The following is a 57,671-nucleotide window of genomic DNA, read 5'->3' as shown; positions in this document are numbered from 1 at the left end:
CCTCGAAGGCCTGACCCCACTCCCCGCGACCCAAGGCGAGGACAGCCCCCTCCCCAGACCAGCCGCCATCCGCCGACTCTCCGCCATGCTCACCGGTTTCCAAAGCACCGCGCTGGGCGAGTGGCTCAGAGCAGCGGACGCGAAGGGCTGGGGCGTCCCGCCGGAACTCCTCCCCGCCCTGGCCGATCACGCGCGCAACCGTGCGGAGTACCGGCCGTTGGTGGTCAAGGCGGCCGGGCGGAGGGCGAGCTGGCTCGCAGACCTCAACCCGGACTGGCGTTTCCTGCACGAAGCTGTTGTCGAAGGCAATGATCAGTGGACGCACGGGAATCCGGTCCAGCGGCGCAGTTGGCTGCGGGCGCTGCGCCGGACGGATCCGGCGGCAGCGCTGGAGGCGCTCCAAGAAGTCTGGCCGACCGAACCAGCCCCCACCCGCCTCGACTTCCTGGCCCTCCTCGCCACCAACCTCGGCACAGCGGGTGACGAGGTGTTTCTGGAGCGGGCGTTGGATGATCGGTCGAAGGAGGTTCGGCGGGCGGCGGCTGGGCTGCTGCAGCGGGTTCCGGGGGCGCTCTACGGGGAGCGGATGGCGGAGCGGGTTCACGCGCATCTGATGGTCAGCCAGGGTGTCATCGCCGTCGACCTGCCGACCAGGCTGACCAAGGCCATGGAGCGCGACGGCATCGAGTCGGAGCCGCAGGAGGGATTCGGCAAGCGGGCCTGGTGGTTCCTCCAGATCCTGGCGGCCGCCCCACTCACGACGTACGAACTCGAAGACATCAACAGGCCGGTCGAAGGCTGCTCGCCCGAGGTCCTTCAGGTCGCCTGGGCGCAGGCGACGGTGCGTGAAGGCAACAAAGACTGGGCCCGCGCGCTCCTCCTGGCCAACACCAGAACCGGCGGCCGGGTCGCCGAGCTGCTCAAGATCCTGCCGCCCGAGGAGTGGGTGCCGGCCATCGAGCTCTTGAGAGCCCGCGTAGACATCGCCGACCTGGTCGGCGGCCTACCGGTGCCATGGCCGACGCAGCTGGGCAACGCAGTACTGGACCAGCTGGCCAGGCTCGGCGCTGATCGCCGGCACGCGCGACTCGCGAGCATCGCGGCGCGCGCGGTACCGGCCGAAGTACTGGACCACCCGATCACCCGCGAGCCGACCGGTGAGGAAGACACCTGGCGGCGGCGCCTGATCGAGACCCTGAATTTCCGTCGTGAAATGTACGAGGAGCTGTCATGACAACGAGCCCGGTGAGTCCAGTGGGCCCTGAGGTACTCCGACCGCACGCCGAGGACGAGTACGCCGACGAGCTGGCCGCCCTGGCAGCCACCGACGACCGGACCCGGCCGCCCTCGTGGAAGCTGTCGCCGGCCGCGGTCGTCACCTATCTCCTGGGTGGCAAGGCGGGAGACGTCGAGATCACCCCCAAGTACGTCGGTCCCCGTCGGCTCGTCGAGGTCGCCGTCGCCACGCTCGCGACGGACCGCGCGCTGTTGCTGCTCGGCGTACCGGGTACTGCGAAGACGTGGGTCAGCGAACACCTCGCTGCGGCCATCAGCGGCGACTCGACGCTGCTCGTGCAGGGGACGGCGGGCACGGCCGAGGAGTCGATCCGTTACGGCTGGAACTACGCGCAACTGATTGCCCAAGGCCCCAGTGAGCAGGCACTGGTGCCGAGTCCGGTGTTCCGCGCGATGGCCGACGCGAAGATCGCCCGGATCGAAGAGCTGACCCGGATGCCCTCCGATGTCCAGGACGCGCTGATCACGATCCTGTCCGAGAAGGCGCTGCCGATCTCCGAGCTGGGCACGGAAGTCCAAGCCCGTAAGGGATTCAACGTCATCGCCACCGCCAACGATCGCGACAAGGGCGTCAACGAGCTGTCCAGCGCACTCCGCAGGCGGTTCAACACGGTCGTACTTCCGCTGCCCGACGACGCCGAGGATGAGGTAGGCATCGTGTCCCGCCGGGTCGCGCAACTCGGCTCGTCGCTCGAGCTGCCGCAGCAGGATGACGCGCTGGAGGAGATCCGCCGCGTCGTCACCGTCTTCCGCGAGCTGAGGTCCGGCCGGACAGAAGACGGCCGTACCGCCGTCAAGTCACCGTCAGGCACCCTCTCGACTGCCGAGGCGATCAGCGTCGTCACCGGTGGACTCGCCCTGGCAGCGCACTTCGGCGACGGCGTACTCCGGTCGAACGACGTCGCCGGTGGCATCCTCGGAGCCGTGGTGAAGGACCCGTCGGCAGACCGGGTGGTCTGGTCGGAGTACCTCGAAACCGTGGTCCGCGAGCGCGACGGCTGGGCCGACTTCTATCGCGCGTGCCGGGACATCTCAGGATGACCGTCCACCTCTTCGGCATCAGGCACCACGGTCCCGGGTCCGCCCGGGCGCTCGCGGCTGCCCTGGCGGAGTTGCAGCCGGACATCGTGCTGATCGAGGGACCGCCCGAGGCCGACAAGGTGGTCGAGCTCGCGGCCTCGGCGGAGATGGTGCCGCCGGTGGCGTTGCTCGCTTATGCGGCGGACGATTCGACGCGGGCCGCCTTCTGGCCGTTCGCGGTGTTCAGTCCTGAGTGGCAGGCGATCAGGCACGCGTTGGCGGCCGGCGTACCGGTGCGGTTCTGCGATCTGCCGGCGGCCTATCAGTTCGGGAGCTCAGGACGGGAAGACCGGCGGGGAGCATCGGCGGACCCGCTGGCGACGCTGGCCGCGGCGGGTGGGTACGACGATCCCGAGCGTTGGTGGGACGACGTGATCGAGCACCGGCGCGACGGCGCCGAGCCGTTCACGGTGATCGCCGAGGCGATGACCGAACTGCGCCGTGGTGAAGAGACGACCGGCCGCGAGGCGCAGCGCGAGGCCTACATGCGCACGACCCTGCGCAAGGCGATCAAGGAAGGCTTCGAGCGGATCGCCGTCGTCTGCGGCGCCTGGCACGTGCCGGCACTGCAGATTCCCTTGCCCACGGCAACGCATGACCAGCAGATCCTGAGAGGCCTGCCGAAGCGCAAGGTCGCCTGTACGTGGGTGCCGTGGACGCATGGCCGGCTGGCCACGGCCAGCGGGTACGGGGCCGGCGTCACCTCGCCCGGTTGGTACCACCACCTCTTCACCGCCCCCGACCAGATCACCACCCGCTGGCTGACGAAGGTCGCCCAGGTGCTCCGCAAGGAGGACCTCCCCGTATCGAGTGCGCACGTCATCGAGGCTGTACGCCTCGCAGACGCCCTTGCTGCGTTGAGAGAACGCCCCCTCGCCGGGCTGAGCGAGGTCACCGAGGCCACTCGGGCCGTGATGTGTGGCGGCAACGACGTACTGCTCAACCTGGTCACTCGCGAGGCCGTGGTCGGTGAGCTGCTGGGCGAAGTACCGTCCGAAACTCCTCAGGCACCGGTTGCGGCTGACCTGGCGGCGCAGGCCAAAACGCTCAGGCTGAAGCGAGACGCCGCCGAGCGGGTCATCGAGCTGGACCTGCGCAAGCCGAACGACCTGGCGAAGTCGCGCCTGCTGCACCGGCTCCGCATCCTCGGCATCGACTGGGGTCTGCCGACAGCGGACGAGCGCCGCAACCAAGGCACCTTCCGCGAGAGCTGGAAGCTCGCCTGGGACCCCGGCCTCGAGGTTGATCTCGTCGCCGCCGGCGCCCACGGCACGACCGTGCTCGGCGCGGCCACGACGACGATGCTCAAGGCCGCCGAGGATTCAGCAACCCTCGCCGAGGTGACCTCCGCGTTGGAGCGCTCGCTGCTGGCAGACCTCAATGACGCGCTGCCGACCCTGCTCCAAGGCGTCGACACCCGCGCCGCCAAGGACGCCGACGTCGGCCACCTGATGGCCGCGCTCCCCGCCCTCGCAAGATCAGCCCGGTACGGCGACGTGCGCGGCTCATCTGCCGAAGGTCTGGGCCTCGTCGCCGGCCGCATGGTCTCGCGCGTCTGCGCAGGCCTCGGCCGAACCGTCCACGGCCTCGACCCCGAAGCTGCCGCCAAGGTCCTCGAACTCATCGACGACGTCCAAGACGCGACTGCCCTCCTCGCCGAGACCATCCGCGAAGAATGGCTCACAACCCTGCAAGGCCTCAGCGACCGCCCATCCGTACCGCCGCTGATCGCCGGCCGTCTCACCCGCCTGATGCTCGACACCTCCCGACTGGAAGCGACGGAGGTCGCCCTGAGGCTCGGCCGAGCCCTGTCTCCTGGTACGCCGACAGCCGACGCGGCCGGCTATGTCGAGGGCTTCCTGGCCGGTGGTGGCCTCCTCTTGGTCCACGACGAACGCCTACTCGCCCTGGTCGACACCTGGCTCGCGGCGATCCCCGATGACGCGTTCCTGGAGGCATTGCCCTTGCTCCGCAGGACTTTCGGCACCTTCGCCTCACCCGAACGACGCTCGATCGGCGACCGTGCCCGCGCCCTCGCCGACCCGGCAGCCGCCGTCGTCGCCGACGACAACGAGCTGGATTCGTTGCTGGCGGCATCGGTCCTGCCCGTCGTCAAGCGATTGCTGGGGGTGTGACGATGCCGGACGACGAACGCATGCGCCGCTGGCGAATGGTCCTCGGCAGCGAGGCCGATCCGGAGACCGGCTCGGAACTGTCCTCCGCCGACCGCTCCGTCGACGCTGCGCTGGCCGCCCTGTACGACGCCGAACGCGGCGAGCCCGGTACGAAACGGTCAGCCGGCCTCGGCTCGTCAGCGCCGCGCGTCGCCCGCTGGCTGGGTGACATCCGGCAGTACTTCCCGAGCACCGTCGTCCAGGTGATGCAACGCGACGCGGTCGAGCGCCTCGGCATCACCCGGATGCTGATGGAACCCGAGCTGCTCAACGCGGTCGAGCCTGACGTCCACCTGGTCAGCACCCTGCTCGCGCTCAACGAGGTCATGCCCGAGGAGACCAAGCAGACCGCCCGCGAGGTCGTCGGCCGGGTCGTTGCAGAGCTGGAGGCCCGGCTGGCCGAGCGCACCCGGGCAGCGGTGACCGGCGCACTCGATCGCGCGGGGAGGACCGGTCGGCCGCGGCACTCGGACATCGACTGGGACCGGACGATCCGCGCCAACCTCAAGCACTTCTCTCCGACGCTCGGCACGATCGTTCCGGACCGGTTGGTCGGCTACGCCCGACGCAACCACAGCGTGCAGCGGGACGTGGTACTCGCGATCGATCAGTCGGGGTCGATGGCCGAATCCGTCGTCTACGCGAGCCTGTTCGGCGCCGTACTGGGGTCGATGCGTGCCCTGCGCACGAGCCTCGTCGTCTTCGACACGTCCGTCGTCGATCTCACCGAGGAGCTGGACGACCCGGTCGACGTCCTCTTCGGCACCCAGCTCGGCGGCGGCACCGATATCAACCGCGCCGTCGCGTACTGCGAACAGCTCATCACTCGGCCCGGCGAGACGGTGATGGTCCTGATCAGCGACCTGTACGAAGGCGGTATCCGCGAGGAGCTCCTCCGACGCGCCCGCAATCTGGTGGAGTCCGGCGTCCAGCTGATCGCGCTGCTCGCACTGTCGGATTCGGGCACCCCGTCGTACGACGCGGAGAACGCGGCGGCCCTCGCCGACCTCGGCGTACCGACCTTCGCCTGCACTCCCGAGCTCTTCCCCGACCTGATGGCCGCCGCGATCCGCCGTGACGACATCTCCGCCTGGGCAGCCTCGAATATCGATTGAGCCGCAATGATTGACTAGGTCCCATGCGGATCGTGACGATGAACGCGTTCTTGCCCGGCTACCACAACATCGCCGGGTGGGCCGAGGAGAACGGCCACGAGATCGTGCTGGTGGTGACTCCACCCGCCGGCGCCGGCGACCGGTACGACGCGGCTGCGCCGCCGTTCGTGCTCGGATTGCCACCCACCGCGGACGTCCTGATCACCAGCAAGCTCCGGACCGTGGCCGCGCCCGCGATCGCCGCGCTGGAGCCAGACCTCGTCATTTCGGCCGCCTTCCCCCGACTGATCCCGGCCGAGATCCTGAAGATCCCGACGTACGGCGCGGTGAACCTGCACCCGTCGCCGCTTCCGGCCGGGCGCGGGCCGAATCCGGTCCGGCTGGTCTACGAAGGCGCGACGACGGTCGGCGCGACCCTGCATCGGACCGAGGCGGAGTTCGACACCGGCGCGATCCTGAGTCAGCGTGAGCGGCCGCTGCCCGAGGACCTCACCGGCGCGGCGATCTTCCAGGCCTGGCGGGAGATGCTGCGCGAAGTACTGGAAGAAGGCGCGGCGCGGGCGTTCGCGGGGGAGCCGGGAGCGCCACAGGATCCCGAGCTGGCTTCGGAGGCGCCGATGTTCACGCCGGAGGAGCTGGTGCTTCGGTTGAGCGACCCGGGTGCGGCGCTGGTCCGGAAGTCGGCCGCGCTGAACGTGCTCGAGGCCAGGAGCAAGGTGATCGTGGCGGGGACGAAGCAGTCCGTCCGGCGGATCGAGCTGGTGTCGGCCGGTGAGGAGTCGTCGCAGGCCGGCGAGATCATCACGTATCACACGGATGGCTGGACGGTCCGGTCCGGCGATGGAGTGGTCAGGTTGTACACGACATGAAGGTTTCGGAGATCCGGCCGGACGAGTACGACCGGGCGGCCGAGGTGTGGGAGGCGTCCGTCCGGGCGACGCACGACTTCGTCTCCGACGCGGACATCGAGATCTTCCGGCCGTTGGTCCGGAAGGGGTTCGGGCAGATCCAGCATCTGGCCGGCCTGCGGGACGACGAAGGCGTCCTGGTCGGATTCGCCGGCGTGGAGGACGGGAAGCTCGAGATGCTGTTCCTCGATCCGGCGGTCCGCGGCCAGGGCGGCGGCAGGCTTCTGCTACACCACGCCCTGACCGCTTTCGGCGCCCAGACCCTGGACGTCAACGAGCAGAACCCGCAGGCGATCGGCTTCTACCTCCACAACGGCTTCAAGGTGACCGGCCGCTCAGCCCTCGACGGCATGGGCAAGCCGTACCCACTCCTGCACCTGACCTACGCGGCGGACTGAGCACCCCGGGAATATCGGAACATGGCAACTGGTTCGAGATTATAGTAAGGATTGGTGACGATCAGAATTAGTGATCAATGAGAGGGATGACGATGAGCACGATCGAACTGACCCGCTTCAAGGCCGGGCGTGAGGCGGAGCTGCTGGCCGCGCGACCGGAGATGCTGGCCGACTTCGCGGCCGACCGGACCGGCTTCGTCCGGGCCCAGCTGGTCAAGCTGCCCGACGACGAATGGCTCGACATCGTCGAGTGGGAGACCCCTGAGGACTTCGCCGCGTCCCGGGAGAAGGGTGGCAACCTCCCCGGCATCGCCCGCTTCTTCGCGGCGATCGACGCTCTGGTCAGCGCCGAGGAAGGTGTGTCGGTCTGATGCACGCGGCCTGGTACGACGAACAGGGCCCGGCCGCGAAGGTGCTCCAGGTCGGCGAGTTGCCCGATCCGGAGCCTGGCCCGGGGGAGGTCAGAGTCAGCGTCGCCGCGTCGGCGGTGCATGTCGGTGACCTCGGCAAGCGCCAGGGCTGGTGGGGTTCGACGATGACCTACCCGCGGGTGATCCCGCATGGCGACGGCGCAGGCGTCATCGACCGCGTCGGCGCCGGGGTGGACGCGAGTCGCGTCGGTGAGCGGGTCTGGGTCTATCTGGCGCAGTCGTACCGCCCGTTCGGTACTGCGGCCGAGTTCGTGGTCGTCCCCGCCGAGCACGCCGTTGCCATTCCCGCCGAGGTCTCCTTCGAGGACGTCGCGGGCCTCGGCATTCCCGGAATCACCGGCCACCGAGCGGTCTTCGCGGCCGGCCCAGTCGAAGGTCGCACGATTGTGGTGACCGGCGCCCTGGGTGCCGTTGGCCGAGCCGCCCTGGCCGTTGCCAAGCGCGGTGGCGCTCGAACCATCGCCGTCGTACGCCGGAACGCCGACCTCGCCGCCGCGCGCGAACTCGGCGCCACCCACACCGTCGCGGCGGAAGGCGGACTCGTTGCCCAGCTCAACGAGCTGGCCGGCCCGAACGGTGTGGACCTCATCGCGGAGGTCGCCTTCGACACCGGTCTGAGTGCTGATGTCGAGTTGCTGCGCTACGGCGGCACCATCACGACGTACGCGACCCGCGAGACCCAGCCGACCGTGCCGTACTGGGAACTGGCCTTCAAGAACCTGACCGTGCGCTTCCTCAGCAACGACGACTTCCCCGAGGAAGCGAACCGCACGGCGGCGGCCGACCTCACCGACGCCGTCCAGTCCGGCGACTTGCACTACCCGATCGCCGCCCGCCTCCCACTCGACCAGATCGCAACAGCCCACGACCTAGCCGAGACAGTCCCCGCCGGCCACCGAGTACTGATTACGCTCTGATCAACCCGCGAGGGCGACCGTCTGTGTAGCGCGGTTCAGCACTACGCCGAGGGCGCCTGCGTCTTGGGGGCGGCCGCTGACGGTCAACTCCTCTTGGGCGCCGGCGCCGTGGTCCATCGGGTCGGCGTACCGGGTGGCTACCCAGCGGATGCCGCGAGTGGCGTCACGGTAGGTGTAGGTGACCGTAGTGAAGTAGATCCGCGACTTGGTCACCGTGTTGGGCAGGCTGCTGGACTTCACCGACAGGATCTTCAGGCCGGCGGTACCACGCAGCGCCTTCTGCTTGGCCTTGGCCATCGCCGCGGTGCTGCCCGCGTTCGGCAGGTAGCCGTCGATGCGCACCATCCACAGGTTCGACTTGTCGAACCGCGCCTGGTAGCGATCCACCTTCGTCCACGCCCACCCCTTCGGGACCTCCGCGCCCACCTGGCAGGCCCGACCGTCCAGCCCGGCGTCGGAATCGCAGGCCCACGTGTGCATGACGTACTTGAGCTGACTGGAGTGCAGCGGCCCGGGCTGGCTTGCGGCGGCACCGGTCGCCGCGTCGCTCGGCAGCGCTCCGAACAGCACCCCTCCGGCTGCTCCGAGCGCCCCGACGCCTGCGATACCCCGCTTGATCATCTTGTTCATCTCTTCGATCCCCCTTGAGTTGCAGGGCCCCCGTGGACCTGCACCCCTTCTGACGACGCACCAGGGGCAGAGGTTCGCCTCCCCCGCGAACCTCTGCCCCTTGGTGCAAATCAGGCAAGGCTGGTACTGCTGGTACTTCGGTCAGCCGGCCTGGTACGCCGACGTGGTGGCGCGCGCCAGCACCGTGGTCAGCCCGGCCTTGTCCGCGACGGTCCCGCCGACGGTGATCTCGATCCCGGCGGACTTGCCGGTGCCCGAGCGGTCCTGGTAGCGGGTCGCGACCCAGCGGGTGTGCTTGGCCGAGTCGGTGTAGGTGTAGACGATCGTGGAGTACACGATCCCGCCCGAGCGGGCAGTGGCCACACCCTGCACCTTGAGGTTCTTGGTGCCCCTGAGCGCCTTCTGCTTGGCCGCGACGGCCTGCTTGGTGCTCAGGTTGTACGGACCCTCGGCGACGCGGAGGAAGTACGCGCCCTTCTTCGGGGTGAACTGAGCGTCGCTGTGGTTGAGCGAGGTCACGTTCCAGCCCTTCGGCACGACCGCGCCGATGTGGCAGTCCTTGCCGCCGAACCAGTTGCCCTCCTCGCAGAACCAGCGGGCGTTGACGAAGCTCAGGCTGGACGGCTTCAGGCCGGTGGCGTTGCTCGCGGCAACATTGTGCGTGGTCGCCGCGTTGCTCGGCAGCGCGCCGAGCAGCACAGCTCCGGCGGCGCCGACGGCCGCGATCCCTGCGGTGGAAGCGGAAACGGCCAGCTTGATCTTCTTGTTCATGGTCCCCAAACCCCTTTGATCTGTGTCCGCAGCACCCCCTCGGTCCTGCACACACTGAGACGGCACTATTGCCCGAAAGGTTGGCCGGGTGGAGGATTTTCTTTCGGCGACCGATGGAGGCGCGTGATGGGCGAGATCGCGGAGCGGTACCGGCGCCGGGCCGAGGTGTTCGAACAGAAGGTCGCCGGGGTCCGGCCGGAGCAGTGGGCGAACCGGTCGCCGTGTGAGAAGTGGTCGGCACGCGACGTCGTCGATCACGTCGTGGTGATGCACGGCGTCATGCTGAGACCGGTGGGCCGGGCGCTGGACTCCGGGCCCTCGGTGCAGGACGACCCGTTGGCGGCGTTCCGGGCTGCGAGGACTGCGGTCGAGGCGGTGCTGGACGATCCGGCGCTGGCTGCTCAGGAGTGCGAGACGCCGGCCGGGCGGATGACGGCAGCGGATCAGATCGATCAGGTGGTGAGCGACGACCTGGTTCTGCACGGATGGGACCTGGCTCGTGCGACCGGGCAGGACGAGACGATGGATCCGGTCGACGTGGAGCGGTTGTGGGCGAGCAACTCCGCGATTCCGCCCGAGGTGATCGAGCAGTACAGGACTCCGGGCGCCTTCGGGCCCGGGATCGAGGTCTTCGGCCCCGAGATCGCCGTCCCCGAGGATGCGCCACTCCAGGACAGGTTGCTCGGCTACATCGGCCGCCAGCCGTAGGCCCAGAGCGCAGCGCTAGGCCTAGAGCGGTAGGCGCGGTGCGGCGTAGTAGCTGTCTGGGGTGGACGCCCTGGGCAAGGTGTCGAGAGCAGACGCGAGGCCGTCCGGGGTGGGGACTAGAACGGAGTCGCCGCGAGCGATGGTGGGGTCCAGGTACTCGTGGCCGGGCAGGTTGGCCACAGCCGTCCGGCAGCCGAGCACCATGCCCTCGAAGAGAGCAGTGGTGGAGACGCCCACCTGGTAGGTGGCAGCCGCCAGCAGGGTCAGCGTGTTGCCAGCGGACATGCGGACACCAGCAGGCAGGACATAGTCCGTACTGCGCTCGCTCGGGTGCAGGTGGAAGGCCACGTCCAGGTCCGGCCGCGCAGTGGCCAGCGAGGCCGCATAGGAGAGCAGTGCCGGGCCGGTCGTGCCCTGCGAGAGGAAGACGACCAGGCGCGGGTCCTTGGCCGCCAGCTCGGTCGCCGACAGTGGGGAGATGAAGGAGGCGCCGGCAACCTCGGCCTTCATCCGAGCGGGCAGCTCGGCGACGTCGGTCCAGTAGGAGCCGAAGCACCAGAGCTCGTCGGGCTGGTCAGCCACGTCGGGCCGGCCGGGGTAGCTGTAGCCGAGGTGGTACGGGCTGATGGCGCCGTGCTGGAGCTCGACGACCCGGATGCCGAGGTCGCGAGCGGCTCCGACGATGTGCTGGTGGAAGTACGCGACCACGACGTACACGGTCTTGATCCGGCGGCGCTTGAGCAGCGTGCGATACACCGCGCGCAGCCGACTGTGTTTCGGCACCTCGCGAGCGACCAGGGCGGCGACCGGGACCTTGACGCCCGTCTCGCTCTCCAGCGCGGAGGCGATCTCGGCGCAGCGGGCATGCACCCGCCGGCTTCGAACGGCACCAGAAGCCGAGGTGAAGAAGTCGAGGTTGACGCTTCCCGGCAGCGGGGTCCCGTTGATCCCCGAGTCCAGCACCAGCGCCGAGCCGCCCAGCGTTGAGCGCAAGGAGTCGGTGTAGATCTCGATGCCGCCGGGTTTGCGCGGGTGGGGGACCACCAGAGCGTCGTACGAGCCGCGGGCCAGGAACGGATTGCGGGTGACGGTGCCGGCGACGTGCTTGCCGACGAGCCGGACCTGGTCGGCGCGCGTCCGGCGTACCGGGTGGGGGTCGCCGTGCAGGCCGCTGCGGCGGGTCAGCTCATGGAAGATGCGCATCCGGATGATCGGCCACGGTCGTACGCCGTCGATCTCCCAGGTCAGCAGGTCCAGCTCCCGCTCCACCTTCCAGATCGCCTGGCAAACCGTCGTGACCGTCAGGATGGTGCCGCTCCCGGTACTCGTCATGGTTGATCCCTACTATTCCCGCGAGGCTGCCGATGCCGGAGAAGAACCGGCGGACGGCCTTCAGCAGGAACGCCTTCCGGAACAGCAGCAGACCGCCGAGGCCGAACCCCAGGGCCGACACGATCCGGGCCAAAGAATAGGCCAGGACCAGGACGTAGCCGCGCACGCCCGGCCGGATCAGCAACCGGCTGATGGTGTCGCCGCTGCCGGAGCGGAAGGCGCGGCGGACCAGCCAGGACAGGGTCGTCCGGGACGGTGGCACATGCTCGTGGATCTGGGCTTCCTCGCACCAGACGATCCGGTATCCGGCGCGGTGCACGCGGAGGAAGAAGTGCAGGTCGCTGGAGCCGGTGTAGCGGAATGCGGGATGGAAGCTGGGCGTCACCGAGTGGTAGACGTGCTGGGCGACCAGGGTGTTGTTCGTGTACGCCTTGTTCCGCGGATCGCCGCTCTGATGCCGGCCGGTGGAGTCGTGGACGTCGCTGTGCCGATTCCAGGCGGGTGCGCCGGGCGGCAGGATGCCCCGGACCGGCCCGGTGACCACGTCGGCGCCGGTCGAGCGCCAGGCGCGCAGCAGGGTGGCGAGCCAGCCGGCCGGCGCGACCTCGTCGTCGTCGACGAAGATCAGCGCGTCGTCGTCCCAGGCGAGCAGGACCGACTTCTCCCGGGCGAACGGGATTCCGGGCTCCGGCTCCATCGCGGCCTCGACCGGATAGCGGCCGTCCTTGGCCGCTCGCTCGATCACTTCGGTGGCGCTGCCCTCGTCGTCGTTGTCGACGACGATGATCCGGACGGTGTAGTCCTCTTCTTCCGGAAGTTCCTGGGCGAGCAGGCTGTCGAGCAGCGCTGCCAGCAGAGCGGGTCGCCGAAAGGTGATGACGGCGATCGCGACCCTGGTGCCCATGCCGCCAGACAATATCTGTACATGGCCCTGCCGCGTGAGGTCGGCCGTGTTGGGAAACCTGCTGGTAACAGCAGCTGTACCTACGCGTGGGTACAGTGGCGAGGTGGAAGCAGCGGAACGGTTGATCCGGAGCACGCAGGAATTGCTCTGGGAACGGGGCTATGTCGGCACCAGTCCGAAGGCGATCCAGCTCGCCGCGGAGGCCGGTCAGGGCAGCATGTACCACCACTTCAGCGGCAAGGCCGAGCTCGCCAGAGCAGCCATCGAGCGGTCCGGCGCGGAGCTGCGCGCGGCCGCCGAGGAGCAGTTCGCCGGCACCGGCACGGCGACCGAGCGGATCACGAACTATCTGGAGCGGGACCGCGAGGTCCTCAAGGGCTGCCGGATGGGCCGGCTGACCGCCGATCCGGACGTCATCGCCGATCCGGTACTCCGTGCGCCGGTCGCCGAGACCTTCACCTGGATCCGCGCCCGGCTTGCCGAGATCGTTGCTGAAGGCAAGGAATCTGGCGAGTATCCGGCCGGCCTGGATCCGGACCGGACCGCCGCCACCATCGCGGCCGTACTGCAGGGCGGCTATGTGCTGGCCCGGGCCGACGGATCGGACGAACCGTTCGAGCTCGCCGTCGCCGGCCTCGTCGACCTTCTCGAAGGAGTTGCCTCATGACCGTCGCACTGCTCGAAGGGATCGTCCAGTGAGGATCGGAGCGATCTTTCCGCAGCTGGAGATCGGCGCCGATCCGGCCGTTGTCCGGGAGTGGACCGAGACCGTCGAGGCGGCCGGCTACACGCATGCGCTCGCCTACGACCATGTGCTCGGGGCTGACCCGGCCAATCGGCCGGGCTGGACGGGTTACACGGACAAGTCGCTGTTCCATGAGGTCTTCGTGCTCTTCGGGTACATGGCGGCCATCACGACGACGCTGGAGCTCGTCACCGGCGTACTGGTTCTGCCGCAACGCCAGACGGCGCTGGCCGCGAAGCAGGCTGCCGAGGTCGATGTGCTGAGCGGTGGGCGACTGCGGCTGGGCGTCGGTATCGGGTGGAACGCGGTCGAGTACGAGGCGCTCGGGGTGCCTTTCGAGCGGCGTGGTGCGCGGTTGACCGAGCAGGTCGAGTTGTTGCGCAAGCTCTGGGCCGAGCCGGTCATTTCGGCTGAGGGCCGGCACGAGAAGGTGGTCGAGGCCGGGCTCAACCCGTTGCCGCCGCGCCGGCGCATCCCGGTCTGGTTCGGCGGCGGAGCGGACGCGGTACTACGCCGTACCGGCCGGATCGGTGACGGTTGGATGCCGCAGAGCCCGCCGACCGCTGAGGCGCGGCGACAGGTCGAGCTGGTCAGGTCAGCTGCGGTCGAGGCCGGCCGTGATCCGGCGGAGATCGGGTTCGAGGCGCGGCTGACGCTGGGGGCGGTACCGGAGAAGGAGTGGCCTGATTTCGTCGAGGGATGGCGGGAGCTGGGGGCGACGCATCTCGGGGTGAATACGATGAACATGGGTCTCGGGAAACCCGAGGAGCATGCCGCCGTACTACGAGACGTCCTGCCGCTACTGCAGGACCGATAGGAGTCCAGCTGTGTCAGTCGACGTCATCGGGCCGATGGGTGAGCGGTACGACGAGATCCTGAGCGAGCGGGCGCTGGAGCTGATCGGGCTCCTGCACCGGGAGCTGAACCCGCGCCGGCTGGAGTTGCTGGAGCGGCGGCAGACGCGGCAGGAAGAGATCGCGGCCGGTGGGTCGCTCGGGTTCCTGGAGGAGACGAAGGCTGTCCGGGAGGACCCGTCGTGGCGAGTGGCGGACGCCGCTCCCGGGCTGGTGGACCGGCGGGTGGAGATCACCGGGCCGACCGACCGGAAGATGACGATCAACGCGCTGAACTCGGGCGCGAAGGTCTGGCTGGCCGACCAGGAGGACGCGAACACGCCGACCTGGGAGAACGTGGTCGGCGGGCAGCTCAACCTGCTCGACGCCATCAGCCGCAAGATCGACTTCAGCACCGCGACCAAGTCCTATGCGTTGAAGCCCGACGACGAGCTGGCGACGATCGTGGTCCGGCCGCGCGGCTGGCATCTGCCGGAGAAGCACCTGCTGGTCGACGGCGAGCGGACCTCGGGGTCTTTGGTGGACTTCGCGCTATACCTCGTGGCCTGTGGACAACTGCAGCTCGATCGTGGCGCCGGGCCGTACTACTACCTGCCGAAGATGGAGTCGCACCTCGAGGCGCGGCTGTGGAACGACGCTTTCGTCCTCGCGCAGGACTTCCTCGGACTGCCACGCGGCACGATCCGCGCGACCGTGCTGATCGAGACGTACCCGGCGGCCTTCGAGATGGAAGAGATCCTGTACGAGCTGCGCGAGCACTCGGCCGGGCTGAACGCGGGGCGCTGGGACTTCATGTTCTCGGTGATCAAGACGTACCGGACCCGTGGCGCCGACTTCCAGCTGCCGGACCGCAACTCGGTGACGATGACGGTGCCGTTCATGCGGGCGTACACCGAGCTTCTCGTCCGTACCTGTCACAAGCGCGGCGCGCACGCGATCGGCGGGATGGCGGCGTTCATCCCGAGCAAGGATCCGGCGGTCAACGAGCAGGCGTTCGCGAAGGTCGAGGCGGACAAGACGCGCGAAGCCGGCGACGGGTTCGACGGGTCGTGGGTAGCGCACCCGGGCATGGTCGAGACGTGCAAGGCGGTCTTCAGTTCGGTGCTGGGTGACCGGCCGAACCAGCTCGACGTACTGCGTGAGGACGTGCACGTGACCGCCCAGCAGCTGCTGGATGTCGCCTCGACTCCTGGCTCGGTGACCGAGGCCGGTCTGCGGAACAACATCAGCGTGGCGATCCAGTACCTCGCCGCCTGGCTCGAAGGCACCGGCGCGGTCGGCATCTTCAACCTGATGGAAGACGCCGCCACCGCCGAGATCTCGCGCTCCCAGATCTGGCAGTGGCGTCAGAACAACGTCGTCCTCGACACCGGCGCCACGGTCACCACCGACCTCGTCACCAAGCTCGCCGACGAGGAGATCGCCAAGCTCGAGGACCCGGCCCGTTTCGCCACGGCTCGCGAGACCTTCCTCGCGGTGGCTCTGGACGACGAGTACATCGACTTCCTGACGCTGCCCGCCTACGAACGCTTCAAGTAGTCCTCGACGTTCACCGTCGGAATGCCGCCACCCGCGCGGGCGATCACAGCGACGGACACCTCGTCGGTGGGATTGCTCTCGCGGTGGATGGTGAACGCCGGGACGTAGATGAAGTCCCCGGCCTCGGCGTCCAGATAGCCGTCGCCGCCGTCGAACTCCAGCCGGAGGATGCCCGATACGACGTACAGGCTGGTCTCGTTGCGGTCGTGGTGATGCCATCCGGAGACGGCGCCGGGCTGGGTCTCGACCCGGCCGGCCCACAGGATCGGCAGCTCGAACGCCTTCTTGCGGAGCATCCCGCTGGTCGGGTCAGTCGCCACCAGGTCGACTTCCCGGATCACACGCACAGGCTCGGTCATGGAATCAGTCTGACCACGTATAGGTCCCGGCCGGTACTACGAGAGCCGGTACCGGCGTGTGGCGGAGGATCTTGGTGGCCGTCGAGCCGAGGAAGACCCGGGCGAGCTGGCCGAGCCGGCTGGAGCCGAGGACGAGGATGTCGTTGGGGGACCAGGGGATCGCGGTGAGTGCGCCGGGCCAGCCCTGGCCTCGGGCTACTACTGTCTCGACGGCGGTGACGCCGTGGTTCTTGCAGAATTCGAGGGCGTCTTCATGGAGTTCGACTGCCTGCTCGGCCCATTGGGCGGCGACCATGTCCTCGGCGTCGAGGCCGACCTCGGGTGGGTACATCGTGTTGGCGCGGGGGACGAAGGTGGCGACCCGGAGGTGGCCGTCGTAGCGCTTGACCAGGGAGCAGGCCGCGGCGAGCGCTTCGCGGGATCGGTCGGTACCGGCGTACGCGCAGGTCAACGAGCCGAAGGTGGCCAGGGGGTCGCCGCCATAGCCCTGTGGAGCGAGCAGGATCGGTACCGGGGATGAGTGCAGCAGGCGCGAGCTGACGCTGCCGACGAGGAGCGAACCCTGGGTGGCGGCTCGCGCGGAACCCAGGACGAGTAGGTCGACATCGGACTCCTCGGCGACGCGGACCAGCCCGTCGGCGACGGAGTTGGAGGCGATCCGGCGGAACTCCAGGCCGTCGGGGTAGCCGGGCGACAGGGTCTCGACCGCTGTGCGTCGGGCCTGGTCGGCGACGGAGTCGAGCCATTGGCGGTATTCGAGATCGACTCGTTCGGTGCCGGGTTCGGAGGTGGGCGGTAGGACGGCGACCACCAGCAGTTCGGCTCCCGTAGTACGGCGTAGTGTCGCGCCGAGTTCGAGAGCCTCGGGAGTGTCGTCGCCGCCGCGGTACGCGACTACGGCCTTCACAGTTCACCTGCCTCGGTGTCGTGGAGGACGGAATGCTTGTGGCTGTAGAGGAAGTAGACCGACAGCGCCAGGATCAGCCAGATCCCGACCGAGATCCAGGTGACGGCGGCGATCGTGCTCGCGGCGTAAGCGCAGGAGATGATCGACAGGATCGGGATCACCGGGCCGAACGGCACCCGGAAGCCGCGCTTGAGGTCGGGCCGCGTCCGGCGCAGAACGATCACGGTCGCCGACACGACCATGAACGCGGCCAGCGTGCCGATGCTGACCAGGTCGAACAGCTTGTCGATCGGTACCACCGCGGCCAGCACCGCGATGAAGGCGCTGGTGACGAGCACGTTCTTGTTCGGCGACAAGGTGTTGCTGTTCACCTCTTTGAACAATGGCGGCAGCATCCCGTCGCGACCCATCGCGAACAGGATCCGGGTCTGGCCGTAGACGGTGATCAGGGTGACCGAGAAGATCGAGATGACCGCGCCCGCCGCGATGATGATGCCGGGCAGCGCGACCCCGGTGACGTCGTTGAGGATCGCCTCCAGGCCGGCGTCCTGACCCTCGAACTTCGCGGTCGGCTGGGCGCTGACGGCGGCGAAGGCGACCAGCAGGTAGAAGACCGTCACGATCGCGACCGCGCCGAAGACCGCCCGCGGGATGGTCCGGCCGGGGTTCTTGACCTCCTCGCCCGCGGTGCTGACGGCATCGATGCCGAGGAAGGTGAAGAAGATCGCCGGGATAGCGGCCGAGATCCCGCTGATCCCCTCGGGCGCGAACGGCGTCAGGTTGCCGGACTTGAAGCCGGTCAGGGCCAGTACGACGAACAGCGCCAGCACCGCCAGCTTGATGACGACCATGATCGCGTTGGCCCGCGCCGACTCCTTCGCGCCGCGCAGCAGCAACAGGCAGCACAGGCCGACCAGGACGACGGCGGGCAGGTTGATGACGCCGGGACCTTCGGCGAGCAGCCCGGAGCTCAGTGACTCGGGGATCCGGAAGCCGAAAACGTCGTCCAGCAAGGCGTTGAAGTACTCCGCCCAGCCGACCGAGGTGGCGGCGCCGGCCACGCCGTACTCGAGGATCAGGCACCAGCCGACGATGTACGCGGGCAGCTCACCCAGTGAGGCGAACGAGTACGAGTACGCCGAACCCGACACCGGGATCGTCGAGGCGACCTCCGCGTAGCACAGCGCGGTCATCGCCGCGATGATGCCGACGAGCAGGAAGGTGATCATCACGGCCGGGCCGGCCTTGGGCACGGTGACCGCGAGGACGAAGAAGATACCGGTACCGATGGTCGCGCCGACGCCGAACATCATCAGCTGGAACGTGGTCATCGACCGCTCGAGATGCTCCGACCCGTGCTCACCCCGGCTCGCGGCGAGCATCTGGTCGATGCTCTTCTTGCGCAGCAGCGGGTGCGACGGTGACGGCGGGCGAGTGGCTCTGCTCATGGTGGCCTCCGACCGGATCGGTCGAGCCAGCGTGACAGCGTGCGCGCGCCAAGTACAGGCCTAACTCGATCCGGCGGGGTCGAGTCAGGCCTGCTGGTCAGGAGCGTTTCCAGAAGTCCCGGATGGGTGCCTTCGCCGGGGCGGTAGTGCCGGCGAACTCGTCGAGGACTTGCAGGGTTTCGGCCCAGAGGTTGGTGAGTTGGGTGTCGTCGAGTGGGGTCGTGTCCAGGGACTTCAGGGTGGTGATGAGGGCCTGGAGCTTGGGGACCTGGAGGTTTTGGAGGACGGCTTCGAGGCGGGTGGCGAGGTCGGAGAGGATGATCCGGCGTTGGGCGGCGGTCGGCGTACCGGCCGAGCGGAGGAGTTGTGCCTCGGCGGCTGCTTGAGCACGGGCCTCGGCCAGTGGCTCTGCTGCGGACTGCTCCTCGACGAGCGAGGGTGGCTGAGCGGTGCGCTTCGAGCTCCGCGAGAACAGACCTGGGCCGTCGCCGAAGCCGCGGGCCCGGGCTCGGCGATGGCTCAGGTCTGCTGCGCCTCCGGGAGCTGAGCCTGCGGCGCTGCCGGGGCCCATCGCGTTCAACGCTTGGGGAGCGAAGGCGGCTCCGGCGAACCCCATGGCGGGCGCGGCGGGCATGGCGAGGTGGCGGGGGTCCCAGCCGGCGGGGAGTTCGACGGGCTGGGTGACGCGGTGTTTGGGGCCGCCTTCGGCGACGACGCGCGAGTCGACGGCGACGAGAGCTGTGAAGCGGCAGAGGACGTGGTGCTTCAGGGAGACGGCGACGATCTGGTGTTCGAGTTTTTCGAGATCGGTCGAGGCGCCGCCGAAGGTGTCGGTCGCGGTGACGTACTGGTCTTCGAGGTCGCGCAGGTGGGCGCGGGCCCAGACCGCATTTGCAGCGCCTTCGGTTTGGACGGCTGGGATCGTCACCTGCCACGGCTCGCCGGCGGGGGTCAGTCCGTGGAGGTGGGCTGTCGCGTTGCCGGGGGTGCCTCGGTAGCGGCCGCGTAGTACTAGCGGGACGCCGGCGAAGGCGTTGGGCATCCGGGCCGGGCTGATGGTGTCGGCGAGCAGGGTCAGGCCGTCGGCGGTGAGGGTGAGGTTGGTGAGCAGCGGCGTACCGATCCTGAGGTGGATGCGGTCGAGTGCATCGTCGAGGCGGTCCTCGCTCTCGACGAGTTCGCAGCGGCCGCCGCCGAGTCCGGCCAGCCGACCGAGGAAGCCGGCGTTGACGGCCTGGTCGATGCCGACGGTGTGGATCCGTACGCCGGCCAGCGGGGTGGCCAAGCCGGCGAGGAGCTGGTCTTCGTTGCCTACCTGTCCATCCGTCACCAGGACGAGGACGCGGTCGCGCTTGCCGTCGTCTTCGCCGAGGAGTCTGGCGGCTTCTTGGAGTGGGGTGAACATCTCGGTGCCGCCGCGGGCGGTGAGGCCGGCCAGGTGCTCGACGGCGCGGAATCGGTTGCGGTCGGTGGCGTCGGCCAAGGTGTCTGCCGGCAGGTCGGTCGGGCGCTCGATGACCGTGTCGAAGCTCAGTACGGCGAAGCGGTCGGCGGCTGTCAGGGTGTCGACGATGCGGGCTGCGGCGCGACGGGCGGCGACCATCTTCCAGCCGCTCATGCTGCCGGATCGGTCCAGTACGAGGACGACATCGCGCGGTCGGGCGTCTGTGCTTTCGAGTGGTGGGAGGACTGTCAGCTCGAAGGTGCCTTCGGTCTCGCCTGCCGGTTGGCCGTCGACGATGTGCTGGTCGGGTTGGGTGGTGAAGGCGGTGGCAGTCGCTTCGGGTTCGCCGTACGCGAGCCGGAGGATGAAGTCGCGGTCGACGCGCTCGCCCGGGTTGATGGTGACGGTGGTTCGGTGGTCGCTTTGCTCGGGTTGTTCGGTGGAGATCGCGTGCAGGCTGGAGCGGATGCCGTTGAGGGGTAGGCCGGCTGGGTCGATGTCGGCGGTGATGCTCAGGCGGACGGGGTTGGGGAAGCCGGGGAGCAGGATCGGCGGGGTGATGCGGGAGGCGTCCGGTACTGCGTCCGTGTCGGGGATTACTCCGTCACCGACGGACTGGCCGCTGATCGGCGTACCGGGGATGTAGCGCGGGGCGACGACGAGCGGCAGGCGGTACGTCGCTTCGCCGTCCTCGTAAGGGAGGGGACCGACCAAGGTGAGCTGCACCGACACCCGCTCGCCGGGGACGATGTTGCCAACCCTCAGCGTGAAGATGTCCGGGCGCTCTTCCTCAGCAATTGACGCGCGCTGACCGGCTGCTATCGCTTCGTCATAGGTCTCCCGCGCCTGAGCCCGCTCCTGCAACTCAGCCTCGACAGTCCGCCCGTCAGCAGTCATCCGCAGCCCGGTCACCGCTGCTCGAGCCGGCAACGGAAATATGTACGTCGCTTCCAGCGCGACCTCGTGCGGGTTGTGGAAGTCCTGGGTCAGCACGGTCCGCGAGACGAGCCCGGTGATGGTCGCGTGCGCGTCGATCCGCTCCAGCGGCAGATTTCCCCGCTCAGTACTCAAGCTCCCAAGCCCCGCGTCCGAAACCTCTCCCAGCTCGTCGGTTCGGAGGGTAGGCAGAACAGTCATAACTCGTCTCCTGACGCTGGTTGATTGAGCAATCCCTGCCGACCAAGCTCCGCAAGCAACGGCACTGCCGCAGCAACCAGCCGCGCGATGTCCGGGACGCCCCCACCCTGATCCAGAACCAAGGTCACCCCACCCCCCAGCCGAACCGCAGCAACCACCGCGCCTGAGGGCACGGAGACGGCGCCGGCTTCCGCCGAGTCGGCGCGGCGCATGTCCCGGGCCGCTGTCCGGGGTGAAGTGGCTGCGAGACGCTGAGCGTCGCCGGAGGTGGCAGTCGGTCCGACCTGCTCTGCTCCGTCGAGCGAAGCGTTTGCTGAGCGACGGGCCTCACGGTGACCGGCGTCGCCGGTGAGCGCGTCGTGGTCGACCGCTCCGAGCGGAGCAGGAGTGGGGTGAGAGGCATCGCCGGGCGCAGCATCGGCCGGGGTCGCATCGTGCGAGCGCTCGGCCCAGAAGCGGGCCCTGGGCAAGGGGGGCTGGCTGGCCAATGCCGAGGCGTCCGACTCAGCCGCCGCACCCGCGTCCGGCGCGAGACCGCCTGCCGCGGACACCGCGCCGTCCGCTCCGCCCGCACCGTCCGCTCCGCCCGCACCGTCCGTTCCGCCCGCACCGGGCGGCGTGGACGCCACCTTCGGTGAGTTGGGCGGGAGGGGGTTGGGGAGGGCTGCGATGGGTTCGAGGGTTTGGTTGGGGGCGCCGGCTAGTTCGGATTGGATTTGGGCGAGGGTGTGGCCTTGGGACTGGCGGCGTTTGATGGCGACCAGTTGGAGTAGATGGCGACGGCCGTACAGGGCGGTACGGCCGCGCATCTCGGTGGGACGGTCGATCAGGCCGGTGGTGGTGTACCAGCGGATGGCGCGTTGGTCGGGGACTGGGCGGACTCGGCCGTTGGCTTGGCCCGGGTAGTCGGTCAATGCCGCTTCTACCCGTTCTGCCAGCTCGCTGAGAGTCCACAGTTCCATAACCAGATCATGACACTGTCATATGACACTGTCAACGTCGCCAGGAGCGAGTACCCCCTCGCCGCGCCCCGCGGCCACATCTCAGGGGTTAACCCCTCAAATGGTGGGTTGCCCCCCGAGAATCCCGCTGGGCAACCCCACATCTCAGGGGTTAACCCCTGAGATGGGGGGGCGGGGCGCGGCGGGGGGAGGGCGAGTCTGCTGGGTGGGCCTGGGGCGAGGGGGGCGGGTGGTTGAAGGGCGGGGGTGGTCGAAGGGGTCAGTGTTTGGGGTAGGCGGCGTCTACTTCTACTTCGACCAGCCAGCCGGCTACGGGGAGGTTCTCGATTTCCAGGGCGAAGCGGGAGGGGCGGGAGCTGTTGACGACGAAGGGCTTGGCGGGGGCGGCGGTGCCGAGGGGGACGGGGACGAATTTGCCGGTGGTGAGGTCGGTGTTGGCGAAGTACTGGCGGTACGCGCGGTTCCAGCCGGCGAAGTCGGCGGCTGGGGCGCCCGCCGGGTTCTGCAGGAAGACGCGCATCGTGTAGACGTCGGAGTAGGAGAGACCGACCGCCTTGAGGTTCTCGCCGATCCGGCGCAGCGCGTTGATTCCCTGGGCTTCGGTGATCGTGACGCCGGCCGGCAACACCCCACCGGGGAAGATGACAGTGTCGACGTACGACGCTTCACTCCCGGCCGGAGCATCAGTGTTCAAGGCGCTCGGTCCGAGGCCGCTCGTCTTGTAGATCGGTGTGTCGGCTCCGATCCCCACACCAGTGGCGATCAACGGATTCGCCTGGCCGGCCGGGAGGGCCGGTACGACGGTGCCGGGCCGCGGCGGTTTCGGGCGATCCCACCAGCCGTCGGCGGTCGCAGTACCGGCCGTGAAGACCACCGCGACGACGGCGACCCCGGCCAACAGACGTGATTTCATCGGCTCATCACCTTGCTGTGAAGGGCGGTCACCGTCGCCCGGGCGGAGACCATCGCGCCGTGCTGCCAGGCGATGGTGTGGGTGAGGTGGTCACCGGCGAAGTAGATGTTGCCGGTCGGTTCGAGCAGCCTCGCGTAGACACCGTCGGTCTGCGACGGCCAGCCGACCCATGAACCGCGCGAGTACTCCGTCCCCGCCCAGTCCACCGAGAACGACGCCTTCACGTCCTTCCCGTAACCGTCGCCATGGATCTTGATGCCCTGGGCAATGGCTCGCTCGAGCCGCGCCGCCGGGCTGAGTGCCCCGTACGCCGTAGCGTTGGCACCCGTGTTGTAGTAACCGATCATCGTCCCGCGCTCACCGTGGAAGCCGGTCGACGGGTACCACATGTTCACCAGGTCGAGATTGCTGTTCGTGATGCCGCCGTAGATCCGGTGGTCGAGCTCCCACCAGCGCCGTCCGTACTCGATCCCGATCTTGCCCGCGTTGGTCGGCCTCGCGTACTGCAGGGCGCTGATGATCTCGCCCGGCAGGTTCGACGGCACGGTCGCCGCGATGTGCGGCGGCAGCGCGCAGATCGCATAGTCCGCTGTGATCTCACGAGGTTTGCCGCCACTGCTGTAGATCACCGAGACGCCGGTCGACGTGTTGCGCAACCCGAGCACCTTCGCGCCGTACACGAACTTCTCCCGGCCGATCGCCCGCTCGAACGCGTACGGGATCCGGTCCATCCCGCCGACCGGCTGGAACATCATCATCGCCTGGTCCCAGCCGAACTCGAACGAGAAGTAGTTCCCCACCCCACTGGCCAGCACATCGCTCAGCCCGTACGGCGCAGCGGTCCGCCCACCCTCCAAGCCGGCCCCAGGCTCGACCTCGTACCCACGTCGTCCATCCGCGCCGGTGTACCCGAAGCCCGCCGCTTTGTTGCCGATAGCACCGAAACTGCTGAGGAAGCCGATCAGCGCCTCCTTGTCGGTCGGCGTCAGCAGGCTGTCGAGCGCACCCTGGTCGGTCGCCTTGGCGAGCAACTCGGAGACGTACCCGTAGACATCGGCCTTCGCCGTCCGGTGCCGGATCGCCTTGTTCGAAAGGGAAGTACTGCCCTCACGGTAGAGGTAGGCATCCGCGTTCTGGTTCACGAACGGCTCGATCGCGACGCCGAGCTCGCGGCAGTAGTCCAGGGTCACGTGGTGCTGCGGGATCCGGCCGGGCCCCGCGTTCATGTACTGGCCCTTGGAGAACTTGGCCCGTTGCGTGTTGCCGTGCAGGTCTTTCTCCTCGGTGCCGCCGCGGACGGTCCAGTTCCGTCCACCCGGCCGCTGCCGGGCCTCCAGCAGGGTCACCTTGTAGCCGGCCTTGCCGAGTTCGTACGCCGAGGTCAGCCCGGCGATCCCGGCGCCGAGGATGACGATGTGCTTCTTGCCGCGTCCGTTCAGATCGGTGCGCGCCGGCGCCGCGAAGGCCGGTGTCTCAGCGGTGGTCGTCAGGCCGAGCGCGCCCATCGTCGAGTACAAGACACCGGCGCCACCGGTGATGCCGACCTGCTGCAGGAACTGCCGTCGGGTCTGGGGCATGTGCCAACTCCTCACTAGGCGGGTGGGGTTGCCTAGAAAGGTAAGGACAAAGTATTTCCCGGTCGTATCCGCGTTGTGAGTTCTTGACGGCGATCGCGACAGTAATGTTTCGTATTGACGACCCTGGGGTCGCGGTGGGTCTGCCGTGTTACCTGGCGAGCTGCGTCTGCAGGGTTTTCGCGGCCGAGGAAATCTGGGCGTAGACGCCGGGGTAGCCGGGCTCGGCGCAGCCTTTGCCCCAGGAGACGGTGCCGAGGAGGCGGCCGTTGAGGACTAGCGGGCCGCCCGAATCGCCTTGGCAGGCGTCCCGGCCGCCCTCGGGGTAGCCGGCGCAGATGTTCGTGGCGGCGGCGTAGCCGTTGGCGGTGTACTCCTTGTTGGCCAGGCAGGCGGCGTCGCCCAGGTCGGGCACGGCCAGCTTCTCGAGGGTGTCGGCGGGGCCGGTGTCCTGGGTGTCGCCCCAGCCGTAGACGGTCGGTACGGCGCCCTTGCGGTCGGCCTTCGGATTCGTCTCCAGCGGCAGAACCGGTACGCCGGTGAGCGGCCGGCTCAGTGTGAGGACGGCGAAGTCGTACTGGTTCTTGTCGTGGTCGTAGCCGGGGTGGACCCAAATCGACTTGATGCCGGAGGTGCGGCCGACGCTGGTGTCCGCCAGGTCCGGCCGGCCTTGGATCGCGGTGTAGGTCGAGGCGGGCTGATTCATGCAGTGGGCGGCGGTGATGAGCTTGGTCGCGCTGACCAGGGCGGCGCCGCAGTACCGGCCGGTCGCCTCGGCGGAGTTGGAGTTCGTCAAGGCGATCGCCCACGGGGCTTCCGTGGTGCTGGCCAGCGTGCCGCCAACGATCAGCTCGTGGTCGTGGCCGTCCGAAGCAGTCGCGGCGCCCGCGGTGGCGAGCAGGAGAACCCCGGCGATGGCGGCAGCACGCTTCAACATGCGAGCGAACCTACTGCACGTGGTCGCGTGATCGCGGTAGGTCATCGGTACGTCGCTGAACCGACGAGTCTGAGGCTGGACGGCATCGGCGGCCCGAACCATGCTTAGGTCCGCGCTGTAGGGGCACAGGTCGGTCAAGAGGTTGTCGGAACTCGAGGTCCCACAACTTCAGGCCCCGGCGTTGAGCAAACCAGCGCCGGGGCCGTACCTTGCACAGATCCATGACGCACACTGGGGACAAGAGCGCCGAGTATCCCCGGGGGGAGATCGGCTTCGGGCGAGGAGCTGACGATGATCGAAGAACAGTCCCAGCATCTGGAGATCGCCGCCGCGATGACCGAGGTGGCGGCCGCGATGACCGGGCCGACGGACCTGGCCGAGACGCTGCTGGTGATCACCCGCTGCACAGTCGACAACATCCCGGGCATCGTCGACGCGAGTATCTCGATCACTGCCCGCGACGGCAGGATCGAGACGCTGGCGCCGACCGGCCCGCGGGTCACCCGGGCCGACCACCTGCAGTACGAGCTGGGTGAGGGGCCGTGCCTGGACGCGGCCATCGAGGATCCGGTGGTCGCGGTCAACGACCTCGCCAACGACCCGCGCTGGCCGGACTTCGGTCCCAAGGCGGCGGCGCTCGGGTTCGGCTCGCAGGTCGCGTTCCAGTTCCGGGCCGAGCCGCACGTCCGTGGCGCTCTCAACCTGTACGCGCAGGAGCCGGACGCGATCGACAACGACTCGATCCAGCTCGGCAGCATGTTCGCGGGCCAGGTCGCTGTCGCGATGGGCTGGGCCCGCCAGGATCAGACCATGACCGAGGCGCTGGCCACCCGCAACCAGATCGGCCAGGCGGTCGGCATCGTGATGGAGCGCTACAAACTCGACTCCGACCGCGCGTTCGCCTTCCTCACCCGCCTCTCCCAGACCAGCAACACCAAACTGAACGCCATCGCCAAGGCTCTGGTCCAGCAGACGAACGACATGTCTCAGCAGTGAGGCCGGCTGCGGCGCTGGTACGACACCGCGCCGACCGCCAGCGCGGTGCCTAGCCCACCGAAGGCCGCGCCGCCGAAAAGGACCATGTAGGCGATCCCGGTCGCCGTGAACGGACCGGGGTCGCTGTCGGCCGGGGCGACGCCGGTCACCATCAGCGACCCCCAGACGGCCAGCGGTACGCCGTACAGGACAAGGCTGACGCCGCCGACCCAAGCGGGCAGGAGCAGGAGCCACCGAGGCAGGCGCAGACCCCAGCGGTACAGCAGGGCGAGCACCAGCAGCACACCGACGAGCGATGCCAGCACGGTGATGTCGATCCCGAGCCGCTCGAGCAGCCGGCTCAGTGCCGACGTCTCGCTGTTGTCCATCGACGTCCGCCACTCGGCCGCGGTCACCCCGAGCGCGCTCCCACCGAACCCCCAAACCAGCTTCACGCTTGCCCAGGGCAACAACCCTGCCAGGACCAGGTACGCCGTACGCCGCGTCCGCGCCGAAGCCGGTAGCAGCCGCGGCCGGACCAACGCGGCATCCGGCCGCAACGCCACCTCATGAGCGCCCCCACACCGTGGGCACCGCGACCGTCGCCGCCGCAGGTGCACCTGCGTGCTCGCGAACAACAGCCCAGCACCCACCGCTGCGACCACCTGCCCGGCCATCGCCCACGGCCGCTCCACAGTGCCGGCCGCGACCGCTCCGACTCCGCTCAGCGCAAGCCCGAACGTCCCCAGCAACGTCGTCCCGGTCGCGAAGACCAACCCCACCGTGGCCCACCGCGACGTCCCACGCGCCGACAGCAGACCGGCAACGCTTCCCAGCGCCAGCACCCCACCGACCACCACCGCGGTCACCGGCCCGCCGGGCGGATCCCCGTGCACGTTCGCGATCGGAAAACTTTCCCGCCCACCGGTCATCCAGTGCACCGCCAAGGCGCCATACAGCACCGCCCAGTACTGCGTGACGCGCCCGACCCACGACGGCCAACGGCGCCCCAACCCGACGAGTGTCTCCATGCCGCAACCCTCGTCCCAACCCTCCGGAACCAACTCCCTCCGCAGAGTGAACTGTGTAGTACTCGCTGGGGAGGGGAACGGGAAGCCATGACTGTCTACGGCTTCCATGCCTCGCACGAACAGGTCCCGCCCGCCGACCTGCTGAAGGCGGTGGTGCGGGCCGAGCAGGCTGGGTTCACCGCGGCGATGTGCTCCGACCACTTCAGCCCGTGGAGCACCCGCCAGGGTGAGTCCGGCTTCGCGTGGTCCTGGCTCGGCGCCGCGCTCCAGGCCACCGAACTGTCCTTCGGCGTCGTCAACGCGCCAGGTCAGCGCTACCACCCGGCGATCATCGCGCAGGCGATCGGCACGCTCGGGTCGATGTATCCGGGCCGGTTCTGGGCAGCACTCGGTACCGGCGAGGCGAGCAACGAGCACATCACCGGCGACGGCTGGCCGCGCAAGGCTGTCCGCCAGCAGCGGCTGGAGGAGTCCGTCGAGGTGATACGGAAACTCTTGCAGGGTGAAGAAGTGAGCCACGACGGGCTTGTCACGGTCGACCGGGCCCGGCTCTGGACGTTGCCGGACGAGCCGCCGGCGTTGCTCGGTGCGGCGGTCTCGACGGCTACCGCGGAGAGATGTGCCCGCTGGGCCGACGGGATGATCACCATCCCGGCGGAGGAAGACCAGTTGCGCCGGATGATTTCGGCGTACCGGGACAACGGCGGTCGCGGGAAGGTCTGTCTGCAGGTGCATGTGAGTTATCACCCGGACGAGGCAGAGGCGACCCGGATCGCGCACGAGCAGTGGCGGACCAACGTGTTCTCGCCGCCGTTCTGCTGGGACACGGAGACCGCCGAGGCGTTCGACCAGGCGGCCGAGCACGTCCAGCCCGAGGCCATGCACCAGGCCGTGCGGATCTCGTCCGACCCGGCGCAGCACGCCGACTGGCTCAACTCGTACGCCGGGTTGGGGTTCGACGCGATCTATCTGCATCACGTCGGGCAGGAGCAGTCGGAGTTCATCGACGTGTTCGGCGACAAAGTACTGCCCCAACTGGAGGTGACCCGCCCGTGAGGCTGACCGAGACCGCTGACGTCTGGTGGAAGAACGCCGTCGTCTACTGCCTGGACATCGAGACGTACTTCGACACCGACGGCGACGGGCGCGGAGACATCCGCGGACTGTCGCAACGGATCGACCACCTGGCCGAGCTGGGGGTGACGTGCCTGTGGCTGATGCCGTTCTACCCGACGCCGGATCGCGACGACGGCTACGACATCACCGACTTCTACGGCGTCGACCCGCGACTCGGCACGCACGGGGACCTGGTCGAGCTGATCACGCTGGCGCAGGACCGCGGGATCCGGGTGATCGCGGACCTCGTGGTGAACCACACGTCGGACCAGCACCCGTGGTTCAAGAGCGCCCGGGCGTCGCGCACGTCGCCGTACCGGGACTGGTATGTCTGGCGCGACGAGCCGCCGGCGAACCAGCACGAGGGGATCGTGTTCCCGGACCAGGAGGACAGCCTCTGGGAGTACGACGAGGAGGCCGGGCAGTACTACCTGCACCAGTTCTACAAGCACCAGCCCGATCTCGACATCGCGAACCCCGCGGTGCGCGAGGAGATCCTGAAGATCATCGGCTTCTGGCTGCGGCTGGGACTGTCCGGATTCCGGGTGGATGCGGTGCCGTTCCTGCTGGACACCGCCGGCGCGACGGACGCGGCGAACCTGGCCGACCCGCACGACTACCTGCGTGACCTGCGCGCTTTCCTGAGCCGGCGAGACGGCCAGGCGGTGCTGCTCGGTGAAGTGAACCTGTCGTACAAGGACACCCGGACGTTCTTCGGTGACGAGGACGGCGACGAGCTCAACATGTGCTTCGACTTCATCGGCATGCAGAAGATGTACCTGTCCCTGGCGCGCCAGGACCCGGCCGAGCTGGTCAAGGCGCTGCGCGAGCGGCCAGCGCCGCCGGAGGAGGCGCAGTGGGGGACGTTCGTCCGCAACCATGACGAGCTGACCCTGGACAAACTGACCAAGGACGAGCGGCAGGAGGTCTTCGACGCCTTCGGGCCGGACGAGGACATGCAGCTCTACGGTCGCGGCCTACGGCGCCGGCTGCCGCCGATGCTCGGCAACGACCAGGCCCGGATCAAGATGGTCTACAGCCTGCTCTTCTCCCTGCCCGGTACGCCGGTGCTGTTCTACGGCGAGGAGATCGGGATGGGTGAGAATCTGGCCGCTGAAGGGCGGAACGCGGTCCGTACCCCGATGCAGTGGACGACCGGCCCGACCGGTGGCTTCTCGACGGCCGATCCCGGCGACCTGGCCGGCCCGGTGGTGGAGGGTGACCTCTCGCCCGAGCACGTCAACGTCGCCGCCCAGCGCAAGGACCCCGACTCGCTGCTGAGCTGGATCAAGCTGCTCGCCCAGCGCTATCGCGAGTGCCCCGAGCTGTCCTGGGGTGAGTGCACGATCCTCGAGCACGACACGCCGTCGGTGGTCGCTCATCGCTCGGACTACGAGGACGGCACGATCATCGCCTTGCACAACTTCTCCGCCGAGCCCGCCGAGATCACCCTCGTCGTCGCGGGCTCCGGGGTCGGAGTACGGGTTGCTGACCTGCTCACCGGAGCGACCTCGGACGTCGAGAACGACGGCACGCTCCGCCACCAGGTCGGGCCGTACGGATGCTGCTGGCTGCGGGTTCTGCGGGCCGGCGACAGGTACCTCGTCTGAGCGTTGTCCAACAGGACAACAGGAGCAGTTCGGGAGGTTCTGGGCAGGTCCGTGCCGATTGTGGGCAGAGCTGTCCCAGCAGCGAATCGCCTGCATAGAATTCCCGGCGGCCGTCGATCGGCCGCCGGGGGTTTCTTGTTCGCGTACGGGTCTCTGCTGGGGGTTGTCTGTGCTGCGTCGATGCATCGTCATGCTCGTTTCCGCCTCGCTTCTCACCTCGTCCCTGGTGGTCCCGGAGGCCACGGCCAGGCCGGCCGCGGCCGAGGTTCCGGCGAGCACGACCCAGGCCGCGGCGGCTCCTGAGCTGCAGCCGGCCGCCGGTCAGTTCGTGCCGGTCGCGCCGGCGTCGGTGATCAACGGTGTCGCCGTGGCCGCGGCCGGCGTCTCGACCGTCACAGTCGCCGGTGCCAACGGCATCCCGGCCGCCGCGCAGGTCAGCGCCGTGGCAGTCCAGGTCACTGCGATCGGGACCACCGCCGCGGGCTACGTCCAGGCGTACGCGGCCGGTACTACGCGTCCCACCGACAGCACCAACAACTTCGTCACCGGTCGCAACACGGCCAGCTACGACGTCGTACCGGTGTCCGCGTCAGGCCAGATCAGCGTCTACTCCAGCGCCGCGTCGAAGGTCTGGGTCAGGCTCCGTGGGTACTTCACCTCGTCCTCGGCAGTGACGGCCGGCTCCACCTTCGTCCCGCTTCCGGCGACCACGGTGATCAACAACGTCGCGCTGGCCGCCAACGGAACGACCAACTACACCTTCGCCGGCGCCAACGGCATCCCCGCCGCCATCGACGTCGCAGCCGTCGCCATCGAGGTCACCTCGGCCGCACCGACGGCGGCAGGCGTCCTCAAGGCCTATCCGACAGGCGAGGCCGCACCGGCCGACGCTGCCGTGAACTACCCGGTCACGCAGGCTCAGACCAACTACGAGACGGTCAGGCTGTCCACTGCCGGGCAGGTGACCTTCTCGGCCAGCGGTGCCACCAAGCTGACCGTCCGACTCCGCGGGTACTACTCCAAGCCGACCGCGACCGCAGCAGCCGCCTCGTACGTCCCAGTCGCCCCGGCGACCGTCGTCAACAACGTCGCCCTGGCAGCAGCCGGCACTACGACCGCCACTCTCGCCGGCGCCAACGGCGTACCGGCCGCCGCGACCGTCGCAGCCGTCGACGCCAACGTCGTAGCGTCCGCCCCGACCGCCGCCGGCTTCCTGACCGGCTACGCGGCCGGTACGACGCGGCCCACTGACGCGTCGGTGTACTACGCCAACGCCACCAACACGGCTGCCCACGACACCCTCAAGATCTCGTCGGCCGGCCAGACCACTTTCTACGCCAGCGGAGCGACCAAGCTGATCCTGCGCCTGCGCGGCTACTACAAGAAGCCCACGGCTCCACTAGCCCCGACCGGCATCACCGCCGCGGCTGCGGACGGCCGGGCGACTGTCGGGTGGACCGTCCCGAAGGACGGCGGCGCCGCAATCACCGGCTACACGGTGACGGCGAACCCGGGCAACCTCAAGAGCACCGTCGGTGCGACAGGTACCGCGACTATCACCGGCCTGACCAATGGCACGCCTTACACGTTCGCAGTACAGGCAATCAACGCCGCCGGCACCAGCACTGCCTCTGCCGCCTCCAAGCCCGTCGTGCCGATGGGTGGCGAGGTCCTCTACGCCCATGACGCCGCCGGCCGGGTCAAGGCCGTCTTCACCTCCGACGGCGCGGGTGTGGCGTACCAGTACGACGCAGTCGGCAACATCACCGCCACCCAGGCACTGCCCGCCAACCAGCTGACCGTTGCCCAGGCCGGCCCGGCGACCGCCGTCGTCGGCGACTCCTACGAGATCTACGGCACCGGCTTCGGACTCGACCCCGAGCAGGTGTCGGTGACCATCGGCGGCGCCACCGCGCCGATCACCTCGTTGCGACGCAACCACCTGGTCGTCACCGTGCCCGCGGGAGCAACCACCGGCCAGGCATTGGTGAACGTCTCCGGTACGACGGTCACCGCCGGCTCGGTCACCCTGCTGGCCGCGCCGCAGGTCACGAGTGTCAGCCCTGCGATCGTCGACCGTGGCGCGACGTTGACCGTCACCGGCAGCAACTTCGCCCCGGCGACCACCGCCAACACCGTGTCGGTCAACGGCACCAAGCTGCAGGTGCTCTCGGCGACCGCGACGACCCTCACCGTCCGGGCGCCCGGCTTCGGCGTGGCCGGCAAGCTGATGGTCCGGACCCGGGCCGGCACTGTCACCTCGGCCGGTCAGGTGACCGTACCGCCGTCACCGTTCCTGGCCGTGGACGTCGCAGCCTCGGTGCACCTCACTCCCGACGCCCCCGCGACCATCACGATGGCAACGTCCAACCAGCTGGCCTTGTTCAGCATCGACGGCACTGCCGGGCAGCGACTCGGGTTCCAGGTCGACGAGACGATCAGCGGTTGCTACGAAGCGCACATCTGGGCGCCGGACCGCACGGCGGCGTACGCCGAGGAGACGATCTGCGGCAAGGACTACCTGGAACTGCCGCGACCGGCCGTCAACGGCACCTACCTCGTCGAGCTGGACCCGCGGAACCCCGAAACCGGCACCTTCACCGTGGTGGCCCGGCAGAGTGCCGATCTCACCGCGCCGCTGACGATCGACGGTCCGGCCGCGAGCCTGACCACGACCGTCGCCCCCGCCCACGCGACCTTCACCTTCACCGGCGCCAAGGGCCAGCTCGTCTTCACCACGTTGACCGCGCCCAGCAACCTGGCCTCCGGGGCAGTGCTCTGGGGTCCGCACGGCCAGAAGCTGGTGACCACCAACTCGTACTACGGCAGTACGAGCGGCTTCCTCACCTCGGTCCTGCTGCCCGAGGACGGCGTCTACACCGTCGACGTGGATCCCTACAACTTCGAGCTCGGGACCTACACCGCCCAGGTCAACCTGGTCCCGACCCCGATCTCGGCGACCACCACGCTCGACGGAGCAGCCGCGCGACTGACCATCACCAAGCCAGGGCAGACCGGCTCGGTCGCCTTCACCGGTACGCAGGGCCAGCTGGTCCATGTCGACCTCGCCACCCAGCTGACGTCGACAGCGACAGGCAAGGTCACCCTGCGCGGTCCGGACGGCTCGTTCCTGTTCCGGGACCAGACCTGGACCTACTTCATGGACTACCTCGCCGACCGCTACGTGCTGCCGCAGACAGGTGAGTACCTGTTGCTGGTCGAGCCGGCCGGCGCGCAGACGGGCACGATCGACGTCGCGGTCAACACGATCCCGGCGGATGCCGTCGTCGCCACCACGGTCGACGCCGCGGCCGTTGCCGTCAGCAACAGTAAGCCAGGGCAGCTGGCCCGGATGACCTTCCCGGCCACGGCCGGCCAGCGGGTGATGATCACCTGCGTCGCGATCACCGGGCACGAGTACGACGTCAGCTACCAGCTGCTGAACCCGGCCGGGACGAAGGTCGAGACCGGCAACTGCGCCTCGTCGGACAAGGGCATCCTCTTCGACACCCGGGCGCTGACGGCAGGCACCTGGACCGTCCTGGCCGACCCGAACCGGGCACTCCTGCTCACCTCCGCCCTGCGGGCGGCCTCGGTCGCGGCGGACCCGGTGGTCAACTCGACGCTCGGCTCCAGCGCGGTGGTCAACCTCCTACCGGGTCAGAACGGCACTGTCGTCTTTCCCGTCACGGCTGGCCAGCGGATCTACGTCGGCTGCACGCTGAGCGTTCCGGACCAGCAGTACGACATCTCCTTCGAGTTGCTGCGCCCGGACGGCACCAAGGCCGACAGCGGAAGTTGCTACACCTCCTTCAAGGGTGAACTCTTCGACACTGTCACTGCCGCGGCCGGCGGCAACTGGACAGTGCGGATGGATCCGAAGCTCAACGCGAACGCGGGCGCGACGATCGGCCTGTACGCCGTACCGGCAGACGCAGCCCCGACGGCGACGATCGGTGGCGCGGCGGTCACCTTCGACACCGTGGTCGGCCAGAACGCCACAGTCTCCTTCACCGCGACGGCCGGGCAGCGCGTGCTGATCGGCTGCAGCCTCGTGGACTGGGCCGCCAAGCAGTACGACGTGTCCTTCAAGCTGCTGCGGCCGGACGGCACCACGGAGAAGACCACCAGCTGCTACGAGTCCAGCGGCGGCATGCTGGTCGACACGATCGCCCTCGCCCAGGCGGGGACGTGGCAACTGTTCGTCGACCCGGACTACATGGTGACCAGCCGGACCACTGTCCGCTTGTACTCGGTACCGGCTGACGTCGCGAAGACCACGACTGTCGGCGGCGCCGGTGTGAGCGTGACGACCGTGGTCGGGCAGTCCGCCACGATCACGTTCACCGGTACGGCCAGCCAGAAGATCAAGGCCACCGTGAGCTCGTCGAGCTATCCGGCGTGTGGCGGCTACCTGCGGCTGCGCAACTCGGCGGGCACCAACCTCACCTCGACCTGCCTGACGGCTGCCGGCTACCTGACCTACACGTTGCCGTCCGCGGGCACGTACACGCTGTTCGTCGATCCGGCGGAGCTCAGCACCGGTACTGCGACGATCGCGGTCGCCAACAATCCGACGGCGGCTGCCGCGAACCTCGAGGACCGGCGGGACTTCCCGCGCGCCGAGCCGGCGGCAGCTCCCGCTCGCGCTGTCAAGGCGAACGAGGAGGAGGAGCCGCCACCGCCGCCGGTCTATCCGCGGAAGCGGGACGCGTGGCTGACCGGGCGGATCCTGCGCACCGACGGCAAGCCGCTGGCCGACGTGACGGTTCGGGTCGCCGATCGCGCGGTGAGGACGAAGGCGGACGGTTCGTTCGTCCTGACCCGCCTTCCGCAAGGCACGTTCCTGTTCGTGATGGATGGCAGGACGGCGTCGACGCGGCGGACGAAGTACGGGTACTTCGATGTCCAGGTCAACCTGCGCAAGGGTGCGAACAAGCTGTTCTACCAGCCGTACCTGCCGATTCTCGACACCGCGAACGAGATCAGCATCGCGGGCCCGACAACGGAAGCGGTAGTGCTGAAAACCTCCAAGGTGAAGGGCCTGGAGGTGCACATCCCGGCCGGGGTGACGATCACCGACGCCGACGGCAAGAAGGTGACGAAGGTCGGGATCACCCCGATCCCGGTCGACCGGACGCCGATCCCGATGCCCAAGGGCGTCCAGGTGCCGGTGTACTTCACGGTCCAGCCCGCCGGCGGTGAACTGCACGGCGGCGAGGCGAAGATCTACTACCCGAACTACCTCGACCAGAAGCCCGGTACCCGGCTCAACTTCTGGAGCCACGAGAAGTACGCCGAGGGCTGGGAGGTCTACGGGATCGGGACGGTCACGGCCGACGGGACCCAGGTCCTGCCCGACCACGACACCGCGATCGAGAACTTCGACGGCGCGATGATCAACGTCTCGGGCTGGCTGGAGGGCCTGACCAAGGGCATCCTCGAGGCGCTCGGCTCCGCCGGGGACCCGGTCGATCTGGGCACCGGACGATTCACCTACACGCAGACCGACCTGACGCTGGGTGGCTTCGTCCCGATCGAGGCAGAGCGTGCCTACAGCTCCGGCGACGGCCGGGCCCGGCCGTTCGGGATAGGCACCATCGGGACGTACGACACCTTCCTGACCTCCAAGAAGCAATGGCAGGAAGCCGATCTGAACCTGATCGACGGCAGCCAGGTGCACTTCGCCCGGACCTCGCCGGGGACCAGCTTCACCGACGCTGCCTTCGAGGCGCGCGGGACCATCGGGCAGTTCGCCGGGGCCACGATGGCGTGGAACGGTCGTGGCTGGGATCTGCGGCTGCGCGACGGCACCGTGCTGATCTACGGCGACGAGGCCCCGCTGCAAGGGATCCGGGACCGCTTCGGCCACACCGTGACGATCCGGCGGATCGCGAAGAACGTCTACGGCAGCCAGATCGGCGCGATCGTCTCGATCACCTCCTCGGAGGGCTTCTGGCTCACCTACGACTACGACACGGCCGGGCAGGTTCTGGCGATCCACGACAACGCCGGGCGCACCGTCTCGTACACCTACGACACCGGTCTGCTGAAGACCGTGACGGACGTGAACGGCGGCGTCACGACCTACGGGTGGGACACCGCCAAGCGGCTGACCACGATCACGGACGCGAAGAACCAGGTGTTCCTGACGAACACGTACGACACGAACAACCGGGTGATCCAGCAGCAGTTGGCCGATGGTGGGCTGTACAAGTTCGACTACGTGCTGGACAGCACCGGCAAGAAGGTGGTGAAGACCACCGTCACCGACCCGGCCGGCGCCAAGCGGGTGGTCGAGTACGACGCGGCCGGGTACCTGGTCAAGGACACCAGCGCCTCCGGTACTGCGAACGAGCAGGGCTACAGCCTGGAGCGCGACCCGGCGAGCCACCTGCCGACCAAGACGACCGACACCGACGGCCGCTCGATGGTCAGCACCTACAACGCGAACCAGCAGGCCACCTCGACCACGGTGACGCTGGGGACCGAGCAGCAGCAGGAGACCGCGACCTACAACGGGCCCGAGGGCGCGATGGACTCGACCACCGACGCGCTGGGCAACACCACCCGCTACACGTTCGATGCCTTGGGCAACGTCGAGACGGCGACCGACGGGGAGGGCCGCAAGACCACCTACGAGTGGAACGACGAGGGGCTGATGACCAAGCAGACCCCGGACGGCGCCGGCTCGACGACGTACGAGTACCTGGACGGCATGACGTCGCAGGTGACCGACCCGCTCGGCCGCGTGACGTCGTACGGGGTCGACTCCGCGGGGCGGGTGCAGGAGACGGTCGGGCCTGACGGCAGCGTCTCGACCGTGCAGTACGACGCCGCCAACCAGGTGCTGTCGACCAAGGACCCGCTGGGGTCGGTCACCACGTACAAGTACGACAAGAACGGCAACCTGGAGTCGCTGAAGGACGCCCGGGGCGGGACGACCACCTGGGCGTACGACCTGATGGACCGGGTGCACGAACTGACCGACCAGGTCGGCAAGAAGACGACGTACACCTACAACGCGCTCGGCCGGCCGGAGACCATCACCGACCGGCGCGGGCTCACCACCGAGTACCGGTACGACGCGCTGCAACGGGAGGTGTTCACCGGGTACGGCCGGACGGGCTCGCCGGGCGCATATCAGTACCAGTCGACTCTGATCTCGGCGTACGACGACAAGGGCCGGCTCGAGTCGGTCACCGACTCCACCGCGGGTGCGGGGTCGGTTGCCTACACCTACGACGGCAAGGACCGGGTCGCGACCGAGACGACTCCGCAGGGCACGATCACGCGCGAGTGGGACGACACGGGCCGGTTGAAGACGCTCAAGGTGCCAGGGTTGCCCGACACGGCATACGAGTACGACAAGTCGGATCGGCTGACCAAGGTGACGCGCGGGGCAGTCGTGGCGTCGTACGGGTACGACTCGACCGGGCGGCTCAAGACGCAGACGCTGCCGGGTGGAGTTGTGCGTACCTCCTCATACGACCTCGCTGGAGGCCTTACCGGGTTGACGTTCACGTCCGGCGCGCAGGTGCTTGGTGACCTCACCTATCACTACGACGCTGCTGGCCAACTGGACCGTACTGGCGGCTCGTGGGCGCGTGCCGACCTGCCGTCGCCGGTCGGGTCCGCAGTGTTCGATCCGGCCAACAGGCTGACCTCGCTGGACGGTGTCACCCGGACCTATGACCCGGAAGGCAACCTGACGGACGACGGCACCTCGACGTACACATGGAACGCCCGTGGCGAGATGACGTCGACCACGGGCGCGGTAGGGGCCTCACAGATGCGCTACGACCCACTGGGGCGTCGCATCGGGGCCACTGTCGGCGGCGAGACCTGGAATCTCCGGTACGACGGCGACAACGTACTGGTCGAGGACGGCCCGGGTACTGCCGACGCGACGTACCTGTCCGGGCTCTCCACCGACTCGGCGGCCGCACGGGTCGACGGGCTGGACGGGACGGGCAGCGCCTCGGCACTGCTCACCGACCGGCAGGGATCGGTGGTGGCCAGGACGGTCCCGGGCACTGGGACCGTGGCAGCCGAGTACACGTACGACCTGTACGGCAAGGCGCGTTCCAGCCTCGCGGGCGACGCCAACCCCGTTCGCTACACAGGACGCGAGTCCGGGCCGGGTACGCCCGCAGGACTGCAGTTCAACCGGGCCAGGTGGTACGAGCCAGGCACCGGCCGCTTCCTGTCCGAGGACCCCGCCGGGTTCGAAGGCGCGGGGCCCAACCTCTATTCGTACGTTGACGGCGACCCTGTGGACGCAACGGACCCCAGTGGCGCGGTACCGCAGATCGTCGCGGCGTGTGCGGGTGGCGCGCTCATCAACACCGTCGCGGGCGCACTGCTGGGTCGCAAGCACACCGCGGGTGACTACCTGCGCGGGCTGGCCAAGGGCTGCGTCGACGGCGTGCTGATGTTCGGGGTCGGCAAGTTCCTCAGCGTGGGACTGCGCTCCGCCCGGCCCTTCGCCCGATACCTCGACGAGGTGGCCGAGACGGCGGCCAAGGCCTGCAGCTTCACCGGCGAGACGCTGGTACTGATGGCGGACGGCTCCAAGAAGCCCATCTCGCAGGTCGAGGTCGGCGACGAGGTGCTGGCGACGGATCCGGAAACCGGTGAGCAGGGGCCGCACAAGGTCACCCAGGTCTTCGAGCACTCCGACCGGGTGATCGATCTCGAAGTGGCCGGTGACGTGGTCACCACGACCGCGAACCACCCGTTCTGGAACGCCACCGATCGGCGGTTCGAGCCGGCCGCGGAGCTGGACCGGGGCGACCAGGTCCAGTCGGCCGACGGCCGGCGCTTCACGATCGGCGGGCTGAAGACCGGTGGCGCGCGGCAGGCGGCGGCCTACAACCTCAGTGTCGAGGGCATCCACACGTACCACGTGGGCCCCGACGAGCTGCTGGTGCACAACGCGTGCGTGATCCCGAGGATCACCCCGCGCGGCTTGCAGCACTCGTTCGGGCGGCATGCGGAGCAGTGGTTCGGCCGCGAGGTCGGAGCGAGCAAGATGGGCGAGTGGAGCGCGCTGATCCAGCGGGCGTCGCAGAGCGGCAAGGTGTTCCCCTGGTCGAGCGGCTCGACCCTTACCCAGGCGCACCTGGCCCGGATTGACGGCAAGTGGTTCGTCGCCCAGTTCGACCGGACCACCGGTGATCTGGTGACGGCCTTCGTACCCAACAACAAGCAGGTGTCCGCGATGCTGCGACTATTGGGCAAGTGAGCAAGGACGCGCTCTATCCGGACCCACCGCACCTGACGATCGCAGTCTGGTCGCCCGAAGACGAGGAATCGGTCTTCGGGCGCGCCTGCGACATCGTGGTGGCGGCGGGCTGCGTGCCGGCCGGGGTGGTCGAGTCCGCGCCTCGCGGCCGGCAGTACGCGATGCTGCAGGATCTGGACGACCGGTCGACCGCTCAGCTCGGTGCGGACGCGTTCGACGCGGTCGTGCACGGCCGGGATCCGGTCCTGCGGCCGCTGAAGGCGGGTTACCGGATCAAGGGCTGGGGCGCCGTCGTTGTGGAGCACCTCCTCGGTACCGAGAAGGAGATGCACCCGGTGGCGGTCTCGCTGGCCGCTGACCGGCTCGGCCTTCCGGACTCGAGCTGGAAGGCGAGCGACCGGAAGGCGGCCCGTCGGCTCGCGCAGTGGGCGACCGGCGTGCTGCGGGAGCTCACTGTCGGTACGGGAGCCGTCTACGGAGCGATCGGTGTGGAGGAGACGCTGCCGACCCCAAGCGCGTTACGGTCGGGTGCGCCGGTCGGGACTGTGGTCTTCGTCGCGTCGGCGCTGCCGGACGTACAGGCCCTCTTCGGGGCCGCTGTGCCGGGGGTGCAGTGGCCGACAGGGGAGTTCTTCCCGGGCTGGCACCCCTTCGCCGAGTCACCCGTCGTGGTCGACGAGAAGAGGTTGCCGGCCGCCTCGTTCGGGCTGGGACGGGCGCTTTCCGGCTGGGCCGGATGAATTCACGGGGTGGATTGGCACCACGGTTCCGCAGTTGGGGGTAGAGGTGGGTACCGTCATCGGGTGCAGAAATGGCCTGGTCGTCCTTATCCCCTCGGAGCCACCTACGACGGTTCCGGTACGAATTTCGCGCTGTTCTCGGAGGTTGCTCAGCAAGTTGACCTGGCACTGATCGGCGACGACGGGTCGGAGCAGCTGGTCCAGCTCACCGAGGTGGACGGGTTCGTCTGGCACGCCTACCTGCCCGCGGTGCAGCCCGGCCAGCGGTACGGGTACCGCGTGCACGGACCGTACGAGCCGAGCAACGGGCACCGGTGCAACCCGTCGAAGCTGCTGCTGGACCCGTACGCGAAGGCCATCGACGGGCAGGTGGACACCGACGAGTCGCTGTTCAGTTACCGGTTCGCCAAGCCCGACGAGCTGAACACGATGGACAACCGCGGTCACACCATGCTGTCGGTGGTCACCAACCCGTTCTTCGACTGGGGCAACGACCGGCCGCCGGGGCACGCCTACCACGAGACGGTGATCTACGAGGCGCACGTCAAGGGCCTGACCAAGACCCACCCGGGGCTGCCGGAGGAGATCCGCGGCACGTACGCCGCGATCGGCCACCCGGCGATCATCGAGCACCTCAAGGAGCTCGGGGTGACCGCGATCGAGCTGATGCCGGTGCACCAGTTCGCCCAGGACGGGCATCTGCAGGAGCGGAACCTGTCGAACTACTGGGGCTACAACACGATCGGCTTCTTCGCCCCGCACAACGCGTACTCGTCGCTCGGCGGCCGCGGCCAGCAGGTGACCGAGTTCAAGACGATGGTGCAGGCGCTGCATGAGGCCGACATCGAGGTGATCCTCGACGTCGTCTACAACCACACCGCCGAAGGCAACGAGTTCGGCCCGACGCTGTCCTTCAAGGGCATCGACAACGCCGCGTACTACCGGTTGGTGGACTCGGACAAGTCGCACTACTACGACACCACCGGTACCGGGAACAGCCTGCTGATGCGGCACCCGCACGTGCTGCAACTCATCATGGACTCGCTGCGCTACTGGGTCACCGAGATGCACGTGGACGGCTTCCGGTTCGACCTCGCGTCGACGCTGGCCCGTCAGTTCCACGAAGTGGACCGGCTGTCGGCCTTCTTCGACCTGGTCCAGCAGGACCCGGTGGTCAGCCAGGTCAAGCTGATCGCCGAGCCGTGGGACGTCGGCGACGGCGGCTACCAGGTGGGCAACTTCCCGCCGCTGTGGACCGAGTGGAACGGGAAGTACCGCGACACCGTGCGGGACTTCTGGCGTGGGGAGAAGTACACCCTGGCCGAGTTCGGGTCCCGGCTGACCGGCTCGTCCGACCTGTACCGCGACGACAGCCGCCGGCCGCTGGCGAGCATCAACTTCATCACCGCGCACGACGGCTTCACGCTGCGCGACCTGGTCTCGTACAACGAGAAGCACAACGAGGCCAACGGCGAGGGCGGCAACGACGGCGAGAGCCACAACCGGTCCTGGAACTGCGGTGTCGAGGGTGAGACCGACGACCCGGCGATCCGGCAGTTGCGGGCCAAGCAGCAGCGCAACTTCCTGGCCACGCTGCTGATCTCGCAGGGTGTGCCGATGCTGGCGCACGGCGACGAGCAGGGCCGGACCCAGTCGGGCAACAACAACGTCTACTGCCAGGACAACGAGCTCGCCTGGGTGAACTGGGACCTCGACGAGGAGCAGCAGGACCTGCTGGAGTTCACCGGTCAGCTGGTCCGGTTGCGCAACGAGCACCCGGTGTTCCGGCGCCGCCGGTTCTTCCACGGCGACCAAGGGGTCGACGGGCTGGGCGACCTGGTCTGGTTCACCCCCGAGGGCCAGGAGATGCAGGACGCCGACTGGAGCCGCGACGACGCCCGTGCGGTGGCGGTGTTCCTCAACGGCGACGCGATCTCGGAGCCGGACCCCCGCGGCGAACCGGTGGTCGACGACTCGTTCCTGATCCTGCTGAACAGCAACTACGAGGCCGAGGACTTCCTGCTGCCTGCCAAGGAGTACGGCGAGGCCTGGTCGGTGGTCGTGGACACCGTCAGACCGACGGGGCGTGCGCAGGAGCTGGAGCACGCTGCCGGGACCACCGTCCGGATCGAGGACCACGGCATGCTCGTCCTGACGAGGCCGCGGCAGGCAGCGCAGTGAGTGCGGTCCCGCAGGCTACCTATCGAGTGCAGATCCGTGCGGACTTCGGCTTCGACGCCGCGGCCGAGGTCGTCCCGTACCTGCACGGCCTCGGGATCTCGCACATCTACCTGTCCCCGATCCTGCAGGCAGCGCCCGGCTCCGCCCACGGGTACGACGTCGTGGACCACAGCAGGTTGTCCGAGCCGGCCGGTGGGCGGCCTGCCTTCGACCGGCTCGCCGATCGGCTGGCCGACCATCGCATGGGGGCGATCGCGGACGTAGTACCGAATCATGTGGCTGTGCCGACTCCTGCGCGGCTCAACGCTGCGCTGTGGTCGGTACTACGGGATGGGCCGGGCTCGCCTTACGCCGAGTGGTTCGACGTCGACTGGGGGTCGGGCAACCAGCCGCTCCTGATGGCAGTGCTCGGGCAGCGGATCGGCAAGGTGCTCGCCGACGGTGAGCTGTCCGTGGACGGCGATGTCCTCCGGTACTACGACCACGAGTACCCCCTGCGCCCAGGGACCGAGAACCTGCCGATCGCCGAGCTGGTGACCGAGCAGTGGTACCGGCTGGCGCACTGGAAGGTCGCCGACGAGGAGCTGAACTACCGGCGCTTCTTCGACGTGGACACCCTGGCTGCCATCCGGGTGGAGAACCAGGAGGTCTTCGAGGCCACCCACGAGCTGCTGTTCTCGCTACTGCACGAGGGCAAGCTCACCGGCTTCCGTATCGACCACCCGGACGGCCTGGCCGACCCGCGTGGCTACTTGCGCCGGCTGGCCGAGCGTACGGGCGGCGCCTGGGTAGTAGTCGAGAAGATCCTCGAGGGGTCGGAAGAGCTGCCAGGGGACTGGCCCTGCGCGGGCACTACCGGCTACGACGCACTACTGCGGGTCGGCGGGCTCTTCGTCGACCCTGCTGGAGCAGCACCGCTCTCGGCCTTCCACTCGGAGCTCACCGGCGAGCCTGCCGACTTCGCTCAGGTAGTGGAGCAGGCGAAGCGCGAGGTGGTGAAGCACGGCCAGTACGCCGAGGTGCACCGGCTCGTGGAGTTGCTGGCGCGCATCTGCCAGGACGACGTGCGGCTGCGCGACCACACTCGTCGCGCGTTCCATGCGGTGGTTGTCGAGCTGCTGGTCAACTTCGATCGGTACCGGGCTTACGTAGTACCGGGTGAGCAGCCTGATCAGACTGCTGTCCACGCCATGGAGCATGCGACCGAGTTGGCTCGGCGCAACTTGGATGAGGACCAGCAGGAGACTCTGGAGCTGGTGCGGGACCTGCTGCTGGGGCGTGAGGCCGGCACTGCGAGTCGTATCGATGAGCATGCTCGCTATGAGCTGATCGTGCGGTTCCAGCAGACTTGTGGGCCGGTGATGGCCAAGGGGATCGAGGACACCGCGTTCTACCGGTGGTTCCGGCTGACGTCGCTGAACGAGGTCGGCGGGGATCCGTCGCACTTCGGGGTGTCGCCCGAGGAGTTCCATGCTTTCGCGGCCCGGCTGAACGATCGCTGGCCACGGACGATGACGACGCTGTCCACACACGACACCAAGCGGTCCGAGGACGTCCGGGCGCGGTTGGGGGTGCTGTCCGAGCAGCCGGCGGCCTGGACGGAGGCGGTGCGCTCGTGGCGGACGTTGTCGGAGCCGTATCGCGATTCGGGGCTGGACGGGAGTACGGAGTACCTGGTCTGGCAGACGTTGTTCGGGACCTGGGATGACGGTCCGATCGCCGAGGAACGCTTGCAGGCTTACGTGTTGAAGGCTGTGCGGGAGGCGAAGCGGCATACGAGCTGGACGTCGTCGGACGCGGAGTACGAGTCCTCGGTTGCGGCCTTCATCACGGGGGTGCTGGGAGACTCCAGTGTGCTGAAGGCTGTTGGGCACTTCGCTGCCGGGCAGTCGGAGTATGTGCGGGCGGCGACGCTCGGGCAGAAGCTGGTGCAGCTGACCATGCCGGGCGTGCCTGACGTGTACCAGGGCACGGAGCTGGTTGACCTCTCGCTGGTCGACCCGGACAACCGGCGGCCGGTGGACTACTCGGCGCGCGTAGAGCGTCTTGCGCGCCTTGACGCCGGTGCGCGTCCTCACGACCTGTCGCAAGAGAAACTCCTGGTCACAACGAAGGCCCTGCGACTACGCCGCCAGCACCCCGAGGCGTTCGCCGGTAGCTACAAACCGCTTCCCACCTCCAGCGGGCACGCGGTCGCCTACTGCCGGGGTGAGTCGGTGGTGACGATCGCTACCCGGCTGCCGGTGGCCCTGCATCGGTTGGGCGGCTGGGGAGACAGCACGGTCGTACTGCCGGAAGGGAACTGGCAGGACGTGTTGACCGGCCGCGCAGTGGGTAGTGGATCGGCTCGCATTCACGAGCTGCTGGAAGAACTACCGGTGGCACTACTTGTCAGGAGCTGATGGCTTGCACACCTTCACTGTCTGGGCGCCTTCTGCTTCTACTGTTTCTTTGGTTCTTGAAGACTCTTTGGAGATGCGGCGGGCTGACGGAGGGTGGTGGGAGCTGTCGGTAGCCTCTGCCGGGCATGGGACGCCTTATGCGTTCTCAGTCGACGGTGGTGAGCCGATGCCTGATCCGCGGAGTGCTTGGCAGCCGTCTGGCGTGCATGGGCCCAGCCAGGTCTTCGACTCGTCGCTGTTCGAGTGGAGCGACGCTGGTTGGGGCGGGCGGGACGTACGGGGTGCTGTGTTCTATGAGTTGCACCTGGGGACGTTCACGCCGGAGGGGACGCTGGAGGCGGCTGCTGGGCGGCTGGATCACCTTGTGGCGTTGGGGGTTGAGGTCGTCTCGCTGATGCCGGTCGCTGCGTTCCCTGGGCGGCATGGGTGGGGGTACGACGGCGTAGACCTGTATGCGGTGCATGAGCCGTACGGCGGGCCCGGTGAGTTGCAGCGGTTTGTGGATCGGTGTCATGCGGCCGGGCTGGCGGTGTGCCTGGACGTTGTCTACAACCATCTTGGGCCGAGTGGGAACTACCTGGGGTCCTTCGGGCCGTACTTCACGTCCAAGCACACGACGCCGTGGGGGCCGGCGGTGAATCTTGATGACGTGGGAAGTTCCGAGGTACGCCGGTGGATCTGCGACAACGCGCTGCGGTGGTACCGGGAGTTCCATCTCGATGCGCTGCGGCTGGATGCGGTCCATGCGTTCGTCGACGACAGTCCTCAGCACCTGCTGCAGCAGTTGTCTTTGGAGACTGCTGCGTTGTCGGTCGAGTTGGGGCGGCCGTTGGGGCTGGTGGCGGAGTCGGATCTCAACGATCCGCGCACGGTCGAGCCGGTGAGCGACGGTGGGATGGGGATGACGGCGCAGTGGAGTGACGACTTCCACCACGCGTTGCATGTGCTGCTGACCGGGGAGAAGACCGGCTACTACGAGGACTTCGCCGAGCCGGGGGCTTTTGCCAAGACGCTGACCCAGGTGTTCTTCCACGACGGGTCGTACTCGACCTTTCGGGGCAAGGACTGGGGGCGGCCGGTGGATCCCTCCAAGCATCGGGGAGGGGAGTTCCTCGCCTACTCGTCGAACCACGACCAGGTCGGCAACCGGGCGCTGGGCGATCGGCCGGCGCTGACGCCGGGGCAGTTGGCGATCGGGGCTGCCTTGGTGATCACTTCGCCGTACACGCCGATGCTTTTCATGGGTGAGGAGTGGGGCGCGTCGACGCCTTTCCTGTACTTCACCGATCACACGGAGCCTGCGCTGGCCGACGCCGTGCGGGTCGGGCGGCGGCAGGAGTTCGCGGCGTTCGGGTGGGACGCGGAGGAGATCCCGGACCCGCAGGATCCGGAGACCTGGCGTCGCTCGGTGCTCTCGTGGAGCGAGGCCGATCAGTCGCCGCATTCTGAGCTGCTGGGGTGGTACCGGGAGTTGCTGGCGTTCCGGGCTTCCAGCGAGGACCTGCGAGACGATCGGCTGGCGTCGGTGGGGATCTCGTCGGGGGATTCGTGGCTGGTGGTTCGGCGCGGGGCCGTGCGGGTGGTGGTGAACCTGTCGGCCGAGGAGGCGGTGGTGCCGGTGGAGGGCTTACCGGCGTACGAGGTGATGTCTTTCGGGACGGCTGCCATCGTCACGGACGGTGTTCAAATCTCGGGTGAGAGCGTTGCCATCTTCGCAGGCTGAAAGATTTCTCCGTCAAGAAAGTGTTGACGAAATACGCCCGTAACGCCTTTGCTCGTTGGAAAAGTCTGGACAAACCTGAGACTTTGTCCGAATTTCGTGGGTAGTTCGAGAATCGCTTGTATTCGGCTCTGTGGTGACGGACTGTAGAAGAGGCCAGCAGGAGCCGTGACCGGGGGGACGACCGGGAGGACACCTATGACTGTCGGAGGCGTTGACACCTACTACGACTACGAAGAGAAGCAGTGGAAGAGCAGGAGGCTAGGCGGCGGCCCCATCCCCCGCGGCCCAGTCTGCCCAGCACCACGCACCGTAGATCATCCACCGGCGGACCGCCGCCAGCCCACTCGGGACCACCACGCCAAAGAAGACAAAGTCCAGGTCTGACCCCAGCGACCCCTGGGCGGGGTTAGCCTTCGGCATGGTCTCGGCGCTGGTGACGTGGGGTCTCATCCTCGATCGCTCACTAGCTGAGATCGCTGCCACCTCCGCGAACCCTGAGACCTTCGACGGACACCTCGTCAACCGGATCGCGGACGTCTGGGACAACAACACCGCGCCGTTCTTCGGCGCCGCTCTTGCGCGGACCAAACGCCGCCGCGAACACCTCGCCGAAGCCGGCCTCCTCTGGATGGCCGACTTCGGCCCGGACCGCCGCGCCTGGGCACTGACCCACACCACCGCCCTCGGCTACCAGCTCAACCTCCCCGAGCTGACCCCGAACCACCCGTACGCCGCCGAGCCGGCCGAGACCGGCCCGATCCACGGCGTCGCACGCGTTGCGGTACGCCTCCTCCACTGGGCGATGATCGAGACCCGAGTCGTCGGCTTCCTCGCCCTGGAGGGCAACACGGACAAAGCCGAAACCCCAGTCCACGTCCTGAGCCTCGCCTTCGCAGGCACCGGCACAGCCGTCATCAAGGCCGGCAGCTCCCGCTTCAACCGCGACGCAGCCTTCCTGACCCTCATCACCAGCTGGCTCAACTCCAGCCCTGAAGCCCGTGAGTGGTTCCTCCATCAGCTGCAGGAGCTCGCCACCTTCGACCACGAAGACCCAGCCGTCCAGACCGCGGCCGCTGACATTCTTCGGGCTGCGGCTGATGGCTGAGTCAGCTTGCCTGGTCCAGGAGCCAGCCGCGGTCGGCTGCTTTTACGCCGGCCTGGAAGCGGCTGCGGGCGCCGAGGCGGTTCATGAGTTGCGCGACCATCCGGCGTACCGTCCGGACCGAGATGCCGAGTTGGGCGGCGGCGAACTCGTCGGTGGCGCCGAGCGCCAGTAGCCGCAGCATCTCCTTCTCGCGTCCGGACAACCCGGTGCCGACCGGGGCGTCGCAGTCGGCCAGCGGTACGGCGTCAGGCCAGACCCGCTCGAACAGCTCGGCAGCGGTCGTCACCACGCTGCTCAGTCGCAGTACTGCGACGCTGCCGTTGGTCGTGTCGGCCGGGAGGACCGCGATCGAGTTGTCGATGACCAGCGCGTTCATCGGCACCATCGGCACGGTACGGACGGCCACGCCCGCCAGGGACATCGCGCCGAGGTGCCGGCACCGCGTCGGCGCGGTACGGGCGGTGTCGGGATAGATCGCGCGGTAACGGATGCCCGGGCGGACGTCCCGTGGACCGAAGGCCGGTCCGGTGGGAGACAGGTTGCTCATCGCGAGTACCGAGTCCTGGGCGGCGGCCAGGAGGGTGGCGACCCCGTCCTGGGCCGGGACCTGGCGGAAGCCCGTCGGGCGGTTCAGCAAGGTGACAGTCATGAGAATGGACCCCCAAAGGTGGCGTGCGCGACGGTCTGGGGCGGCGTTTGCGCTGGGTGACCGTTCATGACGCCTACGATCCGGGGCGGCGATGACATTTCGATGACATGCGAGGCCGGCGCACTGACTGCGGTTGTGTGACCTGGCCGCTTGAGCCGGGCTCAGCCGCCCAGGAAAGCTGTGCGGGTGAGGAAGGCCAGTTGGGTGGTTTTGGGGGTGCCGTCGTGTTGGGTGTAGGTGGTGATGGGGCCGAGGGTGAAGCCGGTGCGGGTCATCCGGGTGATGGCCGGGGTGTTGGCGGCGTCGGGGTCGGCGACGACGCGGGGGTGGCCGTGGTGCTGGAAGATGAAGGTGCCTAGGGCAACGAAGAGGTTGCCGGTGAAGTCGGGGCGGCTCTCGCCGGGGGCGATGAGGAAGTGCAGGCCGAGGTCGCCGAGCTCGACCTGGTACGCCGTTCCGACTGGATCGGCTTGCGGGTCGTAGGTGTGGAAGAGGGCGACCGGGGTGCCGGCGAGTTCGGCCACGTAGGCGTGATGGGTGGGGACGGAGTCGAGGAACTCGTACGTGGCAAGGACTTCCTCGGGCGTCTGGCCGGTCATGCCCCAGAAGGAGGCGCGGTCGGCGGTGACCCATGCGTGGATGAGGTCCAGGTCTTCCGTGGGCACCACCGGGCGGATCCGTACCAGGCCGAAGCCGTCGACTTGGTGCTCGAAGGTTTGGTCCTCGGCAGTCAGGGCGCCGTTGACGGGCGCGAGGTCGCCGCGGAGCCACAGTGGGAGCTGGTCGTGGTGGTGCGCGTCGCCGAGTACGCCGGAAGCGCCGAGCGGGACGATCCACGCGCTGTTGTCGCGGTCGGCGACGTCCCAGGCGTAGCGGGCGGCGGAGGCGCGGATGCAGACGTCGGTCAGGCCAGGCAGGCTCGAGGTGGACATCACGCAGTGGTGGTCGCCGGACAGTGCGAATTCGTAGTGCTCTTCTCCCTTGGCGAAGACCGGTCCCCGCAGTGCGTGCAAGGGAGCCAACTGATGGGTCTCACCCCACGGGCCGCGCGGCTTTTGGTGGGCGACCTCTTCGAGGGCTTCGCGGGCCAGCCAGTTGACGTTGACGTCGGGGAGCTTGGCCGCGATCAGGCTTTCCAGCGCGAAGTAGGTGTGGGCGGTCGTGTCGAGATAGGGGACGAACACCTCGGGGACGTCCACGTCCTGATCGAGGACGGCGAGGGTCGGGTGCTCGGCGAGGCGGCGTACCAGTGCCTTGCGGAGGGCGGCGTAGCTGGAGGCTTCGGTGCTGGCGGCGTCCATCCGCTGGTCCCAGGCGAGGAGGCGCTCGCGCAGAGTGGTTGCCTCGGGCGACAAGTCTTGGTGGTCCTTGAGGAGATCGAGCAGCGAATCGGCTGAGCCCAGGAGGGTGTCCCGGTGGATGAGTGGCATCGTCTCGACGGTCCAGTCGGCCCGCTCGTGGAGTAGGTCGGTGATTCTGTTGTAGCGGTGCGGAGCGGCGTAGTCGACGCCGAGCGGCTCGGCGAGATGGCGGGTGTTGGCCATCGCCACCGCGTCGTCAACCGTGGCCCGGGGCATCGACTCGTGCCAGCCCTGCCACTGATGCTCCGCTTTCCAGGCCGGTACTACGCGCAGGCGATTGTCGTCGTGCCGAATCGGGACAAGGCCTGCCGTGCGGTGCAGCAGGCCGCCTGCGGTGTCGGCTGCCATCAGGACGTTGACCGGCTCGACCCAGCGGTCGACGGCCGCGTCGATGTCGCCGACGGTGGTTGCCTTGACCAACTTGGGAAGGACCTCGAAGCCGATTCGGTGAGTGACTCGTGGTGGGTAGCGCAAGCTGATCGCCTGCGACTGGTCCGGGCCGCCGATGATGACCGGACCGCGGGCGGTTTCGATCAGCTCGATCTCGACGGGGTCGGCGCCGGCGATCTCGACCTGCTCGGTGTGCCGGGTGGCGGGCTGCCAGCCGTCGGGGCCGAGCGCCTCCACGGCGGTGCTGCCGGCCGTGGTGCGGCGGAGCTGTTCGGAGTACAGGTCCTGGTAGTCGGACATTGCGTTGGTTATCGCCCAGGCGACGCTGCCGGTGTGGCCGAAGTGGGCAAGGCCGGGGATGCCGGGGACCGCGAGGCCGATGACGTCGTACTCGGGGCAGGCGAGCCGGATCTGCTGATAGACGCCGGGGCTCTCGATGTAGCGATGGGGGTCGCCGGCGATGATCGGCGTACCGGCTGCTGTCCGGTGGCCGGGGATCAGCCAGCCGTTGCTGCCGGCGGTGTCCGGGCCTTCGGCGTTGAAGAGGTCGAGGTAGTCGTCGCCGAGGTGGCCGGCGACGTGCTCGCGCCAGAGCTTGGTGGGGAAGCCGGCGAACAGGATGTGGATCGCCATCCAGATCGCGAGCGGCGCCCACGGTTGCCACTGCTGCGGGGTGAGGCCGGTCTGGGCGAACTCGGGTGCGCGCAGGGCGGCGCCGGGCAGGCTGTGGTTGACGCCGTCGACGTAGGCCGAGACCCACTCGCGAGTGTCGTCGTCGAGGTTCTCCCAGCAGCGCTGGGCGGTGTCGGCGAGGCGAGCCTGGCGGGCGAAGGTGTCCCAGCTGAGCGCTTCGGGGCCGAGGAATGCGGCGCTGGTGCCGAGTGCGCGGCGGTGTTCGAGCTCGAGCTGCCAGGCCCGGTCGGTGGCGGCGTTACGGCCCTGGAGGTAGGCGAGTGCGAGCGGGTCGCCGGCTCTCAAGTGCGGTACACCCCAGGTGTCCCGGTCGACCTTGGCGTTCACTCGTCATCCTCGCGTTAGTTAGGTTAGGCTGCGCTAACTTACAAGTCAGATTGTTCGGCTGCAACCGCCTTATTCTCGCTGGATCGGAAGGGACGTGCGTTGTGGGGCATGGCTGGGAGGGTGTCGTCCTCAAGCTGTTCCGGGGCAAGGACTTCGTATTCACGGTGACGGGTGCCGAACAGGTCACCGAGCGCTACCGCCGGGTGCACTTCACCGACGGCGGGCTGCTCGGGGCGGTCGGGGTGCACCCGACGATGTGGGTGCGGCTGTGGTTCGAGCACGCGGGCAAGCCGCATCAGCGGGCGTACACGCTGGTCGATCCTGATGTCGTGGCGGGGACCTTCAGCATGGAGTTCGCGCTGCATGAAGGGATCGCGAGCGACTGGTCGCTGTCCGCGAAGGCGGGTGACACGATCGAGGCGACGCTGCAGGGGACGGACTTCGCCGTACCGGATCCGCTGCCGCCGCGGCTGCTGGTGATCGGCGACCCGGCGTCGCTGCCGGCCATCAACTCGCTGCTCGCGGTGGCGCCGAAGCTGCCGGCGACCATCTTCTTCGAGACGACGCACGACTCCGACGCTGAGCTGCCGCTGCGGATCGATCCTTCGCACCACGAGCTGCGGACGGTACCGCGCAAGGGCGACCAGCTGGTCGCCGAGGTGAAGGCGAGTCTGCCCGGGTTGATCGACGATCCGGCGAGCACGTTCGTGTGGGTCGCCTGCGACACGAAGACGACGCGCACGCTCACGACGTACCTGCTGAAGGAACTGTCCCTCCCGAAGGACCGTGTGAAAGCACTCGGATATTGGCGCGCAGCCTGAGGCGTAGGCGGATAGCGTGGCCGGGTGATTCGTGTTCTGGACCTGACGGATGTGGCTACTGCTGAGCGGGTGCTGGTGGTGCAGCGGCTGGCCTATGCGGTGGAGGCTGCGCTGATCGGGTTCGACGGGATACCTCCGTTGCAGGAGGATCTGGCCGGGTTGATGGCTTCGTCGGAGCACTGGCTTGGGCGTTACTCCGATGATGGCGAGCTGGCCGCCGCGGTCGCCTATGAGCTGCCGGATCCGGAGACGGTCGAGATCAGCCGGCTGGTCGTCGATCCGGCGCACGCTCGGCGCGGGCACGGGCGGGCATTGCTGGATCAGCTCGATTCGCTCGAGCCGCGCCCGGTCAGCCTCGTCTCAACCGGCACGGCGAACGCGCCCGCGGTCAACCTGTACCTCTCCCGCGGCTACAGCGCCGATGCCGAGGTGGAGATCGCTCCGGGAGTCACCATCACGCAGTTCTCCCGCCACCTTCCTGGCCGCTCAGCCGCGGGTGCGGAGTTGTTCGAAGCCGTAGTAGACGGCGAGTAGGAACAGGACGAGCAGGGTGATCGGGGCCGAGATGAAGGAGAGGCCGATCGCGGCGGCGTAGAGGAGGGTGCCGACGGAGTAGCGCAGGACGGAGCTGCGTTGTTCGGCGGGAGTCATCTCGTGGTCGACGAGGTGGTTGCGGAGGGCATGCCACCAGATCGCGCTGAAGAAGATCGCGGCCAGGGTGAGGTTGGTGCTGTAGACGGCGGCCGCGACGTGCGCGTCGGTGCCCTCGTCTTGCAGGAACTCGGCGAAGAGGTTCGTCGGGAACGGCAGCAGGGCGGCCCAGAGCAGCAGGCCGAGGTTGAGGAACATCAGGCCGCGGTCGGCGCGCTGGATCTGCCGGAACATCGAGTGGTGGTTGATCCACATGATGCCGAGGATCGCGAAGCTGGTCAGGTACGCGCCGAACTGCGGCCACTCGTCGACCAGCGCGGGCCAGAGTCGTTCACCCGGCTCGAGGTCGGGGATGTGCAGCTCGAGGACGAGCAGGGTGATGGCGATGGCGAAGATGCCGTCGCTGAAAGCCTCGATCCGAGAGGTCTCGGCGAGGTCCGGCTGTGCGTTCACGCGGCGAGTCTGACACCTGGGCGGGCGGTGGTACTAGGACTTTTGTCGGGCTGCCGTGGCGGGGGCGGCGCGCATACGATCGCTGGATGGTCGATGAGCGCGCGCCGGTGTCCACGGTCGGGTTGCTGGTGCGCTTCACCGCGGCAGGGGTGATCGTGCTGCTCTCACTGGCCGCGCTGATCGCCTACATCGCGCGCCAGGCCGGTACCGAGCAGGCGAGCGAGTCCGCTCGTGAGGTGACCTATGTGACCGCCCGTGGCGTCGTCGAGCCACGGCTGGACGCCAATGTGGTGGCTGGGCAACCAGCAGCGCTCCAGGCGTTCGACAGTGCCATGCGCCGTTACGTACTGCAGGGCTCACTGGTCCGGGTGAAGCTGTGGAGCGCCGACGGGAAGATCGTGTACTCCGATGAGCCACGCCTGATCGGCCAGACGTTCCCGCTGGACCCGGACGAGACCGAGGCGCTCCGGATCCAGGGCAGCAGTGAGTCCGAGGTCAGCGACCTCAGTCGGCCGGAGAACCAGTTCGAGATCCCGTACAAGAAGCTGCTCGAGGTGTACGTCGGGGTGCGCGGCCCTGGAGACGAACCGATGCTCTTCGAGGCCTACTTCCAGTACCAAGCGGTCACCCAGGCCGGGCAGGCCGCATGGAAGCGGTTCGCCCCGCCCTCATTGGGCGCGTTGCTCCTGCTGGAGCTGGTGCAGATCCCCTTCGCCTGGTCGCTCGCGCGCCGGGTGCAGCGGCAGCAGCGGGACCGGGAGCGACTACTGCAGCATGCGGTGGATGCCTCCGACGCAGAGCGACGGCGGATCGCCGGAGAGCTCCACGACGGGGTAGTGCAGGAGCTGACCGGCCTCAACTACGCACTGGATGCCATGCGGCTGGGCAAGCCGACAGAGGGCCAGCGGGCGGAGCTGATCGCAGACAGCGCGACCAGGTTGCGCGGCAGTATCGGCTCACTGCGCACGCTTCTGGTCGACATCTACCCGCCCAACCTGGCCGAGGAGGGGCTCGCGTCCGCTCTGGCTGAGCTTGCGGCGGGCCTGGAGCGCACGGGGGTCGCAGTACGGCTTGAGACCGAAGGGGCGGAGGATCTGCCGCCTGCTGTGGCAGCACTGTTGTTCCGGGCGGCGCAAGAGATCGTACGGAACGTTGCTGCGCACAGTGGGGCGCAAGAGGTGCTCATCCAGGCCGGGCGCGTCAGTGGCAAGGCGACTCTTGTGGTTGACGACAACGGACGTGGGTTCGACGAGGCCAGGTTGGATGAGCGGAGCAGCGACGGACACCTCGGGCTGCGGTCGATCGGCGATCTACTGGCTGAGTCAGGTGGCATGCTGACCGTACGGGCCGCGCCAGGCCAGGGGACGCGAGTGGAAGTCGAGGTGCCGGTCAGATGATCCGGGTACTCATCGTCGATGACCACGCGATCGTACGGACGGGGCTGGCGCAGTTGCTCGGTACCACCGACGACCTGGAGCTGGCCGGCGCTACCGGCGATGGCGACGAGGCGGTGGTGCTCGCGGCCGAGTTGAAACCGGACGTCGTGCTCATGGACCTGTCGATGCCCGGGACGGACGGGGTGACCGCTACTGCGCGCATCGTGGCACAGGACCCGGCCGCGCACGTGCTGGTGCTGACCTCCTTCAGTGATCAGACACGGATCCTCGATGCGCTGCAGGCCGGGGCCGAGGGCTATCTGCTGAAGCACAGCGAGCCGGAGGTGATCCTGGCCGGCATCCGGGAGGTCGTATCCGGTGGTTCGCCGCTGGACCCGAAGGCTGCGCGCGTACTGCTGACCAACCGGCGCAGTCCTGGGCCAGAGCTCAAGCTGACCGGGCGGGAGCAGGAGGTGCTCGACATGGTCGCCGACGGTCTGCCGAACAAGCTGATCGCCCGCCGGATGGGTATCAGCGAACGCACGGTCAAAGCGCACCTCACCAACATCTTCCAGCGGCTGGGTGTCACCGACCGCACCCAGGCGGCGCTCTGGGCGCAGCGCCAGCGCCGGGCCGAGCAGTAGGTACTAGTACCAAGGTCCGATGGTCTGGACTCGCCTACTAGGCCCACTATCGACGTATGGACCCAGAGCACCGCCCGATAGTCCTGCAGAGCCAGCGGCCCGCCACGGAGTCCGCACGGTCGACCCGCTACCTCGCCTGGGTCGGTACCGGCGTGCTCGGCCTCATCGCAGCAGTCGGCCTAATCGCCGGTACTACGGCAGTCTGGTCAGCCTTCGACCCCGGCACCCCCGGCCAGTCGCCCGCCCCGCTCTGGTTCCCGCCGCCCGCCACCGTCCACCCCAAGCCTGCCGCCGTGACCACCACCCCCGACGACCACGGCGGCCGTCGGGATGACCCGACAACGACCCCTAGCTCAACCACCCGCACCACGGAGCCCGGCGACGACCGGGGAGGCGGCAAAGGCAAGTCCTCGGAGCACAGCTCCTAAGGACGCAACTGAGGTCAGTAAGACTGCAGCTCCAGTAGGTTGCCTTCAGGGTCGCGGAGGTGGGCGGTGCGTAGGTTGGGGCCCCACCGTGGGCGGTCCTGGGCCTCGGCGACCACTGTGCCGCCGTATTGCGTGAAGACCTTCACCGCCGCATCCACCTCGTCCACCTTGAAGACGAGCATCGACCGGTCCTGGGCCGGTACTTCGGCAGCCAACTCGCCCGTGCCGACTGTGCCGGCGATCATCGAGCGCCCGAAGAGCACCAGGCCCGCCTGGCCGTCGAGATCCCAGTTCGCGTAGCTCGCCTCGGGCACCACCTTGACCGGTTCCACGCCGAACAGCGTCGCCAGCACGCCGCGGTAGAACTCCACGCTGGCAGGGAAGTCGCGGACCAGCAGCCGCGGGTAGAGCGCATCCATCGTCGACTCTCCGAAGATTAGTGGGTGAGTACCAACTATTGGTCGAAGCCTACAATATGCCGATGGAGACGCTGTTGGGAACGACCACCTTCGTGCTGCACAAGGTGGCGGTGGCGAGCCGCCGGGCGATCGCCGACCGGCTGGGCGACAAGCCCGGCCTCACGCTGTGGCAGTTCGCCGCGCTCGCCGAGCTCGACGACCAGGGCCCGGTCGCGCAGAACGCGCTCGCGACGGCGCTGGGGATGGACCCGAGCGACATGGTCCGGCTGATGGACGAGCTGGTCGACCGGCGGCTGGTGGCGCGGGATCGCGACCCGGCCGATCGGCGGCGCTACCGGGTGACGTTGACGGCCGGTGGGCGCAAGGCGCTGGCGGCTGGGCGGAGCGTAGTACGGGAGGTTGAAAAGGCGACGCTGGCGCCGTTGACGGCGGCCGAACGGGCAATGCTGCACGACCTCGCGGTGAAGATCCACCGGCGAGATCGGTGACCTCTGTCAATATCTAACCAACATCTGTACCCTCTGGGCCAGAAAGTTTCGTCTTCGGGCTTCAACTCTGGAGGATCCGATGCAGCCGCCCCGCTATGCAACGAAACGGACCGTCCGCCGGTTGGTGCTCGCCACCACCGTGCTCGCGACCCTGGTCACCGGCTTCACGGCACCCGCTCAGGCGGAGAGCCTCGCCGGACCGACCGCCCAGCAGTTGAAGGACAAGACAGCCGGCTGTGAGACCCAGCTGTCGAACGGGAAGTACGCGCACGACTCCGGCGGCTCGCGAACCGTCGCGGTCTGCAAGACCGGTGGAGCCGTGCACTGGACGGCCGACTTCGACGTCGACTGCGACGGCCAGCGCACCACGCAGTGCAACGAGAACACCGATCCGTCGTTCCAGCCGGCCACCTCGTGGAACCAGTCGAACGGCCAGCCGCTGAACTCGGCCGGGCTGCCGTTCATCGTCGTGCCGTTGTCGAGCACGATCTGGAACTACTCGTCAGCGGGGATCGTCGGCGGGACCGTGGCCGCGGTCGTCTACCAGGACAAGGTCGCGTACGCCGTGGTCGGCGACCAGGGTCCGACGGGGATCATCGGCGAGGGGTCGTACAAGCTCGCACAGCAGCTCGGCATCAACCCGAACCCGTCGAGCGGAGGGGTGTCGGGTGCGGTCGTGACGTACATCCTGTTCCCCGGAGTGAAGTCGGTGCCGATCGAGAGCCAGACCGATGCCGTGAGCAAGGGGCAGGCTGCGGCGACGTCGTTCGTCAGCGGGACGCAGACGTGTGGCGCGACGAACCTCGACTTCACCAGCTACCCGACGGTGCAGGCAGGGTCGACGGGTGCGGCGGTCAAGGCGGCGCAGTGCTTGGCCGGTGGGGTCAGTGAGCCGAGTGGGATCTTCGATGCGGCTACTACCGATGCAGTGAAGGCTTTTCAGACCAGAGTTGGCCTCACGTCGGACGGAGTCGTCGGAACGGCTACTTGGACCGCATTGCTTGCCGCTGGCGACAAGACGACTGTTAGCAGCGGCTCGACCGGCACTGCGGTCAGCCGGCTGCAGCGGTCGTTGACGGCCGCCCTCGGTCGCACGGTCGCCATCGACGGCCAATTCGGCCCAGTCACCGATACCGCCGCCCGCGACTACCAGCGCACCAGGCAGCTGGTAGTCGACGGAGTGGTCGGCCCCGCCACCTGGACCGCCCTCCAATCCGGCCACTAGACATCTGAGGTCAGCCACCAACCATCTGAGGGGTTAACCCCTCAGTTGGTGGGTTGCCTAGCGAGAATCCGGCTAGGCAACCCACCAACTGAGGGGTTAACCCCCGAAATGGTGGCTGGCGGGGCGGGAGCGG

Annotated in this window: 45 protein-coding genes (1 of these 45 running past the window's edge); 28 read left to right on the top strand and 17 right to left on the bottom strand. The window is 68.3% G+C overall.

Going from position 1 to position 57,671, the window contains the following annotated elements; all coding sequences use genetic code 11:
• The 8 genes from ABD768_RS23710 to ABD768_RS23675 form a co-directional block, all read left to right on the top strand.
• Positions 1-1,234: the 3' portion of a DUF5691 domain-containing protein gene (locus ABD768_RS23710; protein WP_344844131.1), read on the top strand. The gene continues 164 nt to the left of window position 1, outside the view; 1,234 of the gene's 1,398 nt are visible here — the last part of the coding sequence; its start codon lies beyond the left edge, outside the window; its stop codon occupies positions 1,232-1,234.
• Positions 1,231-2,337, top strand: coding sequence for an ATP-binding protein (locus ABD768_RS23705; protein WP_343970595.1), 1,107 nt, complete (start codon positions 1,231-1,233; stop codon positions 2,335-2,337). Before ABD768_RS23710 ends, ABD768_RS23705 begins: the two co-directional genes overlap by 4 nt.
• On the top strand, positions 2,334-4,511 hold the full coding sequence (locus ABD768_RS23700) for a DUF5682 family protein (protein WP_344844128.1): 2,178 nt from the start codon (positions 2,334-2,336) through the stop codon (positions 4,509-4,511). The genes ABD768_RS23705 and ABD768_RS23700 overlap by 4 nt, the downstream gene beginning before the upstream one ends.
• Positions 4,512-4,513: 2 nt before the next feature.
• A complete protein-coding gene (locus ABD768_RS23695; protein ID WP_425558448.1) occupies positions 4,514-5,665 on the top strand; it encodes a VWA domain-containing protein in 1,152 nt (383 codons plus the stop codon).
• A gap of 23 nt (positions 5,666-5,688) precedes the next feature.
• Positions 5,689-6,534 (top strand): methionyl-tRNA formyltransferase, encoded by an 846-nt coding sequence (locus tag ABD768_RS23690; protein WP_344844124.1) that lies wholly within the window; start codon positions 5,689-5,691, stop codon positions 6,532-6,534.
• Positions 6,531-6,971: a GNAT family N-acetyltransferase gene (locus ABD768_RS23685; protein WP_344844121.1), complete on the top strand. Its 441-nt coding sequence runs from the start codon at positions 6,531-6,533 to the stop codon at positions 6,969-6,971. The genes ABD768_RS23690 and ABD768_RS23685 overlap by 4 nt, the downstream gene beginning before the upstream one ends.
• 92 nt (positions 6,972-7,063) lie before the next feature.
• Positions 7,064-7,342, top strand: coding sequence for a hypothetical protein (locus ABD768_RS23680; RefSeq protein ID WP_343970580.1), 279 nt, complete (start codon positions 7,064-7,066; stop codon positions 7,340-7,342).
• Positions 7,342-8,319 (top strand): NADPH:quinone reductase, encoded by a 978-nt coding sequence (locus ABD768_RS23675; protein WP_344844119.1) that lies wholly within the window; start codon positions 7,342-7,344, stop codon positions 8,317-8,319. Before ABD768_RS23680 ends, ABD768_RS23675 begins: the two co-directional genes overlap by 1 nt.
• Here the strand turns inward: ABD768_RS23675 and ABD768_RS23670 are convergent, their stop codons facing one another.
• Positions 8,320-8,949, bottom strand: coding sequence for a hypothetical protein (locus tag ABD768_RS23670; protein ID WP_344844116.1), 630 nt, complete (start codon positions 8,947-8,949; stop codon positions 8,320-8,322).
• A 141-nt stretch (positions 8,950-9,090) separates the two neighbouring features.
• Entirely contained in the window at positions 9,091-9,720 is a 630-nt protein-coding gene (locus tag ABD768_RS23665) for a hypothetical protein (RefSeq protein ID WP_343970572.1), read from the bottom strand.
• A 126-nt stretch (positions 9,721-9,846) separates the two neighbouring features.
• Here ABD768_RS23665 and ABD768_RS23660 point away from each other — a divergent pair, with 126 nt between their 5' ends.
• Positions 9,847-10,428 carry a TIGR03086 family metal-binding protein gene (locus tag ABD768_RS23660; protein WP_344844113.1) on the top strand — a complete coding sequence of 194 codons (582 nt, stop codon included), beginning with the start codon at positions 9,847-9,849 and terminating at the stop codon, positions 10,426-10,428.
• 21 nt (positions 10,429-10,449) lie between these two features.
• Here ABD768_RS23660 and ABD768_RS23655 read toward each other — a convergent pair whose 3' ends face one another.
• A complete protein-coding gene (locus tag ABD768_RS23655; RefSeq protein ID WP_344845296.1) occupies positions 10,450-11,631 on the bottom strand; it encodes a hypothetical protein in 1,182 nt (393 codons plus the stop codon).
• Positions 11,615-12,664 (bottom strand): glycosyltransferase family 2 protein, encoded by a 1,050-nt coding sequence (locus ABD768_RS23650; protein WP_344844110.1) that lies wholly within the window; start codon positions 12,662-12,664, stop codon positions 11,615-11,617. Before ABD768_RS23650 ends, ABD768_RS23655 begins: the two co-directional genes overlap by 17 nt.
• Positions 12,665-12,767: 103 nt before the next feature.
• On the opposite strand from ABD768_RS23650, the gene ABD768_RS23645 reads away from it, so the two are divergent.
• From ABD768_RS23645 to aceB, 3 genes are read left to right on the top strand one after another with little or no spacing between them, the layout of a single operon-like run.
• Positions 12,768-13,331 (top strand): TetR/AcrR family transcriptional regulator, encoded by a 564-nt coding sequence (locus ABD768_RS23645; protein WP_344844107.1) that lies wholly within the window; start codon positions 12,768-12,770, stop codon positions 13,329-13,331.
• A gap of 28 nt (positions 13,332-13,359) precedes the next feature.
• A complete protein-coding gene (locus tag ABD768_RS23640) occupies positions 13,360-14,226 on the top strand; it encodes an LLM class F420-dependent oxidoreductase (protein ID WP_344844105.1) in 867 nt (288 codons plus the stop codon).
• A gap of 10 nt (positions 14,227-14,236) precedes the next feature.
• Positions 14,237-15,802 carry a malate synthase A gene (gene aceB, locus ABD768_RS23635; protein ID WP_344844103.1) on the top strand — a complete coding sequence of 522 codons (1,566 nt, stop codon included), beginning with the start codon at positions 14,237-14,239 and terminating at the stop codon, positions 15,800-15,802.
• Here aceB and ABD768_RS23630 read toward each other — a convergent pair.
• The 8 genes from ABD768_RS23630 to ABD768_RS23595 form a co-directional block, all read right to left on the bottom strand.
• Complete coding sequence (locus ABD768_RS23630; protein ID WP_343970553.1) at positions 15,784-16,161, bottom strand: cupin domain-containing protein; 378 nt, start codon at positions 16,159-16,161, stop codon at positions 15,784-15,786. The genes aceB and ABD768_RS23630 overlap by 19 nt on opposite strands.
• A 4-nt stretch (positions 16,162-16,165) precedes the next feature.
• Complete coding sequence (locus tag ABD768_RS23625) at positions 16,166-17,068, bottom strand: universal stress protein (protein ID WP_344844100.1); 903 nt, start codon at positions 17,066-17,068, stop codon at positions 16,166-16,168.
• The gene (locus ABD768_RS23620; RefSeq protein WP_343970547.1) at positions 17,065-18,516 is read right to left on the bottom strand and encodes an amino acid permease; all 1,452 of its coding nucleotides are present in this window, start codon (positions 18,514-18,516) and stop codon (positions 17,065-17,067) included. Before ABD768_RS23620 ends, ABD768_RS23625 begins: the two co-directional genes overlap by 4 nt.
• Before the next feature lie 97 nt (positions 18,517-18,613).
• Complete coding sequence (locus ABD768_RS23615; protein WP_344844098.1) at positions 18,614-21,097, bottom strand: VIT domain-containing protein; 2,484 nt, start codon at positions 21,095-21,097, stop codon at positions 18,614-18,616.
• Entirely contained in the window at positions 21,094-22,059 is a 966-nt protein-coding gene (locus tag ABD768_RS23610; RefSeq protein WP_344844095.1) for a MerR family transcriptional regulator, read from the bottom strand. The genes ABD768_RS23615 and ABD768_RS23610 overlap by 4 nt, the downstream gene beginning before the upstream one ends.
• 259 nt (positions 22,060-22,318) lie before the next feature.
• The gene (locus ABD768_RS23605) at positions 22,319-22,972 is read right to left on the bottom strand and encodes a Rid family hydrolase (RefSeq protein WP_344844093.1); all 654 of its coding nucleotides are present in this window, start codon (positions 22,970-22,972) and stop codon (positions 22,319-22,321) included.
• Positions 22,969-24,549, bottom strand: coding sequence for a flavin monoamine oxidase family protein (locus tag ABD768_RS23600; protein ID WP_344844090.1), 1,581 nt, complete (start codon positions 24,547-24,549; stop codon positions 22,969-22,971). The genes ABD768_RS23605 and ABD768_RS23600 overlap by 4 nt, the downstream gene beginning before the upstream one ends.
• 148 nt (positions 24,550-24,697) lie before the next feature.
• Positions 24,698-25,483 carry a S1 family peptidase gene (locus tag ABD768_RS23595; RefSeq protein ID WP_343970532.1) on the bottom strand — a complete coding sequence of 262 codons (786 nt, stop codon included), beginning with the start codon at positions 25,481-25,483 and terminating at the stop codon, positions 24,698-24,700.
• Positions 25,484-25,774: 291 nt separating this feature from the next.
• Here ABD768_RS23595 and ABD768_RS23590 point away from each other — a divergent pair, with 291 nt between their 5' ends.
• Positions 25,775-26,479 carry a GAF and ANTAR domain-containing protein gene (locus ABD768_RS23590; protein WP_343970529.1) on the top strand — a complete coding sequence of 235 codons (705 nt, stop codon included), beginning with the start codon at positions 25,775-25,777 and terminating at the stop codon, positions 26,477-26,479.
• Here ABD768_RS23590 and ABD768_RS23585 read toward each other — a convergent pair.
• A complete protein-coding gene (locus ABD768_RS23585) occupies positions 26,470-27,489 on the bottom strand; it encodes a hypothetical protein (protein WP_344844086.1) in 1,020 nt (339 codons plus the stop codon). The genes ABD768_RS23590 and ABD768_RS23585 overlap by 10 nt on opposite strands.
• An 87-nt stretch (positions 27,490-27,576) precedes the next feature.
• Here ABD768_RS23585 and ABD768_RS23580 point away from each other — a divergent pair, with 87 nt between their 5' ends.
• The 8 genes from ABD768_RS23580 (at position 27,577) to ABD768_RS23545 (ending at position 47,613) form a co-directional block, all read left to right on the top strand.
• Positions 27,577-28,545, top strand: coding sequence for a TIGR03885 family FMN-dependent LLM class oxidoreductase (locus ABD768_RS23580; RefSeq protein ID WP_343970524.1), 969 nt, complete (start codon positions 27,577-27,579; stop codon positions 28,543-28,545).
• Positions 28,542-30,215, top strand: coding sequence for an alpha-amylase family protein (locus ABD768_RS23575; protein WP_343970522.1), 1,674 nt, complete (start codon positions 28,542-28,544; stop codon positions 30,213-30,215). The genes ABD768_RS23580 and ABD768_RS23575 overlap by 4 nt, the downstream gene beginning before the upstream one ends.
• Positions 30,216-30,405: 190 nt before the next feature.
• On the top strand, positions 30,406-39,462 hold the full coding sequence (locus ABD768_RS23570; RefSeq protein WP_344844083.1) for an RHS repeat-associated core domain-containing protein: 9,057 nt from the start codon (positions 30,406-30,408) through the stop codon (positions 39,460-39,462).
• On the top strand, positions 39,459-40,202 hold the full coding sequence (locus ABD768_RS23565) for a hypothetical protein (RefSeq protein ID WP_344844080.1): 744 nt from the start codon (positions 39,459-39,461) through the stop codon (positions 40,200-40,202). Before ABD768_RS23570 ends, ABD768_RS23565 begins: the two co-directional genes overlap by 4 nt.
• 63 nt (positions 40,203-40,265) lie before the next feature.
• Entirely contained in the window at positions 40,266-42,383 is a 2,118-nt protein-coding gene (glgX, locus tag ABD768_RS23560; RefSeq protein WP_343970512.1) for a glycogen debranching protein GlgX, read from the top strand.
• Positions 42,380-44,785 (top strand): malto-oligosyltrehalose synthase, encoded by a 2,406-nt coding sequence (treY, locus tag ABD768_RS23555; RefSeq protein WP_344844076.1) that lies wholly within the window; start codon positions 42,380-42,382, stop codon positions 44,783-44,785. Before glgX ends, treY begins: the two co-directional genes overlap by 4 nt.
• On the top strand, positions 44,772-46,508 hold the full coding sequence (treZ, locus tag ABD768_RS23550; protein WP_343970506.1) for a malto-oligosyltrehalose trehalohydrolase: 1,737 nt from the start codon (positions 44,772-44,774) through the stop codon (positions 46,506-46,508). Before treY ends, treZ begins: the two co-directional genes overlap by 14 nt.
• Before the next feature lie 418 nt (positions 46,509-46,926).
• Positions 46,927-47,613: a hypothetical protein gene (locus ABD768_RS23545; protein WP_344844073.1), complete on the top strand. Its 687-nt coding sequence runs from the start codon at positions 46,927-46,929 to the stop codon at positions 47,611-47,613.
• A gap of 1 nt (position 47,614) precedes the next feature.
• Here ABD768_RS23545 and ABD768_RS23540 read toward each other — a convergent pair whose 3' ends face one another.
• Together ABD768_RS23540 and ABD768_RS23535 are read right to left on the bottom strand one after the other, a co-directional pair.
• Positions 47,615-48,262 (bottom strand): helix-turn-helix transcriptional regulator, encoded by a 648-nt coding sequence (locus ABD768_RS23540; protein WP_344844071.1) that lies wholly within the window; start codon positions 48,260-48,262, stop codon positions 47,615-47,617.
• A 161-nt stretch (positions 48,263-48,423) separates the two neighbouring features.
• On the bottom strand, positions 48,424-51,033 hold the full coding sequence (locus tag ABD768_RS23535) for a GNAT family N-acetyltransferase (RefSeq protein ID WP_344844069.1): 2,610 nt from the start codon (positions 51,031-51,033) through the stop codon (positions 48,424-48,426).
• 101 nt (positions 51,034-51,134) lie between these two features.
• Between ABD768_RS23535 and ABD768_RS23530 the strand changes: the two genes are divergently transcribed.
• The gene (locus ABD768_RS23530; protein WP_344844067.1) at positions 51,135-51,854 is read left to right on the top strand and encodes a siderophore-interacting protein; all 720 of its coding nucleotides are present in this window, start codon (positions 51,135-51,137) and stop codon (positions 51,852-51,854) included.
• A 24-nt stretch (positions 51,855-51,878) separates the two neighbouring features.
• The gene (locus ABD768_RS23525; RefSeq protein WP_344844064.1) at positions 51,879-52,388 is read left to right on the top strand and encodes a GNAT family N-acetyltransferase; all 510 of its coding nucleotides are present in this window, start codon (positions 51,879-51,881) and stop codon (positions 52,386-52,388) included.
• Here the strand turns inward: ABD768_RS23525 and ABD768_RS23520 are convergent.
• Positions 52,341-52,958 carry a TMEM175 family protein gene (locus ABD768_RS23520; RefSeq protein ID WP_344844061.1) on the bottom strand — a complete coding sequence of 206 codons (618 nt, stop codon included), beginning with the start codon at positions 52,956-52,958 and terminating at the stop codon, positions 52,341-52,343. The genes ABD768_RS23525 and ABD768_RS23520 overlap by 48 nt on opposite strands.
• An 86-nt stretch (positions 52,959-53,044) precedes the next feature.
• Between ABD768_RS23520 and ABD768_RS23515 the strand changes: the two genes are divergently transcribed.
• Genes ABD768_RS23515 through ABD768_RS23505 form a run of 3 tightly spaced genes read left to right on the top strand, consistent with a single transcriptional unit; the run spans position 53,045 to position 55,406 of the window.
• On the top strand, positions 53,045-54,355 hold the full coding sequence (locus ABD768_RS23515; RefSeq protein ID WP_343970484.1) for a sensor histidine kinase: 1,311 nt from the start codon (positions 53,045-53,047) through the stop codon (positions 54,353-54,355).
• Complete coding sequence (locus ABD768_RS23510; RefSeq protein ID WP_343970481.1) at positions 54,352-54,978, top strand: response regulator; 627 nt, start codon at positions 54,352-54,354, stop codon at positions 54,976-54,978. The genes ABD768_RS23515 and ABD768_RS23510 overlap by 4 nt, the downstream gene beginning before the upstream one ends.
• Before the next feature lie 56 nt (positions 54,979-55,034).
• Entirely contained in the window at positions 55,035-55,406 is a 372-nt protein-coding gene (locus tag ABD768_RS23505) for a hypothetical protein (protein ID WP_344844057.1), read from the top strand.
• A gap of 14 nt (positions 55,407-55,420) precedes the next feature.
• Here the strand turns inward: ABD768_RS23505 and ABD768_RS23500 are convergent, their stop codons facing one another.
• The gene (locus tag ABD768_RS23500) at positions 55,421-55,825 is read right to left on the bottom strand and encodes a VOC family protein (RefSeq protein WP_344844054.1); all 405 of its coding nucleotides are present in this window, start codon (positions 55,823-55,825) and stop codon (positions 55,421-55,423) included.
• 62 nt (positions 55,826-55,887) lie between these two features.
• Here ABD768_RS23500 and ABD768_RS23495 point away from each other — a divergent pair, with 62 nt between their 5' ends.
• Positions 55,888-56,313, top strand: a complete 426-nt coding sequence (locus tag ABD768_RS23495; protein WP_344844051.1) for a MarR family winged helix-turn-helix transcriptional regulator — start codon at positions 55,888-55,890, stop codon at positions 56,311-56,313.
• A gap of 79 nt (positions 56,314-56,392) precedes the next feature.
• Positions 56,393-57,538, top strand: a complete 1,146-nt coding sequence (locus ABD768_RS23490; RefSeq protein ID WP_344844048.1) for a peptidoglycan-binding protein — start codon at positions 56,393-56,395, stop codon at positions 57,536-57,538.
• Positions 57,539-57,671 lie beyond the last annotated feature (133 nt).

Source organism: Kribbella ginsengisoli, assembly GCF_039537185.1.
Taxonomy (GTDB): domain Bacteria; phylum Actinomycetota; class Actinomycetes; order Propionibacteriales; family Kribbellaceae; genus Kribbella; species Kribbella koreensis.
This window is presented reverse-complemented; position numbering and strand designations above follow the sequence as displayed.

Bases quoted from the DNA above. Each gene is read 5' to 3' on its own strand.
- ABD768_RS23705 (WP_343970595.1), top strand. From the start codon at position 1,231: ATGACAACGAGCCCGGTGAGTCCAGTGGGCCCTGAGGTACTCCGACCG.
- ABD768_RS23700 (WP_344844128.1), top strand. From the start codon at position 2,334: ATGACCGTCCACCTCTTCGGCATCAGGCACCACGGTCCCGGGTCCGCC.
- ABD768_RS23695 (WP_425558448.1), top strand. From the start codon at position 4,514: ATGCCGGACGACGAACGCATGCGCCGCTGGCGAATGGTCCTCGGCAGC.
- ABD768_RS23690 (WP_344844124.1), top strand. From the start codon at position 5,689: ATGCGGATCGTGACGATGAACGCGTTCTTGCCCGGCTACCACAACATC.
- ABD768_RS23685 (WP_344844121.1), top strand. From the start codon at position 6,531: ATGAAGGTTTCGGAGATCCGGCCGGACGAGTACGACCGGGCGGCCGAG.
- ABD768_RS23680 (WP_343970580.1), top strand. From the start codon at position 7,064: ATGAGCACGATCGAACTGACCCGCTTCAAGGCCGGGCGTGAGGCGGAG.
- ABD768_RS23675 (WP_344844119.1), top strand. From the start codon at position 7,342: ATGCACGCGGCCTGGTACGACGAACAGGGCCCGGCCGCGAAGGTGCTC.
- ABD768_RS23670 (WP_344844116.1), bottom strand. From the start codon at position 8,949: ATGAACAAGATGATCAAGCGGGGTATCGCAGGCGTCGGGGCGCTCGGA.
- ABD768_RS23665 (WP_343970572.1), bottom strand. From the start codon at position 9,720: ATGAACAAGAAGATCAAGCTGGCCGTTTCCGCTTCCACCGCAGGGATC.
- ABD768_RS23660 (WP_344844113.1), top strand. From the start codon at position 9,847: ATGGGCGAGATCGCGGAGCGGTACCGGCGCCGGGCCGAGGTGTTCGAA.
- ABD768_RS23655 (WP_344845296.1), bottom strand. From the start codon at position 11,631: ATGCGCATCTTCCATGAGCTGACCCGCCGCAGCGGCCTGCACGGCGAC.
- ABD768_RS23650 (WP_344844110.1), bottom strand. From the start codon at position 12,664: ATGGGCACCAGGGTCGCGATCGCCGTCATCACCTTTCGGCGACCCGCT.
- ABD768_RS23630 (WP_343970553.1), bottom strand. From the start codon at position 16,161: ATGACCGAGCCTGTGCGTGTGATCCGGGAAGTCGACCTGGTGGCGACT.
- ABD768_RS23620 (WP_343970547.1), bottom strand. From the start codon at position 18,516: ATGAGCAGAGCCACTCGCCCGCCGTCACCGTCGCACCCGCTGCTGCGC.
- ABD768_RS23615 (WP_344844098.1), bottom strand. From the start codon at position 21,097: ATGACTGTTCTGCCTACCCTCCGAACCGACGAGCTGGGAGAGGTTTCG.
- ABD768_RS23610 (WP_344844095.1), bottom strand. From the start codon at position 22,059: ATGGAACTGTGGACTCTCAGCGAGCTGGCAGAACGGGTAGAAGCGGCA.
- ABD768_RS23605 (WP_344844093.1), bottom strand. From the start codon at position 22,972: ATGAAATCACGTCTGTTGGCCGGGGTCGCCGTCGTCGCGGTGGTCTTC.
- ABD768_RS23600 (WP_344844090.1), bottom strand. From the start codon at position 24,549: ATGCCCCAGACCCGACGGCAGTTCCTGCAGCAGGTCGGCATCACCGGT.
- ABD768_RS23595 (WP_343970532.1), bottom strand. From the start codon at position 25,483: ATGTTGAAGCGTGCTGCCGCCATCGCCGGGGTTCTCCTGCTCGCCACC.
- ABD768_RS23590 (WP_343970529.1), top strand. From the start codon at position 25,775: ATGATCGAAGAACAGTCCCAGCATCTGGAGATCGCCGCCGCGATGACC.
- ABD768_RS23585 (WP_344844086.1), bottom strand. From the start codon at position 27,489: ATGGAGACACTCGTCGGGTTGGGGCGCCGTTGGCCGTCGTGGGTCGGG.
- ABD768_RS23580 (WP_343970524.1), top strand. From the start codon at position 27,577: ATGACTGTCTACGGCTTCCATGCCTCGCACGAACAGGTCCCGCCCGCC.
- ABD768_RS23570 (WP_344844083.1), top strand. From the start codon at position 30,406: ATGCTCGTTTCCGCCTCGCTTCTCACCTCGTCCCTGGTGGTCCCGGAG.
- ABD768_RS23545 (WP_344844073.1), top strand. From the start codon at position 46,927: ATGGTCTCGGCGCTGGTGACGTGGGGTCTCATCCTCGATCGCTCACTA.
- ABD768_RS23540 (WP_344844071.1), bottom strand. From the start codon at position 48,262: ATGACTGTCACCTTGCTGAACCGCCCGACGGGCTTCCGCCAGGTCCCG.
- ABD768_RS23515 (WP_343970484.1), top strand. From the start codon at position 53,045: ATGGTCGATGAGCGCGCGCCGGTGTCCACGGTCGGGTTGCTGGTGCGC.
- ABD768_RS23510 (WP_343970481.1), top strand. From the start codon at position 54,352: ATGATCCGGGTACTCATCGTCGATGACCACGCGATCGTACGGACGGGG.
- ABD768_RS23505 (WP_344844057.1), top strand. From the start codon at position 55,035: ATGGACCCAGAGCACCGCCCGATAGTCCTGCAGAGCCAGCGGCCCGCC.
- ABD768_RS23500 (WP_344844054.1), bottom strand. From the start codon at position 55,825: ATGGATGCGCTCTACCCGCGGCTGCTGGTCCGCGACTTCCCTGCCAGC.
- ABD768_RS23495 (WP_344844051.1), top strand. From the start codon at position 55,888: ATGGAGACGCTGTTGGGAACGACCACCTTCGTGCTGCACAAGGTGGCG.
- ABD768_RS23490 (WP_344844048.1), top strand. From the start codon at position 56,393: ATGCAGCCGCCCCGCTATGCAACGAAACGGACCGTCCGCCGGTTGGTG.